The organism is Streptomyces sp. NPDC028331 (genome assembly GCF_055565775.1).
On sequence record NZ_JBVHTR010000035.1, the window covers coordinates 1 to 54,537 of the forward strand.

Annotated in this window: 49 protein-coding genes and 14 pseudogenes (1 of these 63 only partly in view); 31 read left to right on the plus strand and 32 right to left on the minus strand. The window is 69.1% G+C overall.

Features of this window, described 5'->3' with window-relative positions; genetic code table 11:
* Positions 1-108: 108 nt before the first annotated feature.
* Genes ACZ4SW_RS34375 through ACZ4SW_RS34390 form a run of 4 tightly spaced genes read right to left on the minus strand, consistent with a single transcriptional unit; the run spans position 109 to position 2,299 of the window.
* The gene (locus tag ACZ4SW_RS34375) at positions 109-825 is read right to left on the minus strand and encodes a DUF3159 domain-containing protein (protein WP_468253013.1); all 717 of its coding nucleotides are present in this window, start codon (positions 823-825) and stop codon (positions 109-111) included.
* Positions 822-1,139: a hypothetical protein gene (locus ACZ4SW_RS34380; RefSeq protein WP_468253014.1), complete on the minus strand. Its 318-nt coding sequence runs from the start codon at positions 1,137-1,139 to the stop codon at positions 822-824. Before ACZ4SW_RS34380 ends, ACZ4SW_RS34375 begins: the two co-directional genes overlap by 4 nt.
* 3 nt (positions 1,140-1,142) lie before the next feature.
* A complete protein-coding gene (locus tag ACZ4SW_RS34385) occupies positions 1,143-1,619 on the minus strand; it encodes a hypothetical protein (RefSeq protein WP_468253015.1) in 477 nt (158 codons plus the stop codon).
* Positions 1,616-2,299, minus strand: coding sequence for a DJ-1/PfpI family protein (locus ACZ4SW_RS34390; protein WP_468253016.1), 684 nt, complete (start codon positions 2,297-2,299; stop codon positions 1,616-1,618). Before ACZ4SW_RS34390 ends, ACZ4SW_RS34385 begins: the two co-directional genes overlap by 4 nt.
* A gap of 189 nt (positions 2,300-2,488) precedes the next feature.
* Here ACZ4SW_RS34390 and ACZ4SW_RS34395 point away from each other — a divergent pair, with 189 nt between their 5' ends.
* Positions 2,489-3,436, plus strand: a complete 948-nt coding sequence (locus ACZ4SW_RS34395; RefSeq protein WP_468253017.1) for a GlxA family transcriptional regulator — start codon at positions 2,489-2,491, stop codon at positions 3,434-3,436.
* 440 nt (positions 3,437-3,876) lie between these two features.
* Here the strand turns inward: ACZ4SW_RS34395 and ACZ4SW_RS34400 are convergent.
* Positions 3,877-4,262 (minus strand): annotated as a pseudogene (locus ACZ4SW_RS34400) (IS701 family transposase); the annotation flags it as partial.
* On the opposite strand from ACZ4SW_RS34400, the gene ACZ4SW_RS34405 reads away from it, so the two are divergent.
* Positions 4,145-4,594, plus strand: a complete 450-nt coding sequence (locus ACZ4SW_RS34405; protein WP_468253018.1) for an isochorismatase family protein — start codon at positions 4,145-4,147, stop codon at positions 4,592-4,594. The pseudogene ACZ4SW_RS34400 and the gene ACZ4SW_RS34405 overlap by 118 nt on opposite strands.
* 14 nt (positions 4,595-4,608) lie before the next feature.
* Here ACZ4SW_RS34405 and ACZ4SW_RS34410 read toward each other — a convergent pair.
* From ACZ4SW_RS34410 to ACZ4SW_RS34420, 3 genes and pseudogenes are all read right to left on the minus strand, one after another.
* Positions 4,609-4,848 (minus strand): annotated as a pseudogene (locus ACZ4SW_RS34410) (IS5/IS1182 family transposase); the annotation flags it as partial.
* Positions 4,844-5,074 (minus strand): annotated as a pseudogene (locus ACZ4SW_RS34415) (NAD(P)-binding domain-containing protein); the annotation flags it as partial. The pseudogenes ACZ4SW_RS34415 and ACZ4SW_RS34410, both read right to left, overlap by 5 nt.
* Positions 5,055-5,450, minus strand: a complete 396-nt coding sequence (locus tag ACZ4SW_RS34420) for a hypothetical protein (protein ID WP_468253019.1) — start codon at positions 5,448-5,450, stop codon at positions 5,055-5,057. The gene ACZ4SW_RS34420 and the pseudogene ACZ4SW_RS34415, both read right to left, overlap by 20 nt.
* Before the next feature lie 707 nt (positions 5,451-6,157).
* Here ACZ4SW_RS34420 and ACZ4SW_RS34425 point away from each other — a divergent pair.
* From ACZ4SW_RS34425 to ACZ4SW_RS34435, 3 genes and pseudogenes are all read left to right on the plus strand, one after another.
* Positions 6,158-6,985, plus strand: a complete 828-nt coding sequence (locus ACZ4SW_RS34425) for an alpha/beta fold hydrolase (RefSeq protein ID WP_468253020.1) — start codon at positions 6,158-6,160, stop codon at positions 6,983-6,985.
* 207 nt (positions 6,986-7,192) lie between these two features.
* Positions 7,193-7,402, plus strand: a pseudogene (locus tag ACZ4SW_RS34430) (transposase); the annotation flags it as partial.
* Between the two features lie 286 nt (positions 7,403-7,688).
* The gene (locus tag ACZ4SW_RS34435; protein ID WP_468253021.1) at positions 7,689-7,844 is read left to right on the plus strand and encodes a hypothetical protein; all 156 of its coding nucleotides are present in this window, start codon (positions 7,689-7,691) and stop codon (positions 7,842-7,844) included.
* 365 nt (positions 7,845-8,209) lie between these two features.
* Here the strand turns inward: ACZ4SW_RS34435 and ACZ4SW_RS34440 are convergent, their stop codons facing one another.
* Positions 8,210-8,974 carry an SDR family NAD(P)-dependent oxidoreductase gene (locus ACZ4SW_RS34440; RefSeq protein WP_468253022.1) on the minus strand — a complete coding sequence of 255 codons (765 nt, stop codon included), beginning with the start codon at positions 8,972-8,974 and terminating at the stop codon, positions 8,210-8,212.
* 176 nt (positions 8,975-9,150) lie between these two features.
* On the opposite strand from ACZ4SW_RS34440, the gene ACZ4SW_RS34445 reads away from it, so the two are divergent.
* Positions 9,151-9,477, plus strand: coding sequence for an ArsR/SmtB family transcription factor (locus tag ACZ4SW_RS34445; RefSeq protein WP_468253023.1), 327 nt, complete (start codon positions 9,151-9,153; stop codon positions 9,475-9,477).
* Between the two features lie 476 nt (positions 9,478-9,953).
* On the opposite strand, the gene ACZ4SW_RS34450 is transcribed toward ACZ4SW_RS34445, so the two are convergent.
* Positions 9,954-12,443, minus strand: a complete 2,490-nt coding sequence (locus ACZ4SW_RS34450) for a SpoIIE family protein phosphatase (RefSeq protein WP_468253024.1) — start codon at positions 12,441-12,443, stop codon at positions 9,954-9,956.
* A 442-nt stretch (positions 12,444-12,885) separates the two neighbouring features.
* Positions 12,886-13,121, minus strand: a pseudogene (locus ACZ4SW_RS34455) (RNA-guided endonuclease TnpB family protein); the annotation flags it as partial.
* A 201-nt stretch (positions 13,122-13,322) separates the two neighbouring features.
* Here ACZ4SW_RS34455 and ACZ4SW_RS34460 point away from each other — a divergent pair.
* The 5 genes from ACZ4SW_RS34460 to ACZ4SW_RS34480 all read left to right on the plus strand — a co-directional run bounded on the left by ACZ4SW_RS34460 (position 13,323) and on the right by ACZ4SW_RS34480 (position 17,292).
* Positions 13,323-13,961 carry an HD domain-containing protein gene (locus ACZ4SW_RS34460; RefSeq protein WP_468253025.1) on the plus strand — a complete coding sequence of 213 codons (639 nt, stop codon included), beginning with the start codon at positions 13,323-13,325 and terminating at the stop codon, positions 13,959-13,961.
* A 276-nt stretch (positions 13,962-14,237) separates the two neighbouring features.
* A complete protein-coding gene (gene sigJ / locus ACZ4SW_RS34465; protein ID WP_468253026.1) occupies positions 14,238-15,128 on the plus strand; it encodes an RNA polymerase sigma factor SigJ in 891 nt (296 codons plus the stop codon).
* 180 nt (positions 15,129-15,308) lie between these two features.
* On the plus strand, positions 15,309-16,229 hold the full coding sequence (locus ACZ4SW_RS34470; protein WP_468253027.1) for an NADP-dependent oxidoreductase: 921 nt from the start codon (positions 15,309-15,311) through the stop codon (positions 16,227-16,229).
* 15 nt (positions 16,230-16,244) lie between these two features.
* On the plus strand, positions 16,245-16,709 hold the full coding sequence (locus ACZ4SW_RS34475) for a cupin domain-containing protein (protein ID WP_468253028.1): 465 nt from the start codon (positions 16,245-16,247) through the stop codon (positions 16,707-16,709).
* A 124-nt stretch (positions 16,710-16,833) separates the two neighbouring features.
* The gene (locus tag ACZ4SW_RS34480; protein ID WP_468253029.1) at positions 16,834-17,292 is read left to right on the plus strand and encodes a carboxymuconolactone decarboxylase family protein; all 459 of its coding nucleotides are present in this window, start codon (positions 16,834-16,836) and stop codon (positions 17,290-17,292) included.
* Positions 17,293-17,531: 239 nt separating this feature from the next.
* Here ACZ4SW_RS34480 and ACZ4SW_RS34485 read toward each other — a convergent pair.
* A pseudogene (locus tag ACZ4SW_RS34485) lies at positions 17,532-18,562 on the minus strand (oxygenase MpaB family protein); the annotation flags it as partial.
* Between the two features lie 731 nt (positions 18,563-19,293).
* Here ACZ4SW_RS34485 and ACZ4SW_RS34490 point away from each other — a divergent pair.
* Complete coding sequence (locus ACZ4SW_RS34490) at positions 19,294-19,632, plus strand: MerR family transcriptional regulator (RefSeq protein WP_468253030.1); 339 nt, start codon at positions 19,294-19,296, stop codon at positions 19,630-19,632.
* Positions 19,633-20,004: 372 nt separating this feature from the next.
* Here ACZ4SW_RS34490 and ACZ4SW_RS34495 read toward each other — a convergent pair whose 3' ends face one another.
* Positions 20,005-20,277, minus strand: coding sequence for a hypothetical protein (locus tag ACZ4SW_RS34495; protein WP_468253031.1), 273 nt, complete (start codon positions 20,275-20,277; stop codon positions 20,005-20,007).
* A gap of 727 nt (positions 20,278-21,004) precedes the next feature.
* On the opposite strand from ACZ4SW_RS34495, the gene ACZ4SW_RS34500 reads away from it, so the two are divergent.
* On the plus strand, positions 21,005-21,814 hold the full coding sequence (locus tag ACZ4SW_RS34500) for an RNA polymerase sigma factor SigF (protein ID WP_468253032.1): 810 nt from the start codon (positions 21,005-21,007) through the stop codon (positions 21,812-21,814).
* On the opposite strand, the gene ACZ4SW_RS34505 is transcribed toward ACZ4SW_RS34500, so the two are convergent.
* Together ACZ4SW_RS34505 and ACZ4SW_RS34510 are read right to left on the minus strand one after the other, a co-directional pair.
* Positions 21,794-23,020 carry a glycoside hydrolase family 88/105 protein gene (locus ACZ4SW_RS34505; protein ID WP_468253033.1) on the minus strand — a complete coding sequence of 409 codons (1,227 nt, stop codon included), beginning with the start codon at positions 23,018-23,020 and terminating at the stop codon, positions 21,794-21,796. The two genes, ACZ4SW_RS34500 and ACZ4SW_RS34505, sit on opposite strands and share 21 nt — an antisense overlap.
* Positions 23,021-23,088: 68 nt before the next feature.
* On the minus strand, positions 23,089-23,667 hold the full coding sequence (locus ACZ4SW_RS34510; protein WP_468253034.1) for a TetR/AcrR family transcriptional regulator: 579 nt from the start codon (positions 23,665-23,667) through the stop codon (positions 23,089-23,091).
* Between the two features lie 272 nt (positions 23,668-23,939).
* Between ACZ4SW_RS34510 and ACZ4SW_RS34515 the strand changes: the two genes are divergently transcribed.
* Genes ACZ4SW_RS34515 through ACZ4SW_RS34530 form a run of 4 tightly spaced genes read left to right on the plus strand, consistent with a single transcriptional unit; the run spans position 23,940 to position 28,771 of the window.
* On the plus strand, positions 23,940-24,521 hold the full coding sequence (locus ACZ4SW_RS34515) for a (2Fe-2S)-binding protein (protein ID WP_468253035.1): 582 nt from the start codon (positions 23,940-23,942) through the stop codon (positions 24,519-24,521).
* Positions 24,518-25,528 (plus strand): FAD binding domain-containing protein, encoded by a 1,011-nt coding sequence (locus tag ACZ4SW_RS34520; RefSeq protein WP_468253036.1) that lies wholly within the window; start codon positions 24,518-24,520, stop codon positions 25,526-25,528. The genes ACZ4SW_RS34515 and ACZ4SW_RS34520 overlap by 4 nt, the downstream gene beginning before the upstream one ends.
* Positions 25,525-27,651, plus strand: coding sequence for a xanthine dehydrogenase family protein molybdopterin-binding subunit (locus ACZ4SW_RS34525; RefSeq protein WP_468253037.1), 2,127 nt, complete (start codon positions 25,525-25,527; stop codon positions 27,649-27,651). The genes ACZ4SW_RS34520 and ACZ4SW_RS34525 overlap by 4 nt, the downstream gene beginning before the upstream one ends.
* The gene (locus tag ACZ4SW_RS34530; protein WP_468253038.1) at positions 27,644-28,771 is read left to right on the plus strand and encodes an XdhC family protein; all 1,128 of its coding nucleotides are present in this window, start codon (positions 27,644-27,646) and stop codon (positions 28,769-28,771) included. Before ACZ4SW_RS34525 ends, ACZ4SW_RS34530 begins: the two co-directional genes overlap by 8 nt.
* A gap of 198 nt (positions 28,772-28,969) precedes the next feature.
* On the opposite strand, the pseudogene ACZ4SW_RS34535 reads toward ACZ4SW_RS34530, so the two are convergent.
* Positions 28,970-29,194: pseudogene (locus ACZ4SW_RS34535) on the minus strand (transposase); the annotation flags it as partial.
* Positions 29,195-29,278: 84 nt separating this feature from the next.
* Here ACZ4SW_RS34535 and ACZ4SW_RS34540 point away from each other — a divergent pair.
* The 4 genes from ACZ4SW_RS34540 (at position 29,279) to ACZ4SW_RS34555 (ending at position 33,126) form a co-directional block, all read left to right on the plus strand.
* Positions 29,279-29,677 (plus strand): DUF427 domain-containing protein, encoded by a 399-nt coding sequence (locus ACZ4SW_RS34540; protein WP_468253039.1) that lies wholly within the window; start codon positions 29,279-29,281, stop codon positions 29,675-29,677.
* Between the two features lie 206 nt (positions 29,678-29,883).
* Positions 29,884-30,510 (plus strand): hypothetical protein, encoded by a 627-nt coding sequence (locus ACZ4SW_RS34545; RefSeq protein ID WP_468253040.1) that lies wholly within the window; start codon positions 29,884-29,886, stop codon positions 30,508-30,510.
* Between the two features lie 446 nt (positions 30,511-30,956).
* Positions 30,957-32,102, plus strand: a complete 1,146-nt coding sequence (locus ACZ4SW_RS34550; RefSeq protein WP_468253041.1) for a hypothetical protein — start codon at positions 30,957-30,959, stop codon at positions 32,100-32,102.
* A 244-nt stretch (positions 32,103-32,346) separates the two neighbouring features.
* On the plus strand, positions 32,347-33,126 hold the full coding sequence (locus tag ACZ4SW_RS34555; RefSeq protein WP_468253042.1) for a WD40 repeat domain-containing protein: 780 nt from the start codon (positions 32,347-32,349) through the stop codon (positions 33,124-33,126).
* Between the two features lie 54 nt (positions 33,127-33,180).
* Here the strand turns inward: ACZ4SW_RS34555 and ACZ4SW_RS34560 are convergent, their stop codons facing one another.
* Positions 33,181-33,819 carry an ankyrin repeat domain-containing protein gene (locus ACZ4SW_RS34560; RefSeq protein ID WP_468253061.1) on the minus strand — a complete coding sequence of 213 codons (639 nt, stop codon included), beginning with the start codon at positions 33,817-33,819 and terminating at the stop codon, positions 33,181-33,183.
* Between the two features lie 408 nt (positions 33,820-34,227).
* Between ACZ4SW_RS34560 and ACZ4SW_RS34565 the strand changes: the two are divergent.
* Positions 34,228-34,422 (plus strand): annotated as a pseudogene (locus ACZ4SW_RS34565) (ATP-binding protein); the annotation flags it as partial.
* Positions 34,423-34,446: 24 nt separating this feature from the next.
* Here the strand turns inward: ACZ4SW_RS34565 and ACZ4SW_RS34570 are convergent.
* On the minus strand, positions 34,447-35,154 hold the full coding sequence (locus ACZ4SW_RS34570; protein WP_468253043.1) for an MBL fold metallo-hydrolase: 708 nt from the start codon (positions 35,152-35,154) through the stop codon (positions 34,447-34,449).
* Between the two features lie 291 nt (positions 35,155-35,445).
* On the opposite strand from ACZ4SW_RS34570, the gene ACZ4SW_RS34575 reads away from it, so the two are divergent.
* Positions 35,446-35,658 (plus strand): hypothetical protein, encoded by a 213-nt coding sequence (locus ACZ4SW_RS34575; protein ID WP_468253044.1) that lies wholly within the window; start codon positions 35,446-35,448, stop codon positions 35,656-35,658.
* 286 nt (positions 35,659-35,944) lie between these two features.
* Here ACZ4SW_RS34575 and ACZ4SW_RS34580 read toward each other — a convergent pair whose 3' ends face one another.
* From ACZ4SW_RS34580 to ACZ4SW_RS34605, 6 genes are all read right to left on the minus strand, one after another.
* Positions 35,945-37,816, minus strand: a complete 1,872-nt coding sequence (locus ACZ4SW_RS34580; RefSeq protein WP_468253045.1) for a TerD family protein — start codon at positions 37,814-37,816, stop codon at positions 35,945-35,947.
* Positions 37,817-38,032: 216 nt separating this feature from the next.
* A complete protein-coding gene (locus tag ACZ4SW_RS34585; RefSeq protein ID WP_468253046.1) occupies positions 38,033-38,470 on the minus strand; it encodes a DUF3761 domain-containing protein in 438 nt (145 codons plus the stop codon).
* A gap of 314 nt (positions 38,471-38,784) precedes the next feature.
* Positions 38,785-39,033, minus strand: a complete 249-nt coding sequence (locus tag ACZ4SW_RS34590) for a hypothetical protein (RefSeq protein ID WP_468253047.1) — start codon at positions 39,031-39,033, stop codon at positions 38,785-38,787.
* A gap of 74 nt (positions 39,034-39,107) precedes the next feature.
* A complete protein-coding gene (locus tag ACZ4SW_RS34595) occupies positions 39,108-39,716 on the minus strand; it encodes a DJ-1/PfpI family protein (protein WP_468253048.1) in 609 nt (202 codons plus the stop codon).
* Positions 39,716-39,985 (minus strand): hypothetical protein, encoded by a 270-nt coding sequence (locus ACZ4SW_RS34600; protein WP_468253049.1) that lies wholly within the window; start codon positions 39,983-39,985, stop codon positions 39,716-39,718. The genes ACZ4SW_RS34595 and ACZ4SW_RS34600 overlap by 1 nt, the downstream gene beginning before the upstream one ends.
* Positions 39,986-40,090: 105 nt before the next feature.
* The gene (locus ACZ4SW_RS34605; protein WP_468253050.1) at positions 40,091-40,570 is read right to left on the minus strand and encodes a winged helix-turn-helix transcriptional regulator; all 480 of its coding nucleotides are present in this window, start codon (positions 40,568-40,570) and stop codon (positions 40,091-40,093) included.
* 59 nt (positions 40,571-40,629) lie between these two features.
* On the opposite strand from ACZ4SW_RS34605, the gene ACZ4SW_RS34610 reads away from it, so the two are divergent.
* Positions 40,630-42,084: an MFS transporter gene (locus ACZ4SW_RS34610; RefSeq protein ID WP_468253051.1), complete on the plus strand. Its 1,455-nt coding sequence runs from the start codon at positions 40,630-40,632 to the stop codon at positions 42,082-42,084.
* Positions 42,085-42,200: 116 nt separating this feature from the next.
* Here ACZ4SW_RS34610 and ACZ4SW_RS34615 read toward each other — a convergent pair whose 3' ends face one another.
* From ACZ4SW_RS34615 to ACZ4SW_RS34630, 4 genes and pseudogenes are all read right to left on the minus strand, one after another.
* Entirely contained in the window at positions 42,201-43,259 is a 1,059-nt protein-coding gene (locus tag ACZ4SW_RS34615; RefSeq protein WP_468253052.1) for a zinc-dependent alcohol dehydrogenase family protein, read from the minus strand.
* 704 nt (positions 43,260-43,963) lie between these two features.
* A pseudogene (locus tag ACZ4SW_RS34620) lies at positions 43,964-44,059 on the minus strand (site-specific integrase); the annotation flags it as partial.
* 399 nt (positions 44,060-44,458) lie between these two features.
* Positions 44,459-45,112, minus strand: a complete 654-nt coding sequence (locus ACZ4SW_RS34625; RefSeq protein ID WP_468253053.1) for a hypothetical protein — start codon at positions 45,110-45,112, stop codon at positions 44,459-44,461.
* Between the two features lie 466 nt (positions 45,113-45,578).
* Positions 45,579-45,952 (minus strand): annotated as a pseudogene (locus ACZ4SW_RS34630) (hypothetical protein); the annotation flags it as partial.
* A 75-nt stretch (positions 45,953-46,027) separates the two neighbouring features.
* Between ACZ4SW_RS34630 and ACZ4SW_RS34635 the strand changes: the two are divergent.
* Both ACZ4SW_RS34635 and ACZ4SW_RS34640 read left to right on the plus strand, forming a co-directional pair.
* Positions 46,028-46,294, plus strand: a pseudogene (locus ACZ4SW_RS34635) (DUF6083 domain-containing protein); the annotation flags it as partial.
* 351 nt (positions 46,295-46,645) lie between these two features.
* A complete protein-coding gene (locus ACZ4SW_RS34640) occupies positions 46,646-47,521 on the plus strand; it encodes a PhzF family phenazine biosynthesis protein (RefSeq protein WP_468253062.1) in 876 nt (291 codons plus the stop codon).
* Positions 47,522-48,727: 1,206 nt separating this feature from the next.
* Here ACZ4SW_RS34640 and ACZ4SW_RS34645 read toward each other — a convergent pair.
* The gene (locus ACZ4SW_RS34645; protein ID WP_468253054.1) at positions 48,728-48,925 is read right to left on the minus strand and encodes a transposase; all 198 of its coding nucleotides are present in this window, start codon (positions 48,923-48,925) and stop codon (positions 48,728-48,730) included.
* Positions 48,926-49,303: 378 nt separating this feature from the next.
* A complete protein-coding gene (locus ACZ4SW_RS34650) occupies positions 49,304-50,197 on the minus strand; it encodes an NADP-dependent oxidoreductase (RefSeq protein WP_468253055.1) in 894 nt (297 codons plus the stop codon).
* Between the two features lie 69 nt (positions 50,198-50,266).
* On the opposite strand from ACZ4SW_RS34650, the gene ACZ4SW_RS34655 reads away from it, so the two are divergent.
* Positions 50,267-50,872 carry a TetR/AcrR family transcriptional regulator gene (locus ACZ4SW_RS34655; protein WP_468253056.1) on the plus strand — a complete coding sequence of 202 codons (606 nt, stop codon included), beginning with the start codon at positions 50,267-50,269 and terminating at the stop codon, positions 50,870-50,872.
* A gap of 526 nt (positions 50,873-51,398) precedes the next feature.
* On the opposite strand, the gene ACZ4SW_RS34660 is transcribed toward ACZ4SW_RS34655, so the two are convergent.
* The gene (locus ACZ4SW_RS34660) at positions 51,399-51,554 is read right to left on the minus strand and encodes a hypothetical protein (RefSeq protein ID WP_468253057.1); all 156 of its coding nucleotides are present in this window, start codon (positions 51,552-51,554) and stop codon (positions 51,399-51,401) included.
* 48 nt (positions 51,555-51,602) lie between these two features.
* Between ACZ4SW_RS34660 and ACZ4SW_RS34665 the strand changes: the two are divergent.
* Together ACZ4SW_RS34665 and ACZ4SW_RS34670 are read left to right on the plus strand one after the other, a co-directional pair.
* Positions 51,603-51,740, plus strand: a pseudogene (locus ACZ4SW_RS34665) (IS5 family transposase); the annotation flags it as partial.
* 59 nt (positions 51,741-51,799) lie between these two features.
* Positions 51,800-51,979: pseudogene (locus ACZ4SW_RS34670) on the plus strand (IS701 family transposase); the annotation flags it as partial.
* A 130-nt stretch (positions 51,980-52,109) separates the two neighbouring features.
* On the opposite strand, the gene ACZ4SW_RS34675 reads toward ACZ4SW_RS34670, so the two are convergent.
* The gene (locus tag ACZ4SW_RS34675) at positions 52,110-53,306 is read right to left on the minus strand and encodes an MFS transporter (protein WP_468253058.1); all 1,197 of its coding nucleotides are present in this window, start codon (positions 53,304-53,306) and stop codon (positions 52,110-52,112) included.
* A 91-nt stretch (positions 53,307-53,397) separates the two neighbouring features.
* On the opposite strand from ACZ4SW_RS34675, the gene ACZ4SW_RS34680 reads away from it, so the two are divergent.
* Together ACZ4SW_RS34680 and ACZ4SW_RS34685 are read left to right on the plus strand one after the other, a co-directional pair.
* A complete protein-coding gene (locus tag ACZ4SW_RS34680) occupies positions 53,398-54,240 on the plus strand; it encodes a LysR family transcriptional regulator (protein ID WP_468253059.1) in 843 nt (280 codons plus the stop codon).
* Positions 54,125-54,537 (plus strand): annotated as a pseudogene (locus ACZ4SW_RS34685) (transposase) (it continues 300 nt past the right edge of the window). The gene ACZ4SW_RS34680 and the pseudogene ACZ4SW_RS34685 overlap by 116 nt, the downstream one beginning before the upstream one ends.

Here is a 54,537-nt window from a genome sequence, read left to right on the forward strand (position 1 = left end):
CACCAGATACGACAAGACCGCCACCTCCTACGAAGCGGCGGTCACCCTCGCGTCATTCCTGCTCTGGGCAAGATCCGTTTGAAGACGGACCCTAGGCTCGGCGATGGTTCAGAACCTGTAGGTAGGACGCGACGACGTCTTCGGCGAATGGTTGCACCGTTCACCGTACAGACCCACCCCCGTATGCGGGTCCACGCTGCGTCCAGCGCCAGGACCGCTTGCGATTCCCTGGATGCCGGACCTGTATCCGGCGGCCGACTCGCGGTGCCGGGCCACGGCCATGCGCGACAGAGCCAACGTGGCGGCGGTGATCCCGGGCCACAGCGCTCCCATGACGACGTGGAGGACACCGAGCCAGGCGATCTCCGCACGGCTGTAGAGGGCGGCCTGCGCAGCCAGACTCGCCAGGCACACCAGGCCGATGCACACCGTCATCCAACGATAGAAACGGTGCAGGGGCCGGTGCGACCGCCAGTGCGGTGGGCCGCCCACGAGCCGGTTCGCCACCAGGCCGGCCAGGGGACGGCCTGCCAGCACCGACAGCAGGCAGGCCGCCGAGGATGCCGCGGGCAGCAACATGGGCAGCAGGAAGAAGCCCCGCGCCTGCCCGGTACCGACCGCCACGGCCGCGCAGGTCACCGCCAGCAGCGCGCCCACCGCCGCATGCTGGAGGTACCGGCGGGTCCACAGACCACAGGCGAGGACCAGTACACCGGCCACTGTGGCCGCCACGAGGGCGGTCCGCAGCCCGTCGGCACCGTAGGCGGCCACGAACGCCAGGGTCGGCGCCGCCGTAGCCGCTAGCCCCGGAAGGCGGGCTCTCATCGTGCCCCCGATCCGGTGTCCGGAGCGGCCTGCGCGTCGGCACGCTCCAGGGCACGGAGCGCGAGCAGGCCCCCGATGCCAGGGATGATGGCGCGCAGCGTGGCGCCCGTGCTGCGGCGCGGGTCGCGCCGGGTGGCCAGGATGCCGAAAAGCCAGGCGACCCCGTGCACCGGGCCGAACAGCGCGGCGATCTCCCGGGCGTTCCCGGTGGCGATGTTGACCGACAACACGGCGAGGCTGACCAGTTCGATGGTTGCTGAAGCGCGCAGCGGTCTGCGTGCGAGCCGTGGCGCGGGTACAGAGTGGGCGGTCATGGGTCACACTCCCGTGGTGGAGCCGGGGCGGAGAATCATCAGGACGGTGACCGTCGCCCAGAGCAGGTTGAAAGCGCCCGTCAGCATGGCCAGGCGCGCGGTCTGCGCGCGCTCGACGGCCACCGTCCCGGCCGCGGACTCGCCCAGCTGGGAGAGGAGGCGTTCCTGGGCCGGCAGAACCAGCAGCGCCAGCACCAACGCGGCTGCACCCGTCAGCGTGATCGACGTGATCAGCCAGGCGCTGCCCAGGACGTGCAGCTCGCTCGCGGTGGCGAAGCCGAGGACGGGAACGGCCAGGCCGAGGGCGGCGTAGACCCGGCAGACGCGGTGCAGCACCCGTACCGTGGCGAGTGACTCGTGCTGGTCGGGCGTGCCGGCGGCACGGCGGGCCGCAGCGGGAAACATGCTGCCCGCCACGGTCACCGGGCCGACGGCGACGATCGCCGCGAGCACGTGCAGGATGAGCAGGAGCTTGGTCACCGCGGCTGCTCCGCGCCGGCGGCGGGGGACACCGGCACAGGCCCCTGGTCGCGCCAGACGACGCCGCGGCGCTCGTGGGCGAACAGCCGCTCCACCGCGAGCGCGACTTTCGGCCCGACCTCCCGTTCCAGCAGATACAGGCCCAGATCGAGGCCAGAGGTGACGCCGCCGGCGGTGACCAGGTCGCCGTCGTCGACGATCCGGCCCGGGGCGACGTGCACACCGCCCGCGCCCAGCAGGTCCAGACCCTGGTGATGGGTGGTGGCGTGGCGGCCGTGCACAAGCCCGGCCATCGACAGGACCAGCGACCCGCCGCAGACCGTGGCCACCGTGGTGCCCGCTGCGGCCAGCGCGTCGGCCAGCAATTTCGGGAGCTCCGTGGTCAGCGCGCGGCCGAGGATCACGGGAATGTGTTCCTCAGCAGAGTCGTTCGCGCCCTGCCCGGGGAGCCTGCCGGCCGCGCCCGGCACAACGACCAGGTCCGCGCGATCCGGGGCCAGAGGAGCGGCGGCCGTCAGCGCGACGCCGGGTATTCCGCTCGGCACCTGCCTGGCTCCTTCCGCACAGGCCAGTTCGACGGTCACCCGATCGGTGAAGGCCCGGGCGGCGCTGAAGACCTCGAACGGAGCGATGACATCCAACGGGTCGAAACCATCGAAGAGGACGAACTGTGCCAGCATCGGCGACTCTCATTTCCCTCGGTTCATGACTGCCGCGCTCACGCTAGGCGGCACGATCAGACCCCAACCATGGGCTTGAATGACACAACTCAACGAGTTCTCGCCACTTCGCTGACCAGTGCTCTTGTGACCCTCAACTTCTGGACCTGTGTCGTGTGTTACGGCGGGAAGTGGGCGTAGTCTGCGTGGATGCACACCGTGGCGATTCTTGCGCTGGACCAGACGGTGGCCTTCGACATGGCCATCCCGGTCGAGGTGTTCGGACGCGTTCGCCTGCCGGACGGGCGTCGCCCCTACCGGGTGCGCGTGTGTGGAACCCGACCGGAGGTGCCGACCGAGACGTTCACCATCCGTGTGCCCTGGGGGCTGGACGGCCTCGCCGGTGCCGACACGATCATCGTGCCCGGCCGGGAGGAGCACGCGGGGCCGCCCCCGGCCGAGGCACTCCAGGCACTGCGTGACGCCGCCGCCGACGGCGCGCGCATCGCCTCGATCTGCGGCGGCGCCTTCACTCTGGCCGCCACCGGCCTGCTGGACGGCCTGGCCGCGACCACCCACTGGATCGCCGCCGACCAACTCACCCGGCAGTACCCGAAAATCGAAGTGCGTCCGGACGTGCTCTACGTGGACAACGGCCAACTGCTCACCTCCGCCGGGGCCTCCGCCGGCATGGACCTGTGCCTGCACCTGGTCCGCCGTGACCTGGGCTCGGCCGTCGCGGCGGACGCGGCCCGACTGGCCGTCACCCCCCTGGAACGGGAGGGCGGCCAGGCCCAGTACATCGTCCACGAGCCCCCGCCGCTGCCTCGCGGCTCACTTCTGGAACCGACACTGGCCTGGATCCAGGACCACCTCGGCGAGGATCTCACTCTGGAGGCCATGGCTGCCCGCTGCGCCATGAGCACCCGAACCTTCAGCCGCCGCTTCCGCGAACAGACCGGCACGACCCCGCTGCAGTGGCTGCTTCGCGCACGCGTCCGACACGCCCAGTACCTACTTGAGAACAGCGACCATCCCGTCGAACGTATCGCCGTGCAGGCCGGTTTTGGATCCGCGACCGCCTTCCGCGAACGGTTCAAGCGCGTCACCGGCACGACACCGCAGACCTACCGGGCCACCTTCCGCCGTTCTTGCTGAAACCCGGGTCACGTCCACTGGGGTGGTGTACGGACGGCCACTCGGTGCCTCGGTGGTGCCGACCACCCCGCGGGCCAGCACGCACGCGCCGACCATCATGGTGGCCGAGCGCACCGTGCAGTTCATGCGGATCGCCGCGTTCTGACCGCGGCTGTGCCGTGGCGATCGTCCGATCGCAGCCGCATGTTGGTACTCATGCTGAACTCGTGGAGTCCGGTGGTCTGCACGCGTCGCCGTCCACGTCGGCGTTGCAGGAACCGGCGGCGAATCGCTCTGCGGCCTCCAGCCGGATCCGCTCGCGAATTGCCTAGTAGTGCTTCGTTAGGTTCTGGGCTGTCTGCTGATGCTCCGAGAGCTGGGCAGGGGGCGTCCGCAGGTGGTGCAGGTACCGGTCCAGCGCCTCAGCAGGTCCTGAAGAGCGTCGAGGATCTGGTAGAGGGTCAGGCCGGTGTGCGGACTTTTGTGTCGAGCCGCCTGAGGGTGAGGAAGGCCTGGGCGGCGGTGACGAGGGTGACGTGGTGGTGCCAGCCGCGCAGGTGCGGCCCTCGAAGTGGTCCAGTCCGAGTCCGTGTTTGAGTTCGCGGTAGTCGTGCTCGAGCCGCCAGCGCATCTTTGCCCATCGCACCAGGTCAGCGGCCGGTGTGGTGGCGGGCTTCGATATCCAGTAGTCCGTCGGAGTGTCCTGCCCGTCCGGCCATTCGACGAGGAGTGTCTGGACGGGCAGGACGCTGTCCCACCGGTTGCGGCCGCCACCCGCCTCCTGAGCTGCGGCCGGGGACTGCTTGCCCGCGGGCCGCACTGTCAGCACCGCGAACCGCGAGGACAGTCGTGCTGGACAAGGACAGCGCGGACTCCTTCCTCGACACCGGGCTCGGTGATCTGCTGGACGAGCGGGACGTGTGCCGTGTGATCGTCACCGGCTTCGCCACCGAGTACTGCGTTGACTCCACCAGCCGCGGCGCGCTCTCACGCGGCTACGACCTTGTGCTGGTCTCAGACGGACATACCACGCCGGAGCGCCAGCCTGGTGCTGCGCCGTCGGCCGCTCAGGTCATCGCCCACCACAACACGACCTTCTCAGCCATCCAGTACGCCGGGCGCTCAATCGCGGTCACACCGGCTGCGCACGTCCGCTTCGATGCCGCACTGGCGAGTTGAGGACAGCGTCCGGATCAGCGGGCGGACCAGAGGAGGATGCCCGCGATGTGGAGTCCAGCCAGGCAGATGGTCGCGGGCTTCTCATAGCGGATGGCGATGCCGCGCCACTGCTTGAGGCGGTTGATGCACCGCTCGATGGTGTTGCGCTGCTCGTAGGCATCGCGGTCGAAAGACGGTGGTCTGCCACCACGGCTGCCCCGCCGCAGCCGGTGAGCGCGCTGATCCGCTGGAACCGGGATCACCGCCCGGATGCCGCTGGAGCAGCTCGCTGGAGGTGACTTCGCCGCTGTCCAGTTCGGCCATGCGGCCGTCGCGCTCCGGGTAGTGGTTCATCGTGCCGATGACGATCTTCCCGGCTAGGGCGTCGGCGGGGAGTTTGTCGTAGGCGCTCATGGGGACGGTCGCCACCACTACGTCGGCCGCCTTCGCCGCCTCCTCCGGGGTGGCCGCGCGGGCGTGGTCACCGAGTTCGGCGACCAGGTCGGCGAGGGTGTCGGGGCCGTGCGAGTTGCTCGGTGTTGATCCTGCTCCGGGCGTGCCGTGTCACGGCGAACAGGCGTGTCTGGTTGAGGATGGTCAGGCCCATGATGGTGATGCCCAGCAGGACGATGGCCACCACGAGCAGCGCCACGGAGTGACCGGCGAGCGCGGCAGTACCGAAGGCGACGACGGCCAGGGCCCACCCTGCTCCGGTGGCGGGCAGTGACCACCCGTGGTCCTGGAGCCGGCCCGCTCCCTGTGCGGCCGAGGCGTCGGCCAGTCCCGCCAGCCCGAACAAGCCGATGACGGAGACCGGGTAGGAGAACGGCGGTGCGCTCAGCAGGAACGTCAGCGACGTGCACCTTGGTCGGAACACATGATCAGACGAAGGCCGCCTCAGCGTCCGGAGAATGTCCAGGTGAGCGGCCTAGTTCGCAGCTCATTTCGACGCCGAAGGTTAAAGAAAAAGCTCAGCGTCCAGAGGAGTAACCCGCAGACCCGCGGTTGCCTCATGGCCGTCGCGGCGGCGGATCCGCACCCGCCCTGACCAGGGACTGCCGGCAAAGACACGGGGAGCCTCCGGGGCGCCCGAGACCAGCAGCGCCTTGGCGGGACCATGGAGCACTTGGTCAGCCGAATAGCCCCATAGGCGTTCGGCGGCCCCGGTCCACACGGAGACCGTCACGTCGGCACTGAGCCCTGCCAGGACGTCACCCGGTCCACAGCCCACTCGTCAGCTGAGGATCTCGTAGCACCATCAGTGGACATACTGCAACTATGTCGCGCATGTGCCGACCCCTCCACGGCAGGGGGCCATGCTCCGCCTCCACGCCTACGTCCGTTCCGCCCAGATCTGCGGGATCCTTTGAGAAGCATGGAGAGTGCTGGGGCCTGCCCGACGCGCTCAAGGGGGGCTTTCCGAGTAGCGTAGGAAACACGACGTGCTCATCGGCCGCCTTCCGCTGCCGGCCTCTCCGTCGCCCGGTGCGTCCGCTGCTGGTCGTGGCATGACATTCCAAGTGCGGCTCGGGCACTGAATTCCCATGCAGTGCGGAGTCCCGGACAAGTGCTAGAGAGGCAATCATGGGGTTTGCCACTGCCAAGGACGGCACACAGATCTACTTCAAGGACTGGGGATCGGGCCCACCGGTCGTTTTCTCCCACGGCTGGCCACTGATCGCTGACGCGTGGGATCCGCAACTGAAGCTGATGGCGGACAATGGCTTCCGGGCCGTGGCCCACGACCGGCGTGGGGGTGGACGCTCGGGCCAGCCCTGGCAGGGGAACGACCTCGACACGTACGGTGAGGATCTGGCCTCGGTCATCGAGACCCTCGACCTCCATGACGTCATCCTGGTCGGTCACTCGACCGGTGGGGGAGAGGTCACGCGCTATCTCGGCCGACACGGCTGTAGTCGTGTCACCAAGGCGGTTCTGCTCGGCGCGATCCCCCCGTTGATGCTCAAGACGGAAGCGAACCCGGAGGGGCAGCCGGTCGACGTCTTCGACGAGATCCGCAAGGGCGTGCTGACGGACCGTTCCCAGTTCTACAAGGATCTCAGTGCTCCCTTCTACGGCGCCAACCGCGAGGGATCGACCGTTTCTCAGGGGACTCGCGACGAGTTCTGGCTCTGGAGCATGACGGTGGGCATCAAGGGCGCCTACGACTGCATCAAGGCGTTCTCCGAGACCGACCTCACCGAGGACCTCAAGAAGTTCGACATCCCCACGCTGATCATTCACGGCGACGATGACCAGATCGTCCCCATCGTGGCATCCGCGAATAAGTCGTCAAAGCTCGTGAGAGATGTGACATTCAAGGTCTACCCGGGTGCTCCGCACGGCTTGTCGATGGTTCCCGAGTTCGCGGATCGGTTCAACGCCGACCTGCTCGCATTCGCACGCGGCTGACCGGCCACGCCGCGTCGCTCGCCGGTCCTCACGCGTTGTGGTCTGCGGGTGGTGGCCGTCCGAAGCTTCGACCGTCGGGCGCAGCGGGTGGAGCAGGAGGAGCCGGTGGGGCCATGTGAGCTTGGGCAGGGCGGTCCCGCGCAGAGCGACGCCCTGTTCCGATTCACCGGGCGAAACGGTCTTGTTATCGCACGGAGGTCCGCGCCCCGGGGCGTGGTGCCCGCCATCGCACGGCGCGGCACCGAGCACGGCTCCGGCCTGGGCGTCTACCGGTGGGTGGTCGAGCGGACCTTTGCCTGGCTGCACGGCTTCCGCCGGTTACGCGTGCGCTGGGAACGATGAGCAGACATCCACCAAGTGTTCCTCAGACTCGCCTGCTGCCTGATCATCCACCGGCAACTCAAGTCATTGTGTTAGCCGTTGTTAGTCGGCACTTGGAGAAGATGGCCGAAGCTGAAGTCACCGTGCGGTTGGTCAGCGGTCAGAAAGGCCGCGCAACGGCAGGCTCCCGTCTGGCCGGGTCCCGCTCGCCCTGCTCAAGCACCTCGCGTTCGTGGCCGGCAGCGGCAAGGGCATCGGCGCCGGCGGTCGTGAAGCGACGGCGCAAGGACGGCTATGCCGTGGTCACGGGCTCAGGCTCAGCCGTGCTGGAGCAGGGTGAGGACCTGACCGTGGTGCGGGCCGAACTCGCCAGGGCGAAGGGATGAAGGCCCTGGCCGCCGCCGCGCTGGAGCGCGGCCCGGTGGATGCGCTGGTCGACAACGTCGGGCAGTTCGACGCCCGGGGCTCGTTCCTTGACGTCACCGACGCCCAGTGCGAGCAGAGTTTCCCCGCCAACGCGTGGCAGCGGTGCGTCTGACCCGTGCCCTGCTGCCGGCGTTGCTGCACGCAGCCGGGGGATCGTCAACTCGTCGTCGATCAGCGCGTGACTGCCGTTCCTATGGTCGTCGACCACGCTGCCGGAGGAGTTTGCGCGCACTGCGGAGTCCCGGGCAAGGCGGTGTCGCTGGGACCGGTCCGCACGTCGGGCTGGACAGACGACGGCCGACTGGGAGACGGCGTGGCCGTCGCGTCCGGCGTCACACGGGAGCAGGTACTCGCCGGGGGCGTGTGCCGACCGGGCATGGGTATCGCACTCGGATGATGGGCGAGGCGGACGAGATCGCCGCAGCTGTCGCACTTCTGTTGGGGCCTGATGCCCGGTGGATCACCGGAAAAGCGTATTCAGATGAGTTCGAGGCCTCCGTCGATCGTGAGGACCTGGCCCGTCAGCCACGTCGCGGTGGGTTCTGCGAAGCGGACGATCCAGGACGCCACTTCCTCCGGTTGTCCCCTCCTTCCCAGAGGGATCCGGGATGCCTGCTCCTTCTTGACCTTCATCACCTCCTCCTCCGTGAGCCCGCTGACGTGGAGAGCCTCACTCTCGGTCGGACCGGGGGCGATGGCATTCACTCTGATCCCGTCCTTGGCCAGCTCGAGCGCCCAGGTACGCGTCAACTGTTCCAGGGCGGCCTTGGTCGCCCCGTAGTGGGCACCGCCCGGGTGGGGGCGGTGGCCGTAGGTGCTGGAGATGTTGATGATCGAGCCCTTGCTGCGGCGCAGGTGAGGCAACGCTGCCTGCGCGAGCATGGTGGGTGCGATGACGTTGAGGTCGAACAGGTCAGTGATGCGCGAGCGTGTCACCTCGTCGAACGAGACGCGTGCGGTGGCGCCGGCGTTGTTCACCACCACGTCAAGCTGCTTCCACCGGTCGATCGCCGTACTGATGATCAGCTCAGGTGCCTGCTCCGAGCGCACGTCAGTGGCGAGAGTCGCGATGCCGGGGTGCATGGCGGCGGTTTCCTCCAGGGCCGCCTGGCGTCGGCCGACACCGAGGACGTGCGCCCCCGCCTCGGCCATCGCGACCGCCGTCGCCCGGCCGATCCCTGTACCGGCTCCGGTGATGATGACGACGCGGTCATGAAGGGGGCGGGCATGCTGGTGTTCCATCACGGAGTCTTCCTCTTGAGTCCCTCGCCGATGTACGTGCAGTGGATGCCCGCGTCGTCGCTTCTGCGAACGACTGGCGTCCGGGCACGACCGGCAGGCAGACATCGGCAGAGTCGGATGTCCACGAAAAGCACAGTACATCGAATATCGTCGATAATCGATGTACCGTGTCGACCATGCCCAAGGAAGTAAGCCACCCAGACCTCGAAGAGGTCACCCTCGCCGCGGTGCTCTCAGCTCTGGGTGATCCTGTCCGCCTGCACATCATGGGCGTCCTTGCGGACGGCAAAGAGCATGTGCGCACAGACTTCACTGTTCGAATCGCCCAATCCACCTTCAGTCACCATATGAAGACGCTCCGTGAAGCGGGACTCACTCGGCAACGGATGGAGGGCACGCGCTGCTACGTGGCCCTGCGAGAAGAGGCACTGCGACGATTTCCCGCCGTACTGGAAAGCGTCCTCGCTGCGGAACGAGCCGAGCGCATGAGCGCCATTCCATAACTGGCTGTTCTCCATCCGGTCACGTGTCTGGGTGGGGGGTCGAACAGGGGCCTGGTTCGGCGGAGTCGGCCGGTGGGGCTGCATGGAAGAAGCGCCCCGCTGCCGACCGCGCCGCAGCCCGGCCAGTACGGGCGCGGTCGGCCACCCGGCGGCGCGGCATCGGCGTACGGACGGAGGATCGGCAAGTGATGGGAGGAGCCACCCAAGAGGTGCAAAGGCTCTGCGGCTGATAGGGGGGAGGGCCAGATGCGGCGCGCGCGTCAGCAACGACGGGTGACTCTGCGGCCGGCTCGGCAGAGGCCGGACCGCGTAAGAGCCCGGGAGAGAGCGGAAAAGCCAGAGCGGCCACGGCAATGGGGATCTGCTCATGGGTCAGGCCGCTCTCGCTGGCCAGGTTTCCTTCTGGCCGTGCTGGTCACGCCGGCCTCCACGACAGACCGGGATGCCGCTCGGATGCTGCTGCCGACAAAAGTGGTTCACGCACTGGCTGGCAGTTGCTGATCGGCCCAGATGATTTTGCCGTCCGAGATGTGGCGGGTTCCCCATCGGCGGGACAGTTGACTGACGAGGAAGAGGCCGCGGCCGTGTTCGTCGGTGGAGCGGGGGTGTCGCACAAGCGGGTGGCTATGGCTGGTGTCGGAAACTTCGCAGGTCAGCATCTCGTGCCGGATGAGGCGTAGGCCGATCGTGCGGTCGCTGTTGCAGTCGCTGCTGCCGTGGATGATGGCGTTGGTGAACAGTTCGCTGACGATCAGCTCTGTGGACTCGGCTAGCTGTTCCAGTCCCCACTGGGTCAGCTGCCGGGCAGCGAGAGTTCGGGCACATCTGACGACAGCGGGGTCGCCGGGGAACTGCCAAGAGGCAACCTGGTCCGCGCTCAGCGAGCGGGTCCGTGCGAGAAGCAGAGTGACATCGTCGCTCGGCGGCTTGGCCCGCAGTGTGTCCACTACGGAAGAGCACAGATCGTCCAGTGTGAGATCGGGCCGTGCGAGGGCCGCGCGCAAACGGTTCATGCCGGCGCCGATGTCCTGGTCGCGTGCCTCGATCAGACCGTCGGTGTAGAGGGCGAGAACGCTTCCTTCGGCGAGTTCCAATGTCACGGACTCGAAAGGGACCAGTCCGAGGCCGAGCGGTGATCCGGTGGGCAGGTCAGGGAAGGCGACGTGGCCGTATGGGTCGATGACCGCGGGCGGGGGGTGTCCGGCCCGTGCCATGGTGCAGGTACGAGTGACCGGGTCGTAGACGGCATACAGGCACGTGGCGGCCATCGTGGTGGTGGCCGGGTGCCGGGGGTCGGCTTCCGCCTCGCTGAGGCGGATGACCTGCTCGTCGAGGCGGGACAGTACTTCGTCGAGAGGCATGTCCATATCCGCAAGGGTGCGCATGGCGGTGCGGAGTTGACCCATCTTCGCCGCCGCGTTGATGCCGTGTCCGACCACGTCGCCGACGACCAGGGCGACGCGGGCGCCGGAGAGGGGGATCACGTCGAACCAGTCACCCCCGATGCCGTAGTGGCTGTCGGCCGGCAGGTAGCGCCAGGCCACATCAGCGGCGGAGCCGCCTGTGGGACGGTGGGGGAGCAGCAGCCGCTGCAGGGCGAGAGCCGCGGAGCGTTCGCGCACGTATTGGCGGGCGTTGTCCAGGGCCAGCGCTGCCCAGGTGACGAGTTCCTCTGCCAAGAGAAGGTCGTCCTCCTCGAACGGCCTGGGGTCCTTCGTCCGCACGAAGACCGCCACACCCAGCACTGTGTCCCGGGCCTTGATCGGGACGACCATCAGCGAGTGCATGGCGTGCTCGCGGAGCTTCTGCGCCCGCGCCGCGTCGTGGTGATCCAGCCATGTGCCCGGGGATGCGTCGAGTATGGGCTCGAAATGGGATTTCCCGGAGCGCAGGACGCCGGTGAAGGGCGAAGTGGGCGGAACGAAGACTGGCTCTCCGCGAGCGAACAGGGACTCCGGCGTTCCCGGGTGGATCGATGCCAGGCCGGCACGGCGGAAGACGGGGATCCGCCCGCCCTGTGGGCTGAGATGGGTCAAGGGCTCCTCGCCGAGTGGGACGGACTCCGCCAGGTCGACGGTGGCGTAGTCCGCGAGGAACGGCACGGCGAGGTCTGCCAGTTCCTGCCCGGTCTGCATGACGTCCAAAGTGGTGCCGATGCGCCTGCTGGCCTCGCCGAGGATTGCCAGACGCTCTCGCGCCCGTCGGCTGTCGGTGACGTCCACGCTCACGACGCACACGCCCAGCGCGCGCCCCTGCGCGTCGTCGAGGCGGAAGTAGGACGCTGTCAACATCCGGTTGCTTCGCACATTCGCCGGCAGGAAGGCCTGGTAGTCCACGTTGATCGCCGGGTCGCCGCTCTCCAGCACCTGGTGCATCACTGCCTCCAGTGTTTCGGCCTTCGTCCCGGGCGCTGCCTCCGTCAGCCTGCGGCCCAGCCGCTTGTGGAGAGGGATGCCGTCCTTGGAGCCCTGGGTGTCGTTCACTCGGATGCAGCGCAGGTGCGTGTCCCGTACGACGACGCCGATCGGCAGGCGGCTCGGCAGCGGCAGCTTAGCGGGGAGCGGCTCCGCCACTGTGGCCTTGGCCGGCCACGCGGGAAGCGAGGCCTTGTCGGTCGCGCAGACCACCCACCAGTCCCGGCCGTCCTGCCCGGTCAGTGATGACACGCACAGGCGTACACCGATCCTGCGGCCGTCGCGGTGGCGGACCTGCGCGAGGTCGGACCAGCAGCTCCGGAGGGTGCTCTCTTGTGCCGCTTGTGAAGCCCTTGCTCGGTCGTCAGCGGCCACCAACAGGACACCGGCGGACCGCCCCACCACCTCCATGGCCGAATAGCCCACGAGCCGCTGTGCGGCCTGCGACCATCCGACCACCGTCCCCTGCTCGTCCAGGAGAGCTATCGCTGGGCGGACTCTCTCGATGGCCGTCTGAGCCTCGGAGACTGCTTTCTCTGCGGAACTGCCCATTGCTCCTCCCTTCTGTGTCCCCCGGCGATCCGGTCCCCCCCCAGCTGCTCGGCTGTCTGGTGGATGGACAAATCCAGAGCAGGAGTGATCGAGCTACCAGGCATGGCGGCCGGCAGTGCGTTCACACCGCCCCCGACGGTGGCTGCGGCGGTGGTCTCGACCCGTCAGACGTGCTCCGGCGGGCCGCTGACGGGACCTGGGTGCGGTCAACCAGCGCGTGTGCTCGGGAGGTCCTACAGGCTTCTGTGTGCTTCGTTTGTGTTCACGTCTGCAACGCTACGCACGGGGTGGCGCCCGAGTGTGGTCCATTTCTACGACAGATTCCCAGGCCAATTCTGCGGACAAAGCAAGATCGCGACCTACGGCCAGGACAGTTCATCGCGGGTGGGTGCTGTTCCCGTCATGACCGGACCGCATGCGTGCGTCCCCACAGGGAGCTCATCATCATCCGCTGGTAGCGAGCCAGCCTCACGGCGCTCCTCCCGCTGTGCCGGGATGGGGCAGGTCGTGATCATCGCCGGTGGTGGTCGCGATCTCCTTCACGCCCCAGTCGACCCCGATCGCCCGGCCCGTGGTCGACAGCGGCTCGATCCGTGCCGAAACGACAAACGAGGCGTACCAGTGCCCGACACTCTCCTGACACACGCGCACGCCGGACGGCAAGCAACTCGAATCTCGGCAGGGAGGCTCTCGAACCGGACAGAGGCGCGACGAGGATCGCCCCCAGATGGGCGGCGGAGCCCACACCCCGCTGCCCGCCGTCCGGATCCGGGTGATTCATGGCCGGACCGAGGCGGCGCCGGACGCCGGTCGGCTGCAGTGTGGAAGAAGGACGCACCGTCCACTTGAAGCACACTGATATCGGAAGGCACAGAGATCATGAGCGAGATCATCGCGGGGGTGGAGATTCCTGAAACGGCGGCGGTCGCCGAAGCCACCCGCCTCATGCAGGAGATGACCAGTCCCCTCATCTACCATCACTCGCGGCGTGTTTTCGTCTTCGGCGTCATTCATGCTCGCAGGCTCGGCCTGGAGCCCGACCCGGAGCTTCTCTACCTGTCCGCCATGTTTCACGACACCGGCCTCATGACGCCGTTTTCCGAGGTGGAGCAGCGCTTCGAGGTCGACGGAGCCGACCATGCGCGCAAGTTCATGCTCGACCGTGGTTTCCCGGCCGCGGCCGCCGACGTGGTGTGGACGGCGATCGCGCTGCACACGACCCCGGGCATTCCCGGGCGGATGGGCCCGGAGATCGCCGTCACGAATTTCGGGGTTCTGACCGACGTGATCGGCTTCGGTCTCGACGAGCTGGATCGCAGCCAGGTGGACGAGATCACCGCCGTCCACCCGCGGGGCGACTTCAAGAACGAGTTCTTGCAGGCCTACTTCGACGGACTCAAGCACCGCCCGGAGACCACGAACGGGACAGTGAATTCGGATGTGCTGGAGCACTTCGTACCCGGCTTCCGTCGCGTGACCACGGTCGAGCGCATGCTGGGCGCTCCCTGGCCGAGCTGATCAGGGCGTCACAAAAGACAACGTGATGAAACGTGTGTGAGTCGCCCTCGCGACGGGCGTCGTCTCGGGCGAGGTGCGTCCTTCGCCGACGTCGGCTTCGTCGGGGCGCTGTCCTTGGCGTCGGGCCTCCACGCCGGACGATCGCGTGCACACCGTCCTGCCCCGGCGCCGTCCCCGAAGCAGCTTGATCGCGCCTTACGGCTGCCGTGTCAGAGCGGGCTTCCCGAGTCGGCATAGCTACGCTGGCTCCGCGAGTTGGAGGAGGTTGCGATCCGTATGGGTGACGGGTACGGGCCCGGACGGTCTGAGCAGGAGGACCCGCTCGGAGCCGGATGGGAGAGGCACCGGCCCGCGGTTTTCGGTGTGGCCTACCGTCTGCTGGGGAGTGTGGCCGATGCCGAGGATGTGACCCAGGACGTGTGGCTGCGGGCGGCCGGAGCGGATCTGCAGGACATCGCTGACCTGCGGGCCTGGCTGGTGACGGTGGCCGCGCGACGGTCGTACGACATTTTGAAGAGTGCCCGTTTCCGCCGGGAGGCCTACGTCGGGCCGTGGCTGCCGGAGCCGCTGCTGACGGGGCCGGACGCGTCGCAGCCGGTACTCGTCGACGAGTCGGTCAGTTCGGCGATGCTTCTGATCATGGAAGAGCTGACTCCGCCGGAGCGGGTGGCCTTCGTCCTGCACGATGTCTTCGGACTCGAGTTCGGCCGGATCGCCGAAGTGCTGGATGTCTCCGGGCCGGGTGCCCGGCAGCTCGCCTCGCGGGCACGACGGCGGGTGGCCAAAGCGAAGCAGTCCGCGCCGCAGGCGTCGAAGGAGGAGCGCGAACGCGTCCTCGCGGTCTTCCGCGCCGCCTACGAGGCCGGGGACCTGGCCGGCCTGGTCAGGCTCCTGCACCCGGACGCCGTCTACGTCACCGACGGCGGCGGCAAGGTCTTGGCGGCTCGCAAGCTCATCCACGGCGGCGAGCGCGTCGCCGAGGTCATGGTCCGTACGGGGCGCCAGTGGCGTCCGGACCGCATCGACTTCGCCGAGGTGGGCGGCGAGCTCGCCCTCGTGTTCCACCGGGAAGGCCGGGTCTACTCCGTCGACACGGTGCAGATCACAGACGGTCTGATCGCCGCGTACCGCCGGGTCATAAATCCCGACAAACTCGTGCGCGTCTGAGCTGTCACATCCGCGGGGGCCATCTCGTCTCCCAGATGACAACGCAAACGGGCGACGAAGGAATACCCGGCAACAGGTGAGATCGATCATGCAGAGCGGCATACATCCACCTGCAACCGCCAAGAGCCCTCGCGCGAGCGCGCGGTGCGGTCGGGTCGCCCCTGCTCAGTAAGGACCTGTATGCAAGCCATCATGGTGCGAGACCGCAACGCCGGTCTTGCCGGAATGTCCCTGACGGACATGCCCTACCCCCATGCGGCCGAGAACGACGTCATCGTGCGGGTGCACGCCGCCGGCTTCACCCGTGGCGAGCTGGACTGGCCCGCCACGTGGACCGATCGCGCCGGTCGCGACCGGACGCCGAGCGTGCCCGGGCACGAACTGTCGGGCGTCGTCGCAGAGCTGGGGTACGGCACCACCGGCCTCAGCGTCGGACAGCGGGTGTTCGGCCTGGCCGACTGGACCCGCAACGGCACCCTCGCCGAGTACATCGCGGTGGAGGCACGCAACCTCGCCCCGCTGCCGGCGGACATCGATCACACCGTGGCCGCCGCGCTGCCCATCTCCGGGCTGACCGCCTGGCAGGGCCTGTTCGACCACGGCCGCCTCACCACGGGCCAGACCGTCCTGATCCATGGTGCCGCGGGCGGCGTCGGCTCGATCGCGGTACAGCTCGCCCGCGAGGCCGGCGCCCGCGTCATCGGCACCGGCCGGGCCTCCGACCGGGACAGGGCACTCGCCCTCGGCGTGGACACCTTCATCGACCTGCAGACCGAGAAGCTTGAGGACGCCGGCGAGGCCGACGTCGTGTTCGACGTGATCGGCGGTGACATCCTCGACCGCTCAGCTGCCCTGGTCCGGGCCGGCGGCACGCTGGTCAGCATCGTCATGCCGCCCGAGGTCCTGCCCAAGGACGGGCGGGCGGTCTTTTTCGTCGTCGAACCCGACCGCGCCCGGCTCGCCGATCTCGCCACGCGGCTCAGGGACGGCCGACTCAAGCCGTTCGTCGGTGCTGTTCGGCCGCTCGCCGAGGCACCCGCGGCGTTCGCCCCCGGCATGCGCACCCCAGGCAAGACGATCATCCGCGTCAAGGAAGACTGAGTCAGGAGACCCATTGTGATCGGAACGCGAATCGCCGCCGGCCTCCTGGCGGCTGCCACGCTCACTGCGGCCACGGCCTGCTCGACCTCCGAAGAGCCCGCCCACGCCAAGGCACAGGCGGCGGTCGTGGCATCGACGGCCCCCGTCGAAACTCTCACAACGCTGCTCCAGCAGGCCCTTCCGAATGTGAAGGGCAAGACGTTCACCTCAGCGATCGTCGCCTTCCCACCCGGAGCGAAAGCGCTGCCGCACCGGCACGGCCAGGCGTTCGTCTACGCCTACGTCCTCGAAGGCACCGTGCGCAGCAAGCTCGACGACAAGCCCGTCACCACCTACCACCAGGGCGAGAACTGGGTCGAGCAGCCGGGCGCCCACCATGTCCTCACCGAGAACACCAGCCGGACCAAGCCGGCCAAGCTCCTGGTCGTCTTCGTCTCCGACACCGGAGCCAAGCTCAAGGTCAACGACCCGAACTCCTAGCCCGGGGCACGCAGCGGGCGGCAACACTCTCCACGAGCCCCACCCACGCCAGAGCACGCCCCACCCACCACCAGGACGCGCCCGAAGAGCGCGGCGCGGACCACACGAAGGAAGCGAAGGAACCATGGCCGACCCTCAGCGCGTCAACATCGGCGAGCAGCACCCGGCCGCCTACAAGACCCTCATCGCCCTGTCGTCGGAGGTGGACAAGGCCGCCGCCGCAGCGGGCCTCGACCCGCTGCTGGTCGAACTGCTGAGGATCCGCACCTCCCAGATCAACGGCTGCGCGTTCTGCCTGCGTATGCACACCCGCGACGCTCTCAAGAAGGGCGAGAACCCCGACCGGATCGCCGTGCTGCCCGGATGGGAAGAGACCGGCTACTTCTCCGACACCGACCGCGCCGCCCTCCGCCTGACCGAGGCGATCACACGCGTGCCGGACGGACACGTCAGCGACGAGGACTTCAACGCCGCCGCGGCCGTACTTACGGAAGACCAGGTCTCGGCAGTCGCCTGGCTGGCAACCGTGATGAACGCCTTCAACCGCGTCGCGATCACCAGCCGGTACCCCGTCGGCAGCTGATCTCGACGGCGCCACCGGCGCTGACAGAAGCCGCCGAAGCCTCCGCCGTCACGAAGGTGATGGTGGAATCAGCCGGGCAGCTTGTACGCGCTGCCCGGCTCACCCAAGCACGAAGGCGTCCGACGGCGTACGCGCACGGGGGAACGCCGGGGGAGCAGTCGAGCCGCTTGTCCATGCCAGGGGCGGAAGCGCCGTACGCGTAGAACCAGAGCAGGGCGGTCGGGCCGCGCCGGTCGCGTCTCGAAGACGGTCGTGAGGTGGCCGAGACGGTCCAGAGCCCAGGCCCCGAGGGGGAGCGGTCCTCGATGGTCTCCAGGATGCCGAGGAGATGGGGCACGGCCTTGACGACGGTGTCCCACGGGGTGTGCGGCACCTTGAGCCAGTCGGCGCAGGTGTCGCCGATGAGGTAGCGGATCAGAGCGGAGACGATCGGGTCGAAGAAGGTGCCGGGCACGATCTCCTCGTAGAGGTCGATGAGCTGCCGGGTCAGATGCGCGCCCTCTTCGGAGGGCCCCATGTGCCGGATCATGTACCGATCGAGGAACTGGCGGGCCGCGTCGAGCGTCTTGGGAACGGCCCGCTGGTCGACGCCGAGCATGGCACCGACCACCCGCCAGGCGTAGTAGTAGGCTTCCGCGCCTTCCTGCGACATGTGGATGTTGAGGCGGTGGAGGCTGTCCAGCACGAGCAGGGAGAAGAGCATCTGGCCGCCGATCATGTCCTCCTGGCAGATCGGCACTCCCAGCGCGGCGGTGTCCCAGCGGTTCTCGCGCCTGAGGTGGTGGCGGATGGAGGCGTGCAGGAGGCGTACCTTCTGGGCGGCGGGGATGAAGCGGCTGCCGGCTTCGAATGCGTCGGGCTGCATCAGGTAGACGGTGAACTGGCCCGTCTCTGCCATGCGTTTGGAGGGGTACTTGAGCCCGTGGGTGGCCGACAGCAGTTGCGCCACCTGCGGTACGACGTAGCAGGCGGGCATGGAGGCGAAGGACAGCGCGGTGGAGATGTGCAGGTTGTTGTCGATGAAGAACAGCCGGGCCTTCTCCATTTCCGACCAGTCCACCCAGGAGGGCGGGGTGCGGGTGGCCTCGAGGTACTCGCGTGCCACGTCCGGCAGACCTTCTGGAAGGGGAGCGCCAGCGGTGGAGACGTAGCGCATGAGGGTGTTGAACGTGCCCACCTGGCCGCGTTCGAACAGTGCGGCGACGGTGGCGTCGGCGAGTTCGTCACCGGCCTGCCGCAGGGCGTCCATCGATGCATCGGTGCAGGTCATGGCGGGGCTCCTGGTCTTCCACGGGATCGTTGCTGAGCGGCGGGAGGGGCAGCGGCCGGGGTGCGAGGGGTCAACAGAGGCGGTTGGCCGCTGACTGCGCCAGCGCGGTCAGGGCAGCGTCGGCGTGCGGACGCGCTACACCCTCCGCCCAGAGGGCACACTCCGCCATCCAGCAGAGGCCCAACTGCCCGTCCGCGGCCTGCTGGCACTGTCCAACCATCAAGACGGCCAAGCCTGAAGCCCCAACCTGCCGGGCACCCTTTCAGGTGTATTTGAGGGAGGATTCCCCACCCGAACCACGGAGGAAATCTGTCACGGCTGAGGTAGACATTGGTCATTCGCAGGACTACCGTTTCTCCTGTACCCAGGAAGTCGAAGTGGGCACGGCAGACAGGAACTGCCGTGCATGCAGGTCGAGCAGGACGCGACCCGAAGGGGCCGCGAGTAGTACCCGCGTTATCCAGCAGTACAACCGAGTAACCGAAGGTAAGGAGCAGAACGCCATCAGGATCGCCCGGGCGAGGAAGCAGTCCGCCCGGGTACCGCACGGCCCCGGATTGGAAGGTGGTCCCCGGTCACGCATCCGCGATCCCCGCAGTCCAGCCCTCCCAGGCGGAACCTGCGGACAAAGAAGGCCGACGCAGTCGGCCGGTAGATGGTGTTGAAAGCTCGGGGCCCGGGTGCCAGTACGGCACCCGGGCCCCCCGACGCATCCCCGAAAGAAGAGGTCTATGCCCCCTCGTAGTACCCGGCCCGCCGACATCCTCGACGACGACGACTACCCCGCCTACACCATGGGCCGGGCCGCCGAGATGCTCGGCACCACGCCCGCCTTCCTCCGCGCCCTCGGCGAACACGGCCTGATCACTCCCTTGCGCTCCGAAGGCGGCCACCGCCGCTACTCCCGCTACCAGCTGCGCATCGCCGCCCGTGCCCGCGAACTCGTCGACCAGGGCACCGCCATAGAGGCCGCCTGCCGCATCGTCATCCTCGAAGACCAGCTCGAAGAAGCTCAGCGCATCAACGAGCAACTGCGCGCCCAAGGCGGCCAGCCGCAGTCGAAGCCATGAGCCTGACAAGGACGCCGGGTGCGGCCGCCGAAGCCGACCGACCAGCGGACCAGGCACCCCTCACAGGTCCGCGCCGCCGCCTCGCGCTGGGCCGCAACCAGTACGCGCACAGCACTACACAAGGACCCCGACACACCTGCCGGGGTCCTTGGCCATTCAAGTGCAGCTGCCTGATTGCCCCCCTCGGCGGCGCCGACGACGAGGTGACCGACGCGGTCGCCGAGCAGACCGGCGCAGGCCCGGACCGCGGGATGTCGGTAAATACGCTGTGGCCCCCGGTGCAGCCGAAGACCAGAGGATGAACCTTCCTCACCCATCACACCCGCGTGCTGCTGGTCATCGCACGCGCTCCTGATCTGCGCCTCCGCGACATCACCGCGGCCTGCCACACCAATTCATACCGCCGCCACCGACCCAGCCGTAGATCACGTCGATCTCCACACCGGCGTCCAAGGCCAGGACCTCGGGCGCCACACCGGCACTCCAGGCTGCGAGCACCGCGCGCCGTAGTTCCTCCGCGCGTGTGGCCAGCCCCACCTCGGCGGCCTCCGCGGAAGCCGCCGTCAAGGCACCGGCGTCCTCGGTCAGTCGTTGCGCCGCCCGGCGTACAGCGAGGCGTTCCTCTTCCCACCGCTGCTCGTTCACCCTCAGCCTCCCAGGGGACGCAGCTGTTGATCAGTCTTGCGTGGTCGGCCTGCAGCACCATCCGCAGCCCCCACTCGGCCGTCACGGGCAGCGGATACAGGGCAGCGTCATCGTCATATGCACCTCCACCTGAAGGGCACCCGCAGGCGGACCGGAGACAGGCATGACGGCTGCCGGCGCACCGTGTCGAGGCGGGTCGTCAGAGGGCGGTACGGTTGCCGCCGGGCGCCCCGGGTGCAACGGGATGGGAGCTGGGACTGCTGCTGCAGGAGCTCATGCCCGTTCACCTCCTCGGGCCCGCGGCGGGTCAGGTCAGGCGACGACGCATCGCGCCTGAGCCAGTTTACGCCGATCCCGAGGCATCTCACCCTGGTGCCGGGCCCCCAAGGCCGGGGTGGTGAGCGACTGGCCTCAAGAAGAAGAGCCGCGCCCTTCGCTGATTCCTAGAGGCGGAGAGGGGATCAACCAGTGCGGGGTTGACGGTTTTTGTACTGCGAGGAGCGGGTGGAGGGGGGAGCGTGAGAGGGCATCGCCCGTGGACCTCCCAAGACCGGCGTTTGCGGTGAATGCGCCCGGGCAGGCGCGACTCAGTGCTTCGGACAGCAGGCACGTCCGTGGGAGCGGTGCATCACGCCACGGTGTGCTCTGTCGCACCCGCCTCCCCTCCCACGGTGACCGCCCCACCCAAGGCACCCAGTACAGCACCAGCAGGGAGTTGCAACGCACCATGCAGACCCGAGCAAGCGTGAACCACCCCCACGACGACGCCCCCGACACCACGGAGGCCTTCCGCAGGCTCGCCTCGCTCCCCCCGGGCCCTGAGCGTGACGCGCTTCGCGACGAGATCGTCGAGGCCTGGCTGCCCATGGCCGAACGGCTCGCGGGACGCTTCCGCAACCGCGGAGAGAACATGGACGACCTGCGTCAGATCGCCTTCCTCGGCCTGGTCAAGGCCGTGGACCGCTACGACCCCGAGCGCGGGCACGCCTTCGAGAGCTATGCCGTCCCCACCATCACCGGGGAGATCAAGCGGCACTTCCGCGACCACATGTGGACCCTGCACGTACCGCGCCGCGTCCAGGACCTGCGCAACCGCGTCCGCTTCGCCGTCCAGGACCTCTCCCAGACGATCTCCGGGCGCAGGCCCACCGTCGCCGAGATCGCCGAGCACGCGAACATGAGCGAGGAGGACGTCCTGGCCGGCCTCGAGGCCCTGGAGAGCTTCACCGCGCTCTCCCTGGACGCCGAACTGCCCGGCAGCGAGGACGGCTACTCGCTCGGCGACTCGCTCGGCTCGCTCGACCCCGCGCTCGACACCGTGGTGGACCGCGAGGCCGTCAAGCCCCGCATCCAGGCCCTCCCGGAACGCGAACGCGCCATCCTGTACATGCGCTTCTTCCAGGACATGACCCAAAGCAGCATCGCCGAGCACCTCGGCATCTCCCAGATGCACGTCTCCCGCCTGATCAGCCGCTGCTGCTCCAAGCTGCGCGAGCAGGTGATGCGCGAGGCCGCCTCACCGGCAGCGCACCGCTGACTCCTGGCCGCCGGACGCGGTCCCGGTACAGATGTCGGTGAGGTCGCTGAGGCCGTCCGGACCGCGGGACAGACGGCCGAGCACGCCCCGATGGCCGCGCCGCACCACAGCGGCGTACTCCGGGCCGACCAGGCCGCGCCGGATCGCCTGGGCGATGATGTACACGTACATCGACGCGGCGGACGTCTCGGTCCAGTCGCCGCTCACCGTGCCCTTGTCGACGACCTGGAACCAGCGGCCGGTGGCCGGGGCCTGGTGCCGGGCGAGGGCGGCGATCAGGCGGCGCAGGACCGACTCCAGGCGCGGGCGGTCTTGGTGGTCCTCGGGCAGGTACTCCAGTGCGACGGTCAGTGCCATGCCGTACCAGCCCATGGCCCGGCACCAGCGCTCGGGGGAGTGGTGGGTGACGGAATCGGCCCAGCGCTGGGCGCCGGACTCGTCGTACGCGTGCAGCAGGCCGGAGTCCTCCTGCAGGTGGGTGGCGTAGAGCGAGAGCTGCCGGGCGGTCTCGTCGTCGGCGTAGCCGGCTTCGCCGTACAGGTGGCCGTAGGGGATGAAGAACGGCAGCACCATGAAGGTGCCGTCGCCCCAGGGCTGGTGGGTACGCGAGGTGGCGTGCCAGAAGGCGCCGTCGGATGTGCGCGGGTACGTGGTGAGTCGGTTCCTGATCGCCTCGGCCGCCGAGCGGTAGCGCGGATCCCCGGTCTCCTGGTGCAGGATCAGCAGTACGTTGCCGGACTGCATGCTGTCCAGACTGTTGAAGCTGTAGTGGATCGTGCCGTCGGCGTCCGCGAAGCGGTCGGCCCATGCCTTGACGTACGCCAGGTAGCGGGGTTCCCGAGCCGCCGGTACACGATGTACTGGCCGAACAGGTACAGGCCTTGGGTATAGCCCCAGTCGCCGAGCGTGGCGGGGGAGAACCAGCTCATCGTGGACTCGACGACCGCCTTGGACCACTCGTCCGTGGATGTCTGCCAGTTGCCCAGTGCCAGCCAGTCGAGCGCCGGTCCGCCCGCCGGGCCGGTCGTGGTGGCCCCGACCGTATTGCTCCCGGCGCGCAGCGCCGGTGCCGCTTGAAAGGAGAGGAAGACTGGCTGCGGCGCCAATTATGGTTCTTCTTGAGGGATTTACACCGGGTTCGCGAGCCATGAACAGCTCCCTCTGTTGAAGCTTGCCGACCAGGACAACGGCTGACTGTTCAGCCATAGATCCGATCTTTTGGGTGTGGGCATGCCAAGAGAGAGGTGATTCGTCCGCCGTCGGCGGCGCGGCGCTCACGCGTTCGGCGCTCCTGTACGCAGGCCGTCCATGACCAGGTCGAAGAGCCGGGTGGCGCGTGATTGCCAGTCGTCGTGCGGGTCGAGCTGCCACAGACCTGTGATGGCGAGGAGGAAGTCGTCCGCGGTGACTCCGGGCCGGATGGTGCCGGCTTCCTCGTTGGCGCGGAGCAGGCGTTCCGCCGCGGCGGCCACTGGCGTGGGGGACGGCTTCGTCGGGCCGCCCGGTGTGCCGGTCACCTGCCGGATCGCGTCGGCCAGTCCGGCCTTGGCCATGGCGAACTCGGAGAGCCGGTCCATCCAGGCGCGCAAGGCCTCATCGGGTGCCCGGGTCCCGAGAAGGTGGTCCGCGCAGTCCGCGACCTGCTGCATTTCGTGGCGGTAGATTTCGAGGACGAGCGACTCGCGATTGGGGAAGTTGCGGTAGAAAGTGCCCTGTCCGACGCCGGCCTTCTTGGCGATCGCGCTCAGCGGGGTGTCCGCGCAGTGCGACAGTTCGACAAGAGCAACTTGCAGGATGCGTTCGCGGTTGCGTTGCGCGTCCGAGCGCCGGGGTGAGTCCTTCTGCTGCGGCACTCGTCCTCCTCGATGGTTCGCGACCGAACCTCGCCCTTGCTAAGCGGACAGCTGTCCGTTAGGTTTCCTGTAGTGGACAGCTGTCCGCTTACGTTCACCATAGCTGTGGACGCGACACCGCGGCAGTCGCCAACTGCCACTGTTCCGTCCGAGAAGCCGCACGCTCGCTTCGCCCTCATGGTGCACGCCCGCACGATGCACTTTCCGCGCGCCCGGCGCTCCGGCTGCCGACCCTCTCCCATCTGTCCTGGCAAACGCGAAAGAAGCACCCCATGGCCTTATCGACGTCCAGTGTCATCACCTTGAAGATCAACGGGGAGAAGTACACACTGCCCGTCGACCACCGCACCACCCTGCTCGACGCGCTGCGCGAGCGTCTCGATCTCACCGGCACCAAGAAGGGCTGTGACCAGGGGCAATGTGGCGCCTGCACCGTTCTGCTCGACGGGCGCCGGGCCGTCGCCTGCCTGCAACTGGCCGTCGCGGCCGAGGGCCGCGAGATCACCACCATCGAAGGCGTGGCCGACGGTGAGCGGTTGCACCCCGTTCAGCAGGCGTTCCTGGATCTGGACGGTTTCCAGTGCGGCTACTGCACTCCCGGACAGATCTGTTCGGCGATCGGGGTGATCGAGGAACACGCGGCGGGCTGGCCCAGTGCCGTCACCGAAGACGTCCGTCCCGAAGCGGGGGCACCGGCCCTGACCCCCGACGAGATCCGGGAGCGGATGAGCGGCAACCTGTGCCGCTGCGGCGCGTACGTCTCGATCGTCGAGGCGGTGGCCCGCGCGGCGGAATCCCGGACGGGCGAGGGACGCGTGAACCCCGCAGCGGGTGCGAAGGAGGCCGTGGCATGAGGGAGTTCGGCTATCAGCGGGCGTCCGACGTCGCCGGCGCCGTCGCACTGCTCGGCGCCGATCCGGACGCACGCTTCCTCGCCGGCGGCACCAACCTCGTCGACCTCATGAAGACCGGTGCCGAGCGACCCGCCCGGCTCATCGACATCCGTGAACTCCCGCTCGACGAGATCGAGACGACGCCCGAGGGCGGTCTGCGCGTCGGCGCGACCGTCACCAACGGGGACCTGGCCGCCCACCCCGAGATCCGGCGCCGCTACCCGGCGCTCGCGCAGGCGGTGCTGGCAGGCGCCTCCGGGCAACTGCGCAACATGGCCACGGTCGGTGGGAATCTGCTGCAGCGCACCCGCTGCGGCTACTTCACCGACGTCACCAAACCCTGCAACAAGCGTGTACCCGGCAGCGGTTGCCCCGCCATCGAAGGCGAGCATCGCAACCACGCGATCCTGGGCGCCTCCGACCACTGCGTGGCGGTACACCCCTCGGACATGGCCGTGGCCCTGACCGCATTCGACGCCGTCGTGACGTACGAAACGGCCGACGGACCTGGGGGTACCCCCTCTGAGGGAGAGTTGCCGCTCGCCGAGTTCTACCTGCCTGTCGGCGGCACCCCGCACCTGGAGACGGCCCTGCCCCCGGGCGCGCTGATCACCGGCGTCACCCTGCCGCCCTCCCCGGTCGCCGCGCGCTCGCGTTACCGGAAGGTGCGCGAACGGGCTTCGTACGCCTTTGCGATCGGATCGATCGCCGCCGCGCTGGACGTGCGGGACGGCGTCGTGCACGACGTGCGCCTCGCCTTCGGGGCCGTCGCGTCGCGGCCCTGGCGGGCCCGGACGGCCGAGCGGGTACTGACCGGGGCACCGGCCGGTCCCGAGACGTTCGCCGCCGCCGCGGACGCCGAACTGGCGGCGGCCAAGCCGCTGCCTCACAACGGATACAAGGTCACCTTGATGCGCAACCTCGTCGTGGCCGTCCTGTCCGGACTCGCCGAGGAGACCGCCCGATGACCACCGCGACGTCCCGCACTACGGCGGCGAAGGGCTCCGTCGGCACCGCGCACACCCGTGTGGAGGGTCGCGAGAAGGTCACCGGCGCGGCCCGCTACGCCGGAGAGATCCCCTTCGCGGGCCTCGCCCACGGCTGGCTCGTGCTGTCCACCGTCGCCCGCGGCCGCATCCGGTCGATCGAGACCGAGCCCGTTCTCGCGATGCCGGGCGTTCTCACCGTGCTGCACCATCACAACGCCCCGCGCCTCAACACCGACTACGTAGGCCTGCTGGGAGCCCCGGACCCGACCGTGGCCGTCTTCCAGCACGACCGGGTACCGTACCTCGGCTGGCCGGTCGCGCTGGTCGTCGCCGAGACCTCCGAGCAGGCGAGGGAGGCCGCCGAGGCGCTCGTGGTGCACTACGAGCAGGAGCCGCACGACATCGCGTTCTCCGCGGACCGCCCGGACGCCTACGCGGTGGACGGCCATATGCCGGGAGTGGCGGAAAGGGGTGACCTGGAAGCCGAACTCGCCGCGTCCGCCGTCGTCGTGGACGAGGAATACACCACGCCCGAAGAGCACCACGGCATGATGGAGCCGCACGCGGCGGCGGCCCGCTGGGACGGTGGCCGGCTCGAGGTCGTCGACTCCAACCAGGGCACCACCTGGGTCGCGTCCGAGTTGGCGAACCTGTTCTCGCTCGACCCGAAGTCGGTGCGAGTACGGTCGGAACACGTCGGCGGCGGTTTCGGCAGCAAGGGCGTCCGCGCACACCAGGTGGCCGCCGTGATGGCCGCGACCGTCCTCCAGCGTCCGGTCCGGGTCGTCATGACACGCCGGCAGATGTTCTCCCTCACCGGCTACCGGAGCCCCACGACACAGCGGATCAGGCTCGGCGCCGACGCCGACGGGCGGCTGCGCGCGCTGGAGCACCGTTCCCTGAGCCTCACCTCGACCGTGCACGAGTTCGTCGAGCCGTGTGCCGGCGTGGCCAGGGTGATGTACGACGCCGACGCCCACCACACGGCCAACCGGGTCGTGCGGCTCGACCTGCCGACGCCGACGTTCATGCGCGCGCCGGGTGAGGCACCGGGGTCGTTCGCCGTGGAGTCGGCGCTCGACGAACTCGCCGAGAAGTGCGGGATCGACCCCATCACGCTGCGGATGCGCAACGAGCCCGAGCGGGGTCCCGTCTCCGGGCTGCCGTTCAGCAGCCGCAATCTGCTCGCCTGTTTCCGGGAGGGCGCCCGCAGGTTCGGCTGGGCGGACCGGGACCCGCGCCCCGGCCTGCGCCGCGACGGGCGCTGGCTGCTCGGGACCGGCACGGCGGCGGCGTCCTTCCCCGCCGGAGCCTTGCCGTCCACGGCGGCCGTGACGGCCGAGGCCGACGGAACCTTCACCGTACGGATCAACGCGGCGGACATCGGAACGGGCGCCAGGACCGCGCTCACCCTGGTCGCCGCCGACGCGCTGGGGACGGAACCGGACCGCGTCCACGTATACATAGGGGACAGCGATTTCGGGCCTGCTGGGATCGCCGGCGGTTCGATGGGCACCCGTTCCTGGTCCTGGGCCGTCACGGCCGCGGCCGGGGAACTGCGGGAGCGGCTCGTGCCGGGCGCCGACATCCCCCCGGAGGGCATCACCGTACGGTCGGACACCACCGAGGCCCTCGCGGCCCTCGCACAGAAGGAACGCCACTCCTTCGGAGCGCAGTTCGCCGAGGTCGCCGTGGACCCCGCCACCGGCGAGGTGCGCGTGCGCCGCATGCTCGGAATCTTCGCGGCGGGCCGGATCATCAACCCGCTGACGGCCCGTAGCCAGCTCCTCGGAGGAATGGTCTGGGGCATCTCCATGGCCCTGCACGAGGAGGCGGTCCGGGACCGGGCCTCGGGTGGCCACTACGCCGCCGACCTCGCGGGCTACCACGTCGCCGTCAACGCCGACGTGCCGCACATCGAGGCGGACTGGATCGACGACCCGGACCCCGACGACCCGGTCGGGATCAAGGGCATCGGCGAGGTCGGCATTGTGGGTGCCGCGGCGGCGGTCGCCAACGCGGTCTGGCACGCGACGGGGACCCGCCACCGGAACCTGCCCATCCGGCCTGACCGCGTCCTCATGGCGGGCCGGAATGCTTGACATCGCCTCCGAGCTGAACGGCTGGATGGAGGAGGGACGGGACTTCGCCGTCGCCACCGTCGTGGCCGTCGGCGGCAGCGCTCCCCGGGGTCCCGGCGCCGCCCTGGCGGTCGACAGCGCCGGCACGGTCATCGGCTCGGTCTCCGGCGGCTGCGTGGAAGGAGCGGTGTACGACCTGTGCGTCCAGGCGCTCGAGGACGGCGAAACCGTCCTCGAGCGGTTCGGCTACAGCGACGAGGACGCCTTCGCCGTCGGGCTGACCTGCGGCGGGGTCATCGACGTGATGATCACGCCGGTCCGCGCGGACGGGCCCGCCGCGGCGGTGTTCCGGCAGGCGTTGTCGGCCGCCGTCCGGGGCGAGCCGGTCGCCGTCGCCCGGGTCGCCCGGGGCCCGGCCGGCCTCGTCGGCGCGGCCCTGCTCGTACGCCCGGACGGAACGCACGAAGGCGGGCTCGGTGGTCACCCGGAGCTGGACCGGACGGCGGCGGCCGAGGCCCGGGCCATGCTGGACACCGGGCGCACCGGCACGGTCGGTCTCTCCGAGGACGGTTCGCGCTGCCCCGGCGGTCTCACGCTGCTCGTCGAGGCGAACGTACCGCCGCCCCGCATGATCGTCTTCGGCGCGATCGACTTCGCCGCGGCGCTCGTGCGCGCGGGCAAGTTCCTCGGCTACCACGTGACCGTGTGCGACGCCCGTCCCGTCTTCGCCACCCGGGCCCGCTTCCCCGAGGCCGACGACATCGTCGTCGACTGGCCGGACCGCTACCTGCGGCGCACGGCGACGGACGGACGCACGGCCCTGTGCGTGCTCACCCACGACGCCAAGTTCGACGTCCCCCTGCTGGAGTCGGCCCTGCGGATGCCGGTCGCGTTCGTCGGCGCGATGGGCTCACGCCGCACCCATGAGGACCGCACCCGGCGGCTGCGTGAAGCCGGCCTGAGCGATCACGAACTGGCCCGGCTGAGGTCGCCGATCGGCCTGGACCTCGGCGCCCGTACGCCCGAGGAGACCGCGCTGTCCATCGCGGCGGAGATCGTCGCGACCCGGCGCGGAGGGACGGGCGTCCCCCTGACTGATTCCAAGACGACGATCCACCACGACGAACCACGTGTCGCGTAAGGGGAGGCGGGCCCACGGCATGGGCTCGCCCTCCTCCGTCATCGCATCCCGGGCTTCCGGCCAAGGGGCTCGGCAGCCGGCCGGTGCGGCTTCGGCCGAAGCCCGGCCTGCGCCCGGCCGTCAGGGATCTGTCCGGCGCGGATGCGCGGAAGCTCCGCGATGGCCATCGGGTAGTGGCGCCGGATCAGTGAGACAGGTAGACCAGATCCCTTCGACCGGGTCGAGCTGCGGTGCGTAGGCCGGGAGGCAGTGGACGGTGATCCGGTCCTGGGCCGCGATGAACTCGCGCAAGCGGGGGTCACGGTGGACGTTGAGATTTTCCCAGACCAGGACGGCTGGCCTGCCCGGTTGCCGGTGGGCCGCGATGAGCATGCCACGGTGATCGGTCCAGGCGAAGCTGCGGCACCCGCCGGTCTTGTGGTCCGGCCCCTCCCTCGCCGCAGACCCGAAGGGAACCCCGGGTACGCCGCCGAACTCCAGGGCCGCATCGCCTTCGCCTGGCGGGCGATGGACGCCTTCTACGAGAAGGAGGAACGCATCCTGGGACACGCAGCGGATCCGTACCACCGCATCGACATCCGCAACACCTCCCGCACCCTGGAAGTCCGCCTCGGCGACATCGTGATCGTCCGATCCGGGCATCCCTTGGTGCTCTACGAGTCCGGATTCGCCCCGCGGTGGTACGTCCCGCGCGCCGACATCGACGAGAGCCGACTGCGCCCCGTCGAAGGCCAGACCTTCTGCCCCTACAAGGGCCTGTGCGACTACTACGACATCGGTGACGCGCGTCGTGCCGCCTGGTCGTACCGCAACGCCTACCGGGAGGTCGACCGGAACAGCGACCTGGTGTCCTTCGAACCGGACAGGGTGGAGGTCTTTCTCGACGGCGAGCGCCTGCATCTCTAGCCCGGGCAGAACGCCGTTCCCCACGGCATCGACCGCGTCCTGGACATCGACGAGATCAAGGCCCACTGACCCGACGAGCGCCTGTCCTCCATGGCCCCGGTATTCGGAACCATGGGCAGAGCGGCGGTGTCCCGGTCCCGCTCGGTCGATCCGCAGAATCGGTACCCCGCACATGGACGGGGTGTCGCGGCGACACGGCGGGGCTGGTGAGATCAGGGCTCGAGGTCGACCCTTTGCGGTACCCAGACCGAGCGCTGCGCGCTCTCGCACACTGTGAGCCGGGCCCAGGCCGAGGGCCTGCAGTTGTACGGCGAGGGCGGGCTGCTCCAGCAGCTGAACTCGGAATCGGCTTCGCCGTAAGTCCCGACACCGGACGGGACCTCGTCATGGTGGTCTCCGTCGACGGGCATGGGCTCTTCGACGCGGTCACGGGGGAAAGAATCGCCCGGGACCGCGACCCCGATGACAGCACTCCGGATTCGACGCCCGATCTGTCCTGCCCCGGGCTCGGGCCGGTCACCGGGACCCGAGTGCGCATAGCCGGGCTCTTTGGAGGTGGGCTGCACACCACCACTGCCGACGGCTGGACCCTGGAAGTCGTCAGCTCCGAGTGGCCGCACCACCGTGTTCTGCTCTCCAGGGGCAGCGGCATGCCCCACAGCGGGCCGCACGGTGAACGCTGGTGGCACATCTTCGACTCCGACTACTCGGAACTGCGGGCGGCAGGCTTTTCACCGTCAGGGCGGACGCTCGCAGTCGCTACCAGTAGCGACCTCACGCTCTGGTCGCGCCCAGCGCCGGGGGCGGAGCCCGCCGGCGAGGTCGGCGCGTGATGCGCGACGTGCTCGGCGCGATGCTCGCCGAGCAGACGGCGCCCTGCCGACCGGTACACGAGGCTCTGCTCACCGAAGACCCGGTCGTCTGAGACGACCTCGTTCCCGCGGACCAGATGGCACGCACGTATGCGACCCGGGGCTGCGGCTCACGGACAAGCGCGTCCAGCCGGCGTTGCCCCTCGGGAGCCGTTCTGATCGGTCGGTATGGCGCTGAGTTGGGTCGATGCGGCTGAAGATGACCTGGACGAGGTCGCGGCTGTATGCGGGGGTGGCTGGGCCGGTCAGGGCTTCCTGCAGCAGGTGGGTTGTCCCGGCCCATTGGCGGAAGTCTCCGTGACAGACGAGATCGTCGATCCAAAGGACGTCGTCGGACGGAACGTCGCCCCCGTAAGAATGGGCACATCACAGCACCCTGCATCGCATGTCCGCGAAGGAGCAGCTTCATGACCCGCTACTGCCTCGTGCCCGACCGGCGTGAGCTGATGGCCACATGGGGAACGGGCGAAGGCGACCTCGCCATCCTCATCGCGGCATTGCCCGTCGATGCCGACACCTCCGCGCTCCTGGGCTTGGCTCGCGCCCTTACCCAGCTCTCCGACGCGGCATGGCGCACCTACACACACCCCGCCAGCGCGGCCGACTCCTTGGAGCCGAACACCGAGGGCTGGCGCCGCGAACGAGAACGTAAGCATTTCCGCCAGGTCGTCGACGCGATCACTCAGCCGCACCTCCCCCACGGGGGAACGTTGGTCGTCTCGTACAGCCCCCTCCTGGAGTCCGCCCACCGTGTCGGACGCGCCCTGCGCGGGCTGGACGATCCTCAGCTCATGAAGGCCATCGTCGCTGAAGCCACCACTGAGCTCGCTGCCGTGGAGAATGCAGAACTCGGCAACCTCAGTGGCCGCGCCCAGCAGGCCGTCCTGCTCAGCCGCGAGGACGCTTCCCCCGTCCAGGTAGCGGCCGCTGACGACCTTCTGCGGCAGGATCCCTTCGGCCCCGTCGAGCTTTTCTCCCGCATCGATCCGACCGCAGCCGCCGTCGCGGCGGCCCACTGGCTTGCCGCGGCAGCGGAGGTCGCCGCAGAACCCTCCGGTCAGGACCCCACCCAGGTGGTCCTCGAGGCCGACGACATCGAGGCCCTCCCCCACGAGACCCCCACACTCGTCCTCGGCCTCATGGATGACGGCGCCAGCGCCCACGATGCCGTTACGAGTCTCGTCCGCCACGCCATGCAGATCACCGACGGCTTGCTTCCCGACCCTGCCGCCCTACGCGAGCAACTCGACGATCTGGAGGAAACGGTCGCCGAGTACATCGATGAGGAGGAGACCGACCTCGCCGACCTCGCCTTGCGCCTCACTCCTCTGGACCCCAAACGCCCTGCCCGCGATCTCCTCGAAGATCTCGTTGCGGGCATTTACGGTTGCTGGCTCCTGTACAGCGAGTACACCGATCTCGATGTCGAGTCGGGCACCGACGGCTCCGGGGAAAGGGACGACGAACAGACCGAGGAGCACTACAAGCGCAGTCGCGCACGCTTCGCCGAGCTCGTCCGGCAAGCAGCGCGGGACCGCGCCCCGCTCATCTGAACCGCCCGGCAGCAGCGGCCGCAGTCAGATTCCAGAGATGGTCGTGGCCTGCGGACGGCCATCACACGGGAGGGAACCCCCGACAGCGGACCAGCCCCATGAGCGCGGCGGGCGGCGTAGCGGGCTGGATGCGCCAGCGAGACGCGGATCGGCTCTCGCGCAGCCGCCCGGGGCGGTCCGGTGACGGTCGAACCGGCCCAGACCTGGCCAGGGCCGCGTCCTCGCGCGGGAACGGATCCGGGCTGTGCAGCGGCTCCCGCGGAACACACGGAGTGGGCATAACGATAGGTACCCTTGGGGAGGGCCGGGACGCCCCGCCCACCGCTCAAGCGGGCAGTTACGGCCCGGACGGACGCACCCTGGCAACCGGAAGCAGAGACCACACAGCACGTCTCTGGGACATGGTCGAGGGAACAGTCGCGGCCATGAGCGGACATACCGACCTTGTCTCGTCAGCGGCGTCGATCGGGAGGGCCGCACCCTGGCCACCGGAAGCTACGACCAGACAGTGAAGCTGTGGGATGCGAAGACGAGGGGAACCCGAGCGACTCTTCCGGTCCGCTCCTCGGTGAACGCGCTGGCGTTCAGCCCGGACGGACGCGCCCTGGCCACCGTCGGCAGCCAGGACTCCGCGGTGCGGTTGTGGGACGTGAGCAGCGGACACATCCAGACCACCCTGATCGGCCACACCAACGGGGTCACAGCGGTGGCCTTCAGCCGGGACGGGCGCACGCTGGCCACGGGGAGCGATGACCGGACAGTGCGACTGTGGGACGTCGCCACCCGTCGGGTCCGGGCCACCCTCAACCAGGGCGACCCCGCCACTACCGTGGCGTTCAGCCCCGACGGCCGCAGGCTGGCCACGGGAGGCTTCCACGGCACGCTGCAGATCTGGGATCTCGAGCTACCGGACGTGCCCCAGGCGATCACTCGCATCTGCCAGGCTGTCCACCGGGATCTGACCAAGCAGGAACATACTGCTTACCTTCCTGACCGGTCCAACAGCTCTGGATGCCCAGGGTGAAGTGCGCACTATGCACGGGAGACACGCTAGCTGGGGAGCCGAACGCCGTGTGAATCAGGCACGCGTGTCGTCGATCTTGGAACACCCTTGAGGGGTCACTCGGTAGTGCTCCCCGTCGCCGTAGTCCATCCGCGAGCTGGCGTTCACATGCACATAGTCGTGCTCCAGGTGGTAGAAGAATCCGCCCATCATGCCGATCACCTGAAAGAAGATCTTCATGCGCGGCCCCTCAGTGAGGGGGGACAGCGGCGGCAGCAGGTGCTCGATCTCCTCGAAGCAGCGGCCGGTCGTCTCCCGCAGCAGCGAGTGGAACTGGTGCTCCAGCGCGTCCGAAGGGGCGGGAAGCTGCCGTACCGCGACCGGTTCCAGCAGCTCCAGCAGATGCTTGTGCCCTCGCTCCCGCGCGACGTCGACGGCGCGCCGTCCGTCCCGCGTGCGTTGCGTCCGCCAGGCGCCGTGCGCGATCAGTCGAGAGACGACGGAGAAGTCCGCGCCGTGCCAGGCCGCCTGATGCAGCGCGGTGAAGCCGCTGCGGTTTCCGGGCCGGGGGAGGTTGACCCACCCCGGATTCTTGCCCAGCGCATGGAAGAGACCGTTCCAGTCGGCGTCCCGGGCCATGTCCGCCAACTGGTCCCGCTCGTCCAGGTACCAGCCGTTGAAGCGCTCGCGGTCGGTGATGCCGTCCCAATTCATGGTGATCACGTCTGCACGCTAACCCTCCACCTGCTGCGCCGCCAGCGTCTACCCCGCCAGCCACGACACCGCCGACCACCTCCTGCTGCGCCACTGCAACGAGCAGATCGCCGAATGCGAGCGCCGGATCACCGAAGAAGCCGTTGGTGCTCGTCCAGTGCGTTGACCTGCGAAGTTTTCGGACTTCAGGATTCACGAACTCGGCGCCTGACCGCAGGGGCGGCGGCAGCGGTTCCGCATCCCGTCGGCTACCCCAATAGCCATCCGCCCGGCCATGAGCGACTTCTACGAGTTCTAGCCGGCCCTCGACCTGCCCGGCTCCCTCCTGGCCGCCGACCTCGCGCTGCTGCGCCGGCACCTCCGGGAGCACAGCGGGGAGTCCGCCGACCCGGATGCCTGCCCCCTGCCGAACGCGAGGAGAAGAACAGCGTGGCCATCGCCTCGAACGAGTCGTTCGGAGGCTGGACGAAGACTTTCACCGACCCGCGGCTCTGCGCGGCCATCGTCGACCTTCTCACCTTCAACGGCACGATCATCGAGACCGGCACCGAGTCCTACCGCCTTGCCCAGACCAAGGCCAAGCAGCAACGCTCAGACAAATGATCCGCCGTCATCTCCGTCGCATCCTCAACTGCCGATCTGGGACGCTGCGGCAGCACGCAGAGCTGTCGAAGCCGATCCCACGATCGCGTCGCCGTGGCCGAAGCAGGCCACCTCCGCATCCAGTCGGCTCAAGGCCCGCAAGGATTCCAGAGCACGAGCCCGGTCCGTGTTGAACACGCCGACCATCGTCTTGCCCCCCACGTTTGCTGCAGCATCGCCCAGGAAGAGCACCCCGAAGGCAGGGAGATGAAACGTAGCGCTGCCTGGAGTATGACCCGGCGCAGCCACCACGCGAGCCCCGCCACCGAAGGGAAGAACATCTTGATCACCGACTTCGTGGTCCACCCGCACCGGTGGTGCCGGTGGCAGCTTCGGCTTGCTCTCGAACAAGGCACGTTCCCAATCCGGAGCGTCCGTGAAGACCGGTGGCGGAGCCGATGACTCCCCACGGATCACCCCGGCGTCCAAACGGTGCGCGAACACCTCGACCCCGCCCCACGCGGCGATCTCAGCGGCACCGCCGGCATGGTCCTCATGAAAGTGGGTGAGCACCACACGCCGCAGGTCCCCGGGCTTCAAGCCGACACTCACAATGGCATCGGCGACTGCAGGACCGGCCCCCGCAATCCCAGAGTCGATCAACGTGAGCCCATCCGCATCACGCCACAGATACGCCTGCCCGACGTCGAAACGGAGCAGATGCAGCTCCGGCAACAGCTCAACGATCTCCATAAGCACAACCTAGGCACCGCGGAAGCCTCCCACTCTCCCCTTCGCCTTCAGCAGATAACAACGTGCCCGGACACAAGCTCCGCCGCGCAACGACCAATCGGGGCCAACCCGGGCCGGGACCCGGGGCCAGCCCAAGCCGGAACTCCCCCTCTTCAGCTATCGATCCGGGGCCAGTGCGGACCGGAAAGGCGGGGCCACTTCAGAGCATTAATGCCAGCCCGGATCGGTGGAACGATCGTCGGCCACCTCGCACGTAGCGAACGAGGCCGGGCCCTCACCGCCCGGCAGGAAGTGCATCCCGATGAGTTCGACCAGCTCCGCCAACTCGTGGAATGGCTCGCCACACGGACCAGCACCTTCGGAACCATCGGCTACCTGCGGTTCCTGGAGCACGACGTTCCAGGCGTGCTCACCGCCAACCCCACCGCCGGCACCGCCCGTCGTCCGGCGCTGCCGCCTGAGCGTTCCACGGAAGACCAGCTCATCGCCGGCCTCTGGAGCTGATCGGCTCGCGCATTCCGCTGTCGCCGCTGTGTCCAGTGCTATGCGGGCGGGCAGAGGCCGTCGATGAGGCGGTTGGCGGGACTTCGAGACGTCGAACGGCGGGGCGAGCTTCTTGATTGCACCCACACCAAGATCACTTTCCCGGCAACCAGCAGTTCCGGAGTCCGTCCACGGGCCTGAAAGTCTGCCCCTTCCGCCTACGACGCCGTGGAACGCCAAGTTGCGGTCGTGGCGCCCTTCAACCCGTTCATGCGGCGTGCTCGGAAGACGGGCAAACGCTGACTGGCTATGTGACGTTGACGCCGTGGGCGCGGGCGAGTGCGTCGAGGCCGTCGGCCCAGCCTTGGCCGATGGCGCGGAGTTTCCAGACGGGCCGGCCGTTGGTGGTGTGCCGGTACAGCTCGGCGATGACCATGGCGCGGATGTCGGGGTCGGCGGGCGGCTGGAAGGTCCAGGCGGCCCCGGTGACGCAGTCCATGTACAGGGCTGCGTGGGTGAGGGCGCTGCAGGTCAGGCCGGTGCCGACGTCCATGTTGATGGCGATGGTGACGCGTTGGATGTGGGCGGGCAGGGCGGTGAGGTGGAGGGCTGCGCGTTCGACGGTGTGCGCGCCGTCGGTCTGCTTGCCCAGCAGGCGGGCCGCGCCCTGGGCGGCGGAGGGCTGGTTGTAGAAGACGAAGTCCTCATCACAGGTGACCTGGCCGCCGGTGTCGGTCAGGAAGAGGGTGAGGTCGGCGTCGGCGCCGGCGAAGCTGAAGGCGATGAGCAGCCCTTGCCAGGCCTCCTCGGGCAGCACCAGGTTCTGTCCCGGCGTCAGCGCGGTTGCAGGGGCGTGGCTCGGCAGCGCAGGAGTGTGGGCCGGCGCCGCGGGTGCGGGCGGCGGCGTCAGGGGAGTGGTCTGACTCTTCCACTCGGTGAAGGGGAGGATCCGGTAGGGATCCGGAAGGGGAGCGGAGGATGCGGCAGGTACGTTGGCGCGCAGCTCTCCGTCGAGGCCGGCCAGGGTCCCGTCGCCGGATCCGGTGTCGTCCTGGGCGTGGTCGAGCAGGCTTTGCAGGCCGGGCAGCAGCCTGGTGTCCAGGGGCTTGATGGCGCTGGACGGGTTCCCGGAAGCGGTAGTGGTGACCGAGCAGGCGACGTCCTGGCCGATGTCGAGGAACCGCAGCGCGTCGGTCGCCTCCCGCCACGGGCCTGCTTCGATGGCCTGGCGCGTCCAGCGGCCGTAGGCCACGAACCCCAGACGCTGGGTGTCCGGCAGGCGCGTGAGCACGGCCAGGTCGATGGCGGTGATCCCGGGCGCGACGGCGAACGCCTCCTTGAGCGTGGCGACGATGTTCGACCCCATGGAGGTGAGCCACCACAGGGTGCGGTCGCGCTTGCTGAGGGCCTTGAGAGTGGGGCGCCCGCTGGGGGTGACTCCGGGCGTCTGGTCGGGCAGCGAGTCGATGTCCTGCTGCCGTATCACGACGGACAGCACCGCCTCGTCGACTCCCACCGCGCAGCCCGCGGCGGGGTTGTCGGAGAAGGCGTAGTTGACCGCCTCGCACACGGTTTCCTCGTCGTTGGCGAGCAGGGCCTGCCACCACTGATCGGCCTCGGCGGCCAACTGGCTGTGGACGGCCTGCAGGCGGGCCTGTTCGGCGGCCAGGTAGGCCGGGGCGTCTTCCTCGGCCCTGTGCTTGGCTGCCGCCCGCTCGGCGCGGGCGAAGAGGCCCAACCCGGCCAGGTGGTGGGCTTGGGCTTCTGCCAGGGCCCAGGCCAGGCTCAGTTGCGGAGGCCCCGGCACCACCGGGCGCCGGGCCGGGGTGAAGGACTGCAGGTGGACACTCGTCGTCTGCCGCCGCAGCTCCTTCAACTCGGCGATCGCTGCGTCGCGTTCCGCCTCCTGCCGGGCCCGCTCGGCCTGCCGGCGAGCACGCTCCAGCTGCGCTGCTGAGGGGGCGACCGCCCGCGATCGGCTCGTACGGCTCGTGCTGGTGCGGCGGCGCCCGCCGCCCAGGGAACTGGAGGCGTAGAACGGGCCCACTCCGGAAGAGATCCGCGTGCCGCCGCTGCCCATGCTGATGCGCGCCGCGCGGGGTCCCACCGAGGTGCGTACACCCCGGGTCGAGACCCGCACGCTCATCCCCGGCACACCCACACGGAAGCCGAAAGCCATGGTTCCTCTCCGTTCTTGCCGTCCCCACGCAAGGCGACTGCTCTCGACGACCGCCCGCTTGCTGCATGGCACCACGACAGCCAACTCGACTTGGCCGCACGCCAGTCGGCACCTCTCGCGAGGACCGGCGAGCCGAGCACTCCTGCCCTGGGGCTGCCCCATATCGCCCGACCACGGCCTGCGCACTGCGACTCAGCAGCCGCGCCGCGGCGCCTGCTACCTGTAGAAGACGGCGACACCACCGTGGTGGGAGCAGGCTCCCTGGTGATGAGCGGCGTAGCTGTAGGTGCCGTCATTGCACAAAGCGGTGGCCCCGGCCGCATCAGACGTGCCGCCGGAGCTCGACGAGCCGCCCGACGACGAACCGCCGCTGCTGCCCGAGGAGCCGGCACTTGACTCGTGCGTGGCCGCCGACGCGGGCTTGGCCGTCTTGGTCACCGTCACTGTCGGGGCGGGCGCGGCCGCCTTCGTCACGGTGACCGTCGGGGCCGGCGCTGCAGTCTTCGTGGCGGTCGCGGTGACGGTGACCGCAGGGCGCGGGGCGGGACTGGCCGCACTGGAATTACCACCACCGAACGCGGCACCGACCGCGAGCAGCGCGAAACCACCGGCCCACACGCGCTTGCGCTTGTGCAGCGGACGGATATCAGGCATGCGAACAGGCTCCGGCGGACGGACGGCCCACGGCCCGGGCTGGTACTGGCTCACACGACGCCTCTCTACAACCGACACCCGGACACACGCGCCACGGGGCAGTTGAACACTTTACAAACCCTCCCCACAAATTGCGCAACCCCCATACATGCGCGAGATGCTGGCGGTACCTCCACCCGTAGCTGCTCCGGCGGCGCACTTTCACGACCCTCTTGGATCTGCAGTTCGCAGACCGCTTCCGGGCTGGTTGGCGTCATCCATCCGTACCTGACTCCTCACCCCCCGGCTCCGCCAGTAGGCAAGGCTTTGGCCCACTACACAGATGCAGAGGTGGCCTGGGCCAGTACTCGCAGCATGTCGCCGACAAGCCGGTCGCAGTGCGGGCAGACGAGACTTGCTCCGCCCGCTCGAAACGGGGTGGTGAGATAGATCCACAGGGCGTAACCGTTGAAGTAGGCGCGGTCCAGCGGGTCCCAGGGCGTCTCCAGGGTGTGGCCTGTGAAGGATGACGGTGGGTCCTCGCGTGCAGCCACCACTCGCCCGTCGAGCTTGTCGATGCTCACACGTCCGGGCGTGAAGTCGGTCTTCTGGTCGAGGGCGACAACCGCTCGTGACCAGCAGCCACGATTACGGGACGTCAGTGCGGTGTGAGCGCTCCCGCCTGGACGGCGCGCAGGGCGCGATCGACGGTCTCCTGGTTTTCGCCGACGGGAGCCACGTAGTCGAGGACGTCGCGTGCGGCCTCTTCCCCGAGTGCCCGGGTGATCACCCAGGCGGCGAGGTACTGGGACGCCAGGCAACCACCCGCTGTGGCAATGTTCCCCTCGGCGTGGAACGGCGCGTCCAACACGGTGACGCCGCGGGCTTCGACGAACGGCCGGCTCTTCCTGTCCGTGCACGCCGGCATGCCCTCCAGCAGCCCCAGCCGGGCAAGAACCAGCGCGCCGGAGCACTGCGCGCCGATCAGTTGGCGTGAAGGGTCGAGCCGCAGCCGGGAGACCAGCTCATCGTCGGCGACCACGTCCCGCGTCTTCACGCCGCTGCCGACCAGCACGACCTCAGCCTCGGTCACGAACTCCATCGGGCGCTGCCCGGTCACCTCCACGCCGCTCATCGACGTGACCACCGGCGTCGGCGTCGTGATGAAGGCTTCCAGGCCGTCCCTGCGGCACCGGTTGATCAGCGCGGAAGCGATGAAGCTGTCGAGTTCGTTGAATCCGTCGAAGGTGACCACGGCTACCTGCATCACATCTCCTTCAGGCGCGGCATGAGATCCGCGCTCTTGCCCGGCGCGCCGTTCCGGGGCGAGAGCTGGGTCAGCGGCCGGCCCAGGTGGGGCAACCGCACCATGCGGCCGTGGGTCACCAGCATGGGGCGCCGTCGGCAAGCTGGAGTTCGCCCCGGCCGAAGGAGCAGCTCCGCGTCCAGGACCATCAGGCCTGTCGGGGATCGGTGGAACAGGGCTTCCAGCACTGCCGCGCCCTCGAAGGGCGAGATAGCTTCGTTGTGCGCCACGGCAGTCCACCACCCCCACCCTGCTCCTCGATCCTGCGCCGCTTCCTTGCACCGCACGACGTGCCCGGACATGCCGCCGCCGTTGCGGTCCCAGCCCGCCGCTGTCTATGAGGCCTGCACTGGACCGGACCGGTCCCAGCCCGGGATCGTCTCTTCCCGATGGATGTCCTCGGCGTGGACCCGCTCGCCGCAGGCTTCGCAGACCGTGTGGGTGACGAGTTCGTGGTCCCGGTGGAGGAACCGGACGGGCGGTGAGGTGACGGCCCAGCGATCGCCCCAGCCGATGAGCTCGCGGGTGATGCCGGCCAGGTCGCGTCCTGCCTCGGTCAGGTAGTAGCCGCTGTGGCGTGCGTCGTCCGGCAGTGGGCGCCGTTCGAGGACCCCGCTTTCCACCAGCGCCTTCAGGCGTGCCGCCAGACGGTCCGTGGGGGCGCCGGTGTTCCTGGCGATCTGCCGGAACCGGTGGTTGCCGAGCATGACCTCGCGGATCGCCGGCAGAGCCCATCGGTCGCCGACGATCTGCAGGGCGGCGGCGAGCGAGCAGGGGCGTCCGGTCATGTCCTGGGGATCGATGCGTGTGGTCACGGACCCAGTATCACCTAGCATGGTTTGAATTCCAAACCACCCCATGGTTCACTTGTGTCATGCCTACGACGCTTGGATTTCCAAAGCAGACTCGAACCGCCACCGTGGTGGTCCTGGTGGCCGTCTTCATGACCAACCTGGACCTGTGGGTCGTCAACGTCGCCCTTCCGGCCATGGGAGCGAGCTTCTCCGGGGGCGGCAGCGCAGTGACCCTCGGTTCGTTGTCCTGGGTCCTCAACGCCTACGCGATCACCTTCGCCGCGCTGCTGGTGGTGGCCGGGCGCGCCGGTGACCGCATAGGCCAGCGGCCGGTCTTCCTCACCGGGATCGCCGTCTTCACCCTCGCGTCGCTGGGCTGTGCACTGGCCCCGAACCTGGGGACCCTCGTCGTGGTCCGGGTGGTGCAGGCCGTCGGGGCGTCCGCCCAGATCCCGACGTCCCTGGCCCTGCTGCTGGCGACGGTGCCGGCCGAACGCCGTACCCACGCCACCCGGAACTGGGCTGCGGTCGGAGGGCTCGCCGCGGCCGCCGGGCCCGTCGCCGGCGGCCTCCTGACCGAGGTGGACTGGAGGTGGGTCTTCGCGGTCAACGTGCCCATCGGCATCGCCGCGCTCATCGCAGGCCGATCCGCCCTGCCGAAGCCGCCGGCGCGGGAGACGGGACCGCTGCCCGACCTCCTCGGAGCCCTGCTGCTCATCTCGTCGGTCGCGGCACTGTCCGGGGCGCTGGTGCAGGCCCCCGACTGGGGCTGGACGAGTGGCGGGTCCGTACTGCTCCTGGCCGTTGCCGTGATCGGCGGCGCCGCGTTCGTCCTCAGGTCCCTGCGACACCCCCACCCGCTGTTCGAGCTGCACCTGCTAGGGCTGCCGCGCTTCGGAGCGGCGAACTCGGGCAGCCTCGTGTTCGGCGTCGCCTTCGCGATCATGCTGCTGTCGAACGTGCTGTGGTGCCAGGAGGTCTGGCACTGGAGCGCGCTGCGCACCGGTGTCGCCCTGGTCCTCGGTCCCGCCCTCGTGCCGGTCGTCACCCTTCTGACCGCCCGCGCCGCGCAGCGCTTCGGGCACGGTCCGCTGGTCGGGGCGGGCGGGTTGCTGTTCACCGGCGGCATGGTCTGGCGTGTGTGCTTCGCGTCCGTCACGCCGGACTACCTGCGTGACCTGCTGCCCAGCCAGCTGTTGACCGGTACGGGCGTCGGCCTGACTCTGGGCACGCTGGTGGCCGCCGGTGTGCACGCCCTGCCTGGGCACCGTGCGGCGACCGGGTCGGCGCTGGTCAACTCCGTCCGCCAGATCTCCGCCACGATCGGCGTGGCCGTCCTGGTCGCGGTGGTCGGCTCGCACGTCGGTGCCGCCTCACGGCACGACTTCCGGATTGCCTGGTGGGCAGCCGCCGTACTGGGTCTGGCGACCTCGGCGATCGGTGTGCACCTCAGCCGCGGCGGCTCGGGCCGGACGGCGTCCGCCACGTCGAAGGAGCCCGAGGCGGATGCGCAGGCTCTGGCGGACGCGTCCTGACCGATCACTGTCCCATCGTGCGGCGGCAGTCGGGGCCGCCTCGGAAGGCTTGACCAGGTTCACGGGCGGCCCTGGACGCGGCGGCCGCGCCGTCGACGCACCGGCAGGCCCTCTTCCTACCTGTCATCCCCGTCCCGGCCGTCTTCGAAGACGAAGAGCGGCTTGGTGCCGTGCACGGGTGCCTCGGCGAGCGCGACGGCCTCGGGGAAGTCTTCGAGCGGGAACGGCCGGCCTTGGGGGATGCTCAGGACCCCCTCGGTGACGAGATCGCGCACCTGTGACAGCGCGCGCAGCGCGTCCTCAGGCGAGGTGGTGCCGAACCAGCGGTTCAGCCAGAAACCTCGGACCGTTTTGGTCTCGTAGATGACCGAGCGTGCCTGGAGCGGGATCGTCAGCGCCGCCGGGTCGGTCTGCCGGTGGGTGGAGAGCGCGCCGTAGACCACGACCTCCCCGCCCGGAGCCAGCGCCTGGGACACCTGGGCGCCCACCGGGCCCGCGACACAGTCGATGGCCTTCCGCACGCCGGCCGGTCCCGTCGTCTGGGTGACGCGCTGCAACAGGTCCTCGTCCTCGGTGCAGATGACCTCGTCCCCGCCGAGCGCTTCGATCTCCTCGACGGCGGCTCGTCGCCGCACGACGTTGATCGTGCGGATACCCAGATGCCTGGACAGCTGGATGACGAGCCGGCCGACGGTGGAGCCCGCGGCCGTCTGCAGCAGCCATTCGCCCGGCTGTACGTCGAGTTCGCGCGTGACGAGGAGCAGAGCGGTCAACGGGTTGACGGCGAGCTGGCAGACACTGGAGTCGCTCACGTCCTCGGGGACCGGCAGGAGCCTTTGCGTGTCGGCGACCAGGTACTCCTGCCAGGTGCCGGCCACAGGGGGTCCGGGTACCGCGGGGACCGCGGCGACCACCACGCGCTCGCCGACCGTCGGTGCTTCGGTGTCCGGGCCCAGGGCCGCAACACGGCCCACGCACTCCATGGCGCCCCCGACAGCGGGGAATCCGGGGGAAAAGCCGTAGCGGCCGCGCAGCACGTGCAGATCACTGGCGTGAATCGGAGTCGCCTTCACACGGATCAGCGCCTGACCGGCTTCCGGCGTGGGAACGGGCCGGGATTCCAGCCGCAGGACGTCGGTGGGCTCGCCGGCCTTCACGGCCACGAGCGCGCGCATGGATCGAGGCATGAGCGGCCCTTCGTCTCTCAGCACCCGAGAAGTTCGACGCGATGCCGACGCCGGCATCCTCATCAGCCCCGAGCTGTCATCGGCGTCGCTCCCTGCAGGCCGTCACCCACTCACTCAGGATGACCGTGAAGCACTGAGGCCCGTGATCAGGACCACTCGCCGCAGCCCGTCCAAGTGCAGCGCAGCACAACACTGGGGCGACCACCAGAAAGAAAGATCCCCATGACACGACGCAAGCTTGTCCGTTCACAATGGCCAGGCCGCGCCACTGCTTGAGTCGGTTGATACATGGTTTCCGTCTACCGGCGTGGCCGCCGCCGTGCCCCGGGTCTCCGGCATGCTGCGCTCCGTACAGTGCCCGGTCCACGGCCGGGACACCGAGGAGCAGCCCGCAGCGCGGGTGATCAGCACACCGGCCTCCTCGACGAGGACGTGCGCCCGCCCGATCTCCTCGAAGCTCACCCCGGCGTGCGCGGCGGGGCAACCGCGGCGCAGGCCGCCGCATGCAGGGGCAGCACCAGGTGATCCACCGCCTGGACGACCGCGGCCGGGTGGCCGTTCCATCAGCTGGCGCAGCTCTTCGCCCAGTTCTTCGGCAGCCCGCACCACCGGCGCGCACAGTCGCTCGTGTTGCTCATGCTTCGACCAACCAACCCACCGGCCACCGGTGTTGGACTCACCGCCTGCCGTCACCGGGCGCCAGCCGGCTTCTTGTGCCGCGACTTCGCCATCAGCATCGGCAGACTCGCGCCGGCCTCGCCGAGGTGCGTGAGCCCGGAGTGCCGCCACAGAGCCTCGCGTGGGCGGCCAGACGGCGGCGGCGTCACGCCCACTCCATGACCAGTTTCCGTAGTGCCTCTATGCCCAGGAGCGTTCTATGTGATCGCTTTCTGGAGCGGTGGCCTGGGCTGATCAGATTGGGGTCTGTAGGTGTGGGGGTAGCGCGGTCCCTCGGCGAACTGGAACGCCATGCCCTGTTGAAGCTGCTCTTACTCGCACCATGTCGCCAACAGGCCGGCTGAAGGCGTCTGCAGCACCCGCCGCATCTCGCCTTCCCTTGGGCTAGTGAGCGACGGTCTGACGGGTGGCGAGCGTGTCAGAGTGGTCCGTGCGGAGGCTGGCGCGCGCTGCTGGCCAACGCAAACACCGGCGAACCGGCGCGTCTTGCGCCCTGTACTGTCAGCGGCTCACTCTGCTTGCTCCGACGACTGCTCGTCGTTCGCCGGCGTGGCTGCCTGCTCGGCTGCACCGGCGGCGGAGTAGAAGACGGAGCTGCCCTGCTTGGTCCGCTGGGCCTTTTTCTTGGCGACGAGTCCTTCGAGAGTGGTACGCACGACGGTGGCCTTGATGCCGCGCTCGGGATGCGCCTGGCCGAGCGCGGTGGCGACTTCGGCCGCGGAGCGCGGTTCGCTCTGCTCGGTGAGGTGGCTGCGGACGAGTTCGACCAGCGTCGGCTGGGCCGCCTTCGCGCCTGAAGCCTTGTTCGCAGGCTTCTTGGCCGCCGCCTTCTTGCTGGTCGTGGCACTCTCTGTGCCGGCTGCCTTCTTCCCGCGCGTCCGCTTGCCCGCGCCGGACTCAGCAGCGGCCTTCTTGCGCGGAGCAGGCGCCGCTGTGCCGTCCGGACTGGCCGAAGGCTGCACCGGTGCCGGCACGATGCCGAGTACTTGCCGCACGTTGACCAGCACGGAGTGGTCGTGCTGCAGCGCGGCGAGCTGCTCCTGCAGCGCGGCGATCTCCGCACTGATACGTTCCTGCTCCTTGGTGTTGCGTTCCAGGTCGCTGGTTACCTGTGCTGCGTACTGCGATGTCAGTTCAGTGCCGAAAGTCGTGATCTCGGACATGACTCGACCTTTCTCTCGGTTTCGTGACCGGGCATGCAGCACCTTTCGCGCACGGGGCGCGGAGTGTTCTCGGGCTCGGATCCGAGGGGCAGGTGGAGATGACTGCTGCACGTGGCCCGGCGTAGAGATAGTACGGATGGATTGAGTCTGTTGCTCTTCTTGAGTGATGTCTATTTCTCAGCCTGAGCTTCACTGTTCCCTTGAGTGTGGCTGCCTGGGGCGCGCCGCGGGATGACTTGAGGCCTGTTGGTGGGGGAGTTGCCACAGGACTTCGTCGGTGCCCCGGCCGTGCTGCCAAGCGGTGAGGATCCCGGTGGCTGCCAACCGGGCGAGAAGGTCCGCGGTCTGGTGGGGTGAGTGTCCGCACAGGCGAGCGAGGACGTCCATGTCGGTGCGGTGGTGGACTCTGGTCTGTTGCGTGGGGGAGTGGACGGGCAGTGGGAAGGAGGTGGCTGGAAAAACGGCCGACCAGCGTGTCCGGCACCACGGCGGTGTGACTCGTCGCCGCGGCGCAGGCCGCACAGGTGTCGGCCAGCCGTCAGGTGCGGCCGCCGCGGTCGCGGGTGAGGGCGAGCAGTACCGGTCCCGCGCATCCGCGGTGACGTTGATGCCAGCAGCAGCCTTGCGCCCGGCACCGGCAGGTGCGCAGATGCCCCGGCAACACATCGGCGCGGGCGTGGCAGGCCAGATGCGCCTGGGCGGCGGATCGCGCAGAGCTTGCCTTCAGGGGAGGGGTGTGGTCGGTGCAGTGCGGGCAGACGAGACTTGGTCCGCCCGCTCGCGGGCGGAGCTCCACCGTCCAGATACGCCGCACCGCGGCATGCGGGCCGGCCAGCCCATCGGCCTGTCGTCCTCCCATCTGTCCGTGCCGTCACGGCGGATGCCCCAAACGAGGGCGTCCGGTACGGTCGCACGGTGGCCGCCACCAGCCCGAGCCGCTTGCTACGCGCCGGCCAGCGCAGCCGGTGCCGTCAATGCGGGAATACCCTCGACGTCTACGAGCGCGCTGACCAGCGTCCCGTCGCCCTCCATCCCGCCGAACTGCCCGCCGCGCCGGTTCCGGACGCCTGCCGCTGGCACCTCAGCCGCGGTATCGCCCACCCCCACGGTGACGGCAGCCCCTGATGCCGCATCCCACACGCGCTGCTCTGCCCAGGCGGCACCCCCACGGCCCGCATCAGCACGCACCTTCAGGCCGTAATACGCCGCCACCTCGCCGTCCGAACCCGTCGCCTGGTCGACACCGGCACGCTCACCCCCGCCCCGCCCACCGAGAACACACCCGCCGCCAGCGCCTCCGAGCCCGCCCACGTCATCGTGCAGATGCTCCTGAGCCGCTATCTCGCCGACAGCCCTCTCCAGGACATCCGCTGCGTGGCCCAGACCCGCCACCGTCACCGCTGCACTAATCCCGTCCTCGCCCCCACCGGCCAGGGCGAGTCTGTACCGATGTGCGGCTCCGCCGCGGGCGCCCACGCCCGCCTCCACTCGCGTCCGGGAATGGCCGCGGGCCCGCCTCGCGTTGCCGCGAGCATGACGACGAACGAGTCGCGGCCCGAGGTGCTGCGATACACCGCATTCTCCAGCGCCCCCGACGGCGGAAACCCCGCCGGCGTTGTCCTGGACGCCACCGCCCTGGACGACAGTGACATGCTGGCCATCGCCGCCGACCTCGGATACTCGGAGTCCGCGTTCCTGACCGCACCCCCGGAAAGCCTCGGTGGCCAGGAGGAGCGGGCGTACAGCATCCGTTACTTCAGTCCCAAGGCCGAGGTGCCGTTCTGCGGGCACGCCACCGTCGCGGCCGCCGTCGCGCTCGCCGAGCGGATAGGCCCCGGGGAGCTGGTGTTCGCGACGCGGGCAGGCACCGTGCCGGTGGAGGTGGCCGAGGAGGGCGGGACGGTGAGGGCCACGCTCATCAGTGTCGAGCCGCACATCGAGGAGATCGCCGACGCCGACCTCGATGAGGCGCTCGCCGCGCTTGGCTGGCCAACCGCTGATCTCGACCCGGCCTTCCCGCCCCGTATCGCCTTCGCCGGCGCCCGCCATCTCGTTCTCGCGGCGGCGACGCGTGCTCGCCTCGCAGATCTCGCATACGACTTCGCGCGCCTCGAAGCCCTGATGCATCGCTTGGACCTGACCACGGTCCAGCTGGTGTGGCGGGAGTCGGCCACCGTCTTTCATGTCCGTGACCCGTTCCCCGTCGGCGGCGTCGTCGAGGACCCGGCGACCGGCGCCGCGGCCGCCGCGTTCGGTGCGTACGCCCGTGAGCTCGGCCTGGTCCCCGAGGACGCCGTCCTCACCCTGTACCAGGGCGAGGACCTGGGACGGCCTGGCGAGCTCACGGTGACGCTGCGCGCGGGTGACCCGCGCGTCCGTGTCAGCGGCGCGGCAGTTCGCATCAGCTGAAGCGCCAGCCATGGCGGCAGCGCCAGGCTCGACGTGGCCACCGACCCAGGAGATCCCCCATGCCCGGCCGTCCCACCAGGGAGTCGTTTTCCTCCGAATGCTCTTGTCTGCTCCCAACAGGCCCACCCGCGCCGCCTTTGGGCGCGCTGCTGCGCCTACTGCCGATGAGCGATCGGGACAAGGACATCGAGATCCTGGTGCTACGGCATCAGATCACGGTGCTGGAAGCGGCAACCGGGCAAGCACAGACCGCGGTTCGATGCGGCTGACCGGGCGTTCCTGGTGGCGCTGCTGCACCGGTTGCCCGCCGCGCACCCGACCGCGCCCTGGGTGGCGCGCGTGCGGCGGGCGCGTTCCTCATCGTTCCGAGGCGCGATGCGAGGAGCAATACCTGCTGGACCTGACCGCTGCCAAATACCCGGTCATCCCCACCATCGACTGTTGGAAGCCGTTGTCGTACCGAACTTGAGCGGCAAGTTTTCCCTGCTCAGGCGTGATGCCGGGGTTGGGGAGGCAGGCTGGGGCCGTCGGGCTGTCTCGTCGGTGGAGGTGCCGGGATGGCGTCGGTCGTGGGGCTGGTGGAGGAGCGGGAGCTGGCCGCGCGGGAGCGTGCGGAGGGGCTGCGGGAGGAGGCGGACCGGGTGCTGGCCGAACTTGCGGAGGCGGAAACGGACTGGCAGGAGTGGCTGATCGCCCGGCAGCGTGTGGGTGAGGTGCTGTCCGTGCCGCGAATCGGCGAGGCTGAAGTGGCCGGCCCAGTCCGGGCGGAGGAGCCTTCCGTGCCCGGGCGGCGGCCCGAGCCGTCGGCGGACGCGCCCGCCGTGGTGTCTGTCCCTGGGGTTGCGCGGGCGGGTTCGATCGTTCCGGTATGGCGGCCCGCGCTGACAGCATCCGTGCTCGCCCTGGACTACCAGCGCATCCTCTCCGCACTGGCCGAGCGTCGCACGGGTGGGGACGGGGTGATGACGTGCCAGGAGATCACCGTCGCACTCGGGCTGGAGCTGTGCCCGGCCGGCGTGGAGGGCGTGCGATCGAAGATGAAGCGGCTCGCGGACCGCGGCTGGGCGACAGAGCCGGCCCCGGGCCGGTTCACCCTCGCGAGTCGACGATGGCGGCCGTCGGCTCCGGATCGCGGCCGGCGTCCTCGCGCACCAGACCGCGCAGCCGGTCGTGCAGCTCGGCCATCAGCCTCTGCGCACCCCAGCGTCACGCGAACGCATAGACGCGGTCCCACACGGGGAAGTCGCCCGGCATCGCCCGCCACGTGATTCCGCCCGCGACCAGGTAGCGCACGGCGTCCAACATCTGGCGGTGGCAGTAGCCCTCCGGCTGGCCGCCTTTGCCGTTCATCCACGCCGGGACCGGCATCGCCTCCCGCACGACCGCCCACTCCGCATCCGACATGTCCGAGGGATACCGCGGCTCGCGGTCCGGATGGTCACCCGCATTCCCGAACCGGTGAGCGAGGCAATCACACGACCGGGCAAGCGAGTTGGACTCCACAAGCACGGAACCGCACGACTGCGACACGGGGCCTCCCGGCCAGCTCGTTCGGACTTCGACAATCCCGAGCTGGGCAGGGGGCCCCCGCCTTCATGCATGCCGGAGCCGGAGATCACGCGACCGAGTCACCACACTCGATGTGACGTTGACCGGTAGTTGACCCTTCCGATCGGTTGTTGGCCCCGCTGCGACTTGGGCCCGCTGTCTCTGCGATCAAGTAGCGGGCTCCAGGCCGGCGTCGTCCTCAATTTCTGCTTGAGAACGATGCGCAGCTGGTTTTCAGATAACCAGGACCCGTCGCCCGCGTGTGTGACCGGCCTGGCTGTCGATGTGCGCCGCCGCGGCCTCGGCAAGCGTGTACGACTTCTCGACCGGGATGTGGAGCTTTCCCCGCGAGATGAGGTCGACGGCTTCGGCGAGCGCTTCTGGCATGCTCCCGGCGACGCCGGAGAATCGGACACCGAGCTCCGGCGCACCGAGATCGGCGATGGAGACCACCTTCTGCGGGTCCCCGGTTAGTTCGACGAGTTCGCGGATCACGCCCGAGCCGGCCAGGTTGAGGGCTGTGTCGACATGGCCGAGCTGCCGCACCCGCTCGACCCAGCCCTCGCCGTATGTCGTGGCGAGGGCGCCCAGGCTGCGCAGATAGTCCTGGTTGGCTGCCCCAGCGGTCCCGATCACCGTGATGCCGCGGTCGCGGGCGATCTGCAGCACCGCTGATCCGACTCCCCCGGACGCGCCGCTGACCAGCAGCGTCTGCCCGGAGCGCACACCGACCTCGCGGATGATGCGCAGCGCGGTCTCCACCACGGAGGGGTAGCCGGCCGCCTCTTCGAACGTCAGGCCCTCGGGCATACGGGCCCAGGCCGACAGCACGGCGAACTCGGCATACGTGCTTGCGCCTTCGCCGAACACGCGGTCGCCGACCTCGACCCCTTCGACGCCTTCACCGACCTCGTCCACCACCCCGGCGGCGTCCTGCCCGACTCCGGCGGGCAACTCGATCGGATGGGCCCCCAGGACCTGGCCTTCACGGAGCCTCCAGTCGACGGGGTTCACACCTGCCGCCCGTACGGCGATGCGGATCTGGCCGGGGCCCGCATGAGGATCCTCGGCATCTATGAGTTGCAGTACGTCCGGACCGCCGAACTCGGCGAAGCTCACCTTCTTCATGCCGCAACCGTAGCACTAACGGTTATGGTTTTGGTCTTGTTATGCATTCGCACCTGATAGTGTGAGGGCATGACCGTGCCGACCGGACGCCGTGAGCGCAAGAAGGCCGCGACCCGCCAGAAGATCGCCGACGCCGCCCTGCGGCTCTTCCTGGAGCACGGGTACGACGCGGTGGGCATCCGTGACGTGGCCGCCGAGGCCGACGTGGCCGTCACCACGCTCTTCTCCCACTTCGCCTCGAAAGAGGCCCTAGTCTTCGAACAGGACGAAGACTTCGAGCAGCGCCTCACGCGGGCGGTCACCGACCGGGCGCCGCACGAGCCGCTCGTACCCGCGCTGCGCCGCGAGATCCAGTCCCTGGTGCGACACTGCACAGCGGACAGCGCCGCCCCGATCTGGCGCATGATCGACGCATCACCCGCCCTGCGGAAGTACGAAGAGTCGATGAGACTGCGCCACGCGGAGTCGCTGGCAACGGCCATCGCCGCCGATCCCGACCTGTCAGGGACCCCAACGGCCTGCCGGGCGATCGCGAGGTTCGTGATCGACGCCTATTCACTGGCCCGTGAGGCGGCCGATCCGCAGGCCGCGGTGGGCGAGATCTTCCAGATGATCGAGGCGGCCTGGGCCGTCACCTGTCCCTCCGCAAACTCCACCGGCACAGCCAGACCGTAGTCAGGACTCAACCCTGTTCCGCGCCGTTTCGTCCGAACGCCAGCCACAGAGCAGATCAGCGGGCGCGCCGGCCTTGAGCGTTCTGACCGGTAACCGTGGCCGCATGGCCTTGTCGGCAGTCGGGCTGTGGCCGGCCCCCATAGCAGGACCAGCCGATGCCCTTCGGGGCCACCTGTCGTCCGCCATCGGGGCCAACACCCCTTCTACGCAAGCTGCTGACCACCGGTTGCTGAACGTTGCGAGACCATCTATCGGTCTTCGTCACACTCGAACCGGCGTCCAACAAGATCGGTACGACAACAGCTTCTTACGCCAAGGCTGTTCACCCAATCAGCGGCTGGGGACATCCGAACCGCTGCTCGGGGGGCGGCGTTTGGATGAGCTGCGGCGTGACGCCCGCGCTCTGGGAGGCCCGGAGGTCCGCGAGTAGTTCGCCACCCGCACGGCATCAACACCAAGCAGAGCTGCGGCAGCAGCGCTGGCTGAGATTCTGCAACGCCACATCGAGGCCACCCAGACCGTCGCATCAGCCCAGCAGGCTCTGAATGACAGGGTGTTGTTCTTCCTCGCCTACAGCTACGCCACTCTCTTGCTGGCAAACGACTTGGACGAAGAGTGCGCCTTCCCCGGGTTCCTGATGCTCGACAACCCCTACCAGCAAGGCATCGAACGCCAGCGTCATCAAGTCCATTCCGCAGGACCTGGCGGAAGCCGCTGAAGTTCGACTACCGACTACCGTGAGCGGCATGCCGTCGAGTGCGGGATCAATCGCCTCAAGCGCCACCGGGCCGTGGCCACGAGGTACGACAAGCTCCCTGTCCGCTACGAGGCGACCGTGCTGGTCGCAGTCCCCAACGAATGGCTCTGACCAGAGCTTCCCAGTCAGAGCCTAGGAACGGATGTGCGTGCGGGCTTGCTCGATCCGTGACCACGCCGCCAGGGCTCGCCCCGCTGACCTGCGGCGAGATCCAACGTCTCTTCACCGCCTTCGCCGCACCACAATCACGCGGCCTGGCGCACTGGCTCGGTTGGTCATGCTGGCGCCGACGACACCAGGCCCGTGCACGGAGCAGCCACTACCAACGTCAGGCCCTCCAACAGTCCTGATCAAGATCTACAGCTGGAGTACTGGAGGTTGTCCCGTATGGGGTCGGGGTTATCCCGTGAGGGCCGTGTTGCGGAGGCGTGCAACGCCGAGCATGGCGTGCGAAGGCTCAGCCACTGGACGACAGGCAGATCATCGCGCGTCTGAGGCCCCGATGACGCTGGGATCGCGGCGCACCGACCGCGTTCGGATGGGTGAGCGCCGGGACAGCAGCCATCCCATCAGCGCGGCGGCGAGGCCGGCCAGGCCGGCCGCTGCGAAGCCGCCTGCCGGTCCGGACGTATCGATCGCCTCGCCGACGATCGGGACGCCGAGGGCGAAGCCCGCGCCCAGCGCCGAGGACTGCAAGCCTGGCGCCTCACCGCGCACGCTCGCGGGTGCGAGCCGGCTCACGGCGTCGGACAACGCGGAAAGAGTCGGTGCGGCAAGCAGCCCCGCGCCGCAGCCTGCCACACACAACCAGCGCCAGTCGTGGGCCAGTCCGGCGGGAATGGTTACCAGCCCGAGCAGGCCGAGCAGCAGCCAGGTGGGCAGCGGTCGCGGGAGCGCGCCGTACAGAAGCCCGCCGGCGATGGAGGCCGCGCCGTACACGGCCACCACGACGGCGGCCCGGGAGACCTGGCCGGCTTCCTTGAGAGTGGCCACGATGGCCAGGTCGGTACCGTTGAGCACAATCGTGGCGCCGAACGCCATCACCAGCACCGCGATCATTCTCGGGCCCAGCCACTCCCGGCGACGGGGGCGGTCGGCTGGGTCGGCCGACGCCTCTTCCTCGGCCCGCAGCGGTGGGTTGAGCAGGGCGATCCCCGCTCCGCCCGCCGCGATCGCAGCGCCGACGCCCCAGGCCACCACGTCGGAGGGCAGTTGTGCCGCGCAGAGGATCACGATCGGCGGGCCCACCGTGTAGGACAGCTCACCCTGTACCGCTTCCAGCGCGAAGGCGGCCCGGCGCTGTCCCGCCTTCGTCATCGCGGCGATCGCCTGCCTGGTCACCATCGGGGCCGGCACCATCAGCAGACCTGCTATGAAGGCGGCGGCCAGCAGAGTCGTGTACGGCAGTACCGCGACGCTCAGCCAACACGCGACCTGAACCACGACGGTGGTCAGCAGCACGATACGCGCGCCCCGCCGGTCGATCATGCGGCCCAGCAGCGGACCGCCCAGCGCCAGACCGGTGGTCAAGGCCGCCGCGGCTCCTCCCGCTGCCGCGTAGCTCATGTCCAGGCCGAGAACGACGTACAACGTCAACGCCGTTCCGGAGGACGTGATCGCGGTGCGGGCGAGCAGCGAGACGCCCAGCAGCGATGCCAACCCGGGCACGGCGAGCACCTGTCGGTATCGAGTCACCCGAGTGACGCTAGCTCCGATCATCCAGCGATAGGAAGTGGCTATATGACTGGGGCCGATATAATGGATTTTTATGGCCAGGGATCTAGAGATCGTACTGCTGCGGTCGTTCGTCACCGCTGTGCGGGCGGGCAGCATCAGCCGCGCCGCAAGCGCGCTGGGGCAGAGCCAGCCCGCGCTCAGCCAGCAGTTGCGCAAGCTTGAGAACACCGTCGGCAGCCCCCTGCTCCTCCGGTCCCCGACCGGCGTCTCACCGACCCGCGCGGGTGACGAACTCCTGCCATACGCGGAGCGCATCCTCTCGCTCTCCGCGCAGGCACTGACCGAAGCCGGCCGCGCACTGACCGGCCACTGCGGCGTCGGGTTGCTCGAAGACCTCGCCGCGTCCCAGCTTCCGCAGGCCCTCGCCGACCTCGCCCAGTTGCATCCAGGCGCGACGCTTGAGGTACTCAGCCTCTCCGGCGACGCGAGGCGCGAGGCGTACGACGCGGGACGCGTCCAACTCGTGCTCGACGAGGCGGCGGACGTTCCCGGCCGGCCGCGCTGGACGGTGCGCCGACCGCTGGTCTGGGCGGTCGGCCAGGGCGTGGACTTGGCTGCCGATCCGCTACCCGTGGTGCTGTTCTCGGGCCCGTGCACATGGCGTTCATCGGTGCTGGAACGGCTGGAAGGCGCCGACCGCCGATGGAGGGTGGCGTTCGAGAGCAACAGTCTCGTCGGTGTGCTCGCCGCGGTGCGGGCCGGGCTCGGCGTTACGGCGGTGCTGCCCGGGAATCTCGAACCGGCCATGGCGTGCCACGATGCGGACGCCCTGCCCAGCCTGCCGGACATCGAACTCGGCCTGGCCAGGCACCCGCGGACCGAAGGCGATCCGCTGGTCGATGCCGTGGAGACCGCGCTACGACGCATGGTCTGAGCGGTTGACGTTGCGGCAGGTGGCCCTGTTGTTCGGGATCTCGAAGTCGGCCGCAGACCGGACCCTGAGCCATCCCGCGCCACTGCTGGCGATCTCTCCGGTCCGCCGCAGACGCGAGGGCACCGTGCACATCGTCGACGGCACACTGGTGCCCACCCGGGACCGCACTGTCGCGGCCTCGAGCAAGAACTACCGATACTCGACGAACCTGCAGGTGGTCATCGATGCCGGCAGCCGCCGGGCGTGGCCATCGGTGACGCCATCGGTGACCCGCTACCCGGCAGCCGCAATGACTGC

What these genes read in the sequence shown, in the direction of transcription:
- ACZ4SW_RS34375 (WP_468253013.1), bottom strand. Translation starts at nt 825, where the DNA reads ATGAGAGCCCGCCTTCCGGGGCTAGCGGCTACGGCGGCGCCGACCCTG.
- ACZ4SW_RS34380 (WP_468253014.1), bottom strand. Translation starts at nt 1,139, where the DNA reads ATGACCGCCCACTCTGTACCCGCGCCACGGCTCGCACGCAGACCGCTG.
- ACZ4SW_RS34390 (WP_468253016.1), bottom strand. Translation starts at nt 2,299, where the DNA reads ATGCTGGCACAGTTCGTCCTCTTCGATGGTTTCGACCCGTTGGATGTC.
- ACZ4SW_RS34395 (WP_468253017.1), top strand. Translation starts at nt 2,489, where the DNA reads ATGCACACCGTGGCGATTCTTGCGCTGGACCAGACGGTGGCCTTCGAC.
- ACZ4SW_RS34425 (WP_468253020.1), top strand. Translation starts at nt 6,158, where the DNA reads ATGGGGTTTGCCACTGCCAAGGACGGCACACAGATCTACTTCAAGGAC.
- ACZ4SW_RS34435 (WP_468253021.1), top strand. Translation starts at nt 7,689, where the DNA reads ATGAAGGCCCTGGCCGCCGCCGCGCTGGAGCGCGGCCCGGTGGATGCG.
- ACZ4SW_RS34440 (WP_468253022.1), bottom strand. Translation starts at nt 8,974, where the DNA reads ATGGAACACCAGCATGCCCGCCCCCTTCATGACCGCGTCGTCATCATC.
- ACZ4SW_RS34445 (WP_468253023.1), top strand. Translation starts at nt 9,151, where the DNA reads ATGCCCAAGGAAGTAAGCCACCCAGACCTCGAAGAGGTCACCCTCGCC.
- ACZ4SW_RS34450 (WP_468253024.1), bottom strand. Translation starts at nt 12,443, where the DNA reads ATGGGCAGTTCCGCAGAGAAAGCAGTCTCCGAGGCTCAGACGGCCATC.
- ACZ4SW_RS34460 (WP_468253025.1), top strand. Translation starts at nt 13,323, where the DNA reads ATGAGCGAGATCATCGCGGGGGTGGAGATTCCTGAAACGGCGGCGGTC.
- sigJ (WP_468253026.1), top strand. Translation starts at nt 14,238, where the DNA reads ATGGGTGACGGGTACGGGCCCGGACGGTCTGAGCAGGAGGACCCGCTC.
- ACZ4SW_RS34470 (WP_468253027.1), top strand. Translation starts at nt 15,309, where the DNA reads ATGCAAGCCATCATGGTGCGAGACCGCAACGCCGGTCTTGCCGGAATG.
- ACZ4SW_RS34480 (WP_468253029.1), top strand. Translation starts at nt 16,834, where the DNA reads ATGGCCGACCCTCAGCGCGTCAACATCGGCGAGCAGCACCCGGCCGCC.
- ACZ4SW_RS34490 (WP_468253030.1), top strand. Translation starts at nt 19,294, where the DNA reads ATGCCCCCTCGTAGTACCCGGCCCGCCGACATCCTCGACGACGACGAC.
- ACZ4SW_RS34500 (WP_468253032.1), top strand. Translation starts at nt 21,005, where the DNA reads ATGCAGACCCGAGCAAGCGTGAACCACCCCCACGACGACGCCCCCGAC.
- ACZ4SW_RS34505 (WP_468253033.1), bottom strand. Translation starts at nt 23,020, where the DNA reads ATGGCTGAACAGTCAGCCGTTGTCCTGGTCGGCAAGCTTCAACAGAGG.
- ACZ4SW_RS34515 (WP_468253035.1), top strand. Translation starts at nt 23,940, where the DNA reads ATGGCCTTATCGACGTCCAGTGTCATCACCTTGAAGATCAACGGGGAG.
- ACZ4SW_RS34520 (WP_468253036.1), top strand. Translation starts at nt 24,518, where the DNA reads ATGAGGGAGTTCGGCTATCAGCGGGCGTCCGACGTCGCCGGCGCCGTC.
- ACZ4SW_RS34525 (WP_468253037.1), top strand. Translation starts at nt 25,525, where the DNA reads ATGACCACCGCGACGTCCCGCACTACGGCGGCGAAGGGCTCCGTCGGC.
- ACZ4SW_RS34530 (WP_468253038.1), top strand. Translation starts at nt 27,644, where the DNA reads ATGCTTGACATCGCCTCCGAGCTGAACGGCTGGATGGAGGAGGGACGG.
- ACZ4SW_RS34540 (WP_468253039.1), top strand. Translation starts at nt 29,279, where the DNA reads ATGGACGCCTTCTACGAGAAGGAGGAACGCATCCTGGGACACGCAGCG.
- ACZ4SW_RS34550 (WP_468253041.1), top strand. Translation starts at nt 30,957, where the DNA reads ATGACCCGCTACTGCCTCGTGCCCGACCGGCGTGAGCTGATGGCCACA.
- ACZ4SW_RS34560 (WP_468253061.1), bottom strand. Translation starts at nt 33,819, where the DNA reads ATGAATTGGGACGGCATCACCGACCGCGAGCGCTTCAACGGCTGGTAC.
- ACZ4SW_RS34570 (WP_468253043.1), bottom strand. Translation starts at nt 35,154, where the DNA reads ATGGAGATCGTTGAGCTGTTGCCGGAGCTGCATCTGCTCCGTTTCGAC.
- ACZ4SW_RS34580 (WP_468253045.1), bottom strand. Translation starts at nt 37,816, where the DNA reads ATGGCTTTCGGCTTCCGTGTGGGTGTGCCGGGGATGAGCGTGCGGGTC.
- ACZ4SW_RS34585 (WP_468253046.1), bottom strand. Translation starts at nt 38,470, where the DNA reads ATGCCTGATATCCGTCCGCTGCACAAGCGCAAGCGCGTGTGGGCCGGT.
- ACZ4SW_RS34595 (WP_468253048.1), bottom strand. Translation starts at nt 39,716, where the DNA reads ATGCAGGTAGCCGTGGTCACCTTCGACGGATTCAACGAACTCGACAGC.
- ACZ4SW_RS34610 (WP_468253051.1), top strand. Translation starts at nt 40,630, where the DNA reads ATGCCTACGACGCTTGGATTTCCAAAGCAGACTCGAACCGCCACCGTG.
- ACZ4SW_RS34615 (WP_468253052.1), bottom strand. Translation starts at nt 43,259, where the DNA reads ATGCGCGCGCTCGTGGCCGTGAAGGCCGGCGAGCCCACCGACGTCCTG.
- ACZ4SW_RS34625 (WP_468253053.1), bottom strand. Translation starts at nt 45,112, where the DNA reads ATGTCCGAGATCACGACTTTCGGCACTGAACTGACATCGCAGTACGCA.
- ACZ4SW_RS34640 (WP_468253062.1), top strand. Translation starts at nt 46,646, where the DNA reads ATGACGACGAACGAGTCGCGGCCCGAGGTGCTGCGATACACCGCATTC.
- ACZ4SW_RS34645 (WP_468253054.1), bottom strand. Translation starts at nt 48,925, where the DNA reads ATGTCGGATGCGGAGTGGGCGGTCGTGCGGGAGGCGATGCCGGTCCCG.
- ACZ4SW_RS34650 (WP_468253055.1), bottom strand. Translation starts at nt 50,197, where the DNA reads ATGAAGAAGGTGAGCTTCGCCGAGTTCGGCGGTCCGGACGTACTGCAA.
- ACZ4SW_RS34655 (WP_468253056.1), top strand. Translation starts at nt 50,267, where the DNA reads ATGACCGTGCCGACCGGACGCCGTGAGCGCAAGAAGGCCGCGACCCGC.
- ACZ4SW_RS34660 (WP_468253057.1), bottom strand. Translation starts at nt 51,554, where the DNA reads ATGACGCTGGCGTTCGATGCCTTGCTGGTAGGGGTTGTCGAGCATCAG.
- ACZ4SW_RS34680 (WP_468253059.1), top strand. Translation starts at nt 53,398, where the DNA reads ATGGCCAGGGATCTAGAGATCGTACTGCTGCGGTCGTTCGTCACCGCT.